The sequence below is a fragment of the Curtobacterium flaccumfaciens genome (assembly GCF_004361695.1).
Classification (GTDB): domain Bacteria; phylum Actinomycetota; class Actinomycetes; order Actinomycetales; family Microbacteriaceae; genus Curtobacterium; species Curtobacterium flaccumfaciens_B.
On the sequence record NZ_SNVW01000003.1, the window covers coordinates 341,816 to 396,669 of the forward strand.

Consider the following 54,854-nt stretch of genomic DNA (forward strand, 5'->3'; position numbering starts at 1 on the left):
CGTCCGCGCGAGCGGCACCGGCACGCCGCCGTCGACCGAGACCGCGACGACCGTCGAGGCCACGATCGTGCCGGGCCTGGTCGACCTCCACGCCCACGGAGCCCTCGGTCACGACTTCGCCGGATGCGCGGCGGACGATGCCCGCGTCGCCGCCGCACACCACCGCTCGCGGGGCACCACGGCGCTCACCGCCTCCGTCGCCACCGGCCCGGTCGGGGACACCGCCGACGCCCTCGAACGCCTGCGGCCCCTGGTCGCCGACGGCACGCTCGCCGGACTCCACCTCGAGGGTCCGTGGCTCGCACCGGCACGCCGCGGCGCACACCGCGCCGACCTGCTGCACCCGCCGACCCCGGCCGAGGTCGACGCCTACCTGGCCGCCGCGGACGGCGCCCTCCGGATCGTCACCCTCGCGCCGGAGCTCCCCGGGGCCCTCGACACCACCGCTCGGCTCGTGGCCGCGGGCGTCGTCGTGGCGATCGGACACACCGATGCGACCGCCGACCAGGCGCGGCGCGCGGTGGACGCCGGGGCCACGCTCGTCACCCACCTCTTCAACGGGATGCCGCCGCTGCACCACCGTGCGCCCGGCCCCGTGGGCATCGCCCTCACCGACGAGCGGCTCCTGCTGGAGTGCATCGTCGACGGGCACCACCTGGATCCGACGGCGGTCGACGTCGTCCGTGCCGCCGCTCCCGGACGCCTCGTGCTCGTCTCCGACGCCATGTCCGCCACCGGGTGCGCCGACGGGGACCACACGATCGCCGGGTCCGCCGTCTCGGTCCGCGGCGGTGTCGCCCGGCTGGCGGACGGATCGTCCCTCGCCGGCAGCACGATCACGGTCGCCGACGCCGTCCACCGGCTGCTGGCCACCGGGTTCCCCGTCACCGAGGTCGTCGCGGCCGCCGCGACCCGCCCCGCACGGCTGCTGGGTCGGTCGGCGCCGCTCAGCGTGGGTGCCCCGGCCGACTTCGTGGTGCTCGACCGCGACGGTCGCGTGACCGTCCCGACGGCCGCCGTCCGGGCCGTGCTCCCGTCCACGTCCCGATCCGAACCACCGGAGGCATCGTCGTGATCCTCGTCGTGACCCCGAACCCGGCCGTCGACGTCACCTACCGCGTCGCCGAGCAGCGCATCGGCGAGACGCAACGCGTGCTCGAGGTCACCCGCCGCCCCGGCGGCAAGGGCCTCAACGTCGGCCGAGTGCTGGCCGGTGCCGGCCTCGCGACGCACGCCGTCCTGCCCCTCGGCGGAACGGCCGGCCGCTGGGTCGCCGGCGCGCTCGACGAGCTCGGTCTCGAGCACACCGACGTCGCGGTGACGGGGGAGACGCGCACCACCGTCACCGTGGTCGACGACGTCGCACACCCGACGATGTACGGCGAGCCAGGGCCGGTCGTCACCGCCGACGAGTGGGACGCCGTGACGGCCGTGGTCGACCGGCTCCTCAGCGAGTCGGCGTGCGACGCCCTCGTCGTGTCGGGCTCCCTGCCGCGCGGGACCGACCCCGCCGTGGTCGCCGCCTGGGTGGCCGCCGCTCGGCGCCGCGGCGTGCCGAGCGTCGTCGACTGCTCGGGCGCGGCACTCCTCGTCGCCGCCGACGCCGGAGCGACGGTCTGCAAGCCGAACCGGTCGGAGCTGCTCGAGGCGACCGGCGCCGTCGACGAGCGGGTCGGTGCCCTCCGGCTCCTCGACCGCGGCGCCGGTGTCGTGGTGGTCTCGCGCGGGTCCGACGGGATCGCCGCCCACACCCGCGCGGGTGTCGTCGAGGTTCCCGCCGTCGCCGGTGTGACCGGGAACCCGACCGGTGCCGGTGACGCTGCGACGGCCGGACTCGTGGTCGCGATGCTCCGGGCGGCAGCGACCCGATCGGCACCGGACGTCGACGAAGCAGTCCTCCGTTCCGCCGCCGCGTACGGCGCAGCGGCCGTCCTCCGTCCCGTCGCGGGCGAAGTCGACGCCGACGATGTCCAGCGCTTCCTCCAGCTCGACGAACCCGCGTCCCCGGACGCCCGAACCAGGAGCACCGCATGATCACCGACCTCGCCCTCACCGGACTGCTCGACGCCGCCCGCACCGACCACCGCGGCGTCGGGGCGTTCAACGTCGTCCTGCTCGAGCACGCCGAGGCGATCGTCGCCGGCGCCGAGCTCGCCGGACTGCCGGTCATCCTGCAGATCAGCGAGAACTGCGTCCGCTACCACGGTGGTCTCGCGCCGATCACGACCGCGACGCAGGCCATCGCGCGGTCGGCGGACGTCGAGGTCCTGGTGCACCTCGACCACGTCGAGGACCGCTCCCTCGTGCTCGCGGGCATCGACCTCGGCGTCGACTCGATCATGTACGACGGCTCGCACCTCGACTTCGCGGCGAACGTCGCGGCCACGCGCGAGCTGGCCGCGGCCTGTCACGCTGCGGGCATCGCGGTCGAGGCCGAACTCGGCGAGGTCGGGGGCAAGGACGGCGTGCACGCTCCCGGGGTGCGGACCGACCCCGTCGATGCCGCGGCGTTCGTCGCCGACACCGGCGTCGACGCCCTCGCCGTCGCGGTGGGGACCTCGCACGCCATGCAGACACGCGAGGCCGCGGTCGACCGGTCGCTCGTGGAGCAGCTGCGGGCCGCGGTGCCGGTGCCCCTGGTCCTGCACGGCTCGTCGGGGCTCTCCGACGAGGAACTCCGCGGTGCGGTCCGGGCCGGCATGACGAAGATCAACATCTCGACGCACCTCAACGGCCTGTTCACCAGGGCCCTGCGCGAGGTGCTCGACGAGCGACCCGACGTCGTCGACCCGCGGAAGTACGTGGCGGCCGGCCGGGACGCGATCGCGACCGAGACGGCACGTCTGCTCACGCTCCTGCACGGCTGACGCAGAGCGGCCGTCAGCAGAGCGGGACGTTCACCGCCAGGCCGCCCATCGCGGTCTCCTTGTACTTCGTCGACATGTCGGCCCCGGTCTGGCGCATCGTCTCGACGACCTGGTCGAGCGAGACGTGGTGGACGCCGTCGCCCCGCAGCGCCATCCGTGCGGCGTTGATCGCCTTGTTCGCCGCGATCGCGTTCCGCTCGATGCACGGGATCTGCACGAGGCCGCCGATCGGGTCGCAGGTCAGCCCGAGGTTGTGCTCCATGGCGATCTCGGCGGCGTTCTCCACCTGCTCGGGCGTTCCGCCGAGGATCTCGGCGAGCCCGGCGGCCGCCATCGACGCCGCGGACCCGACCTCGCCCTGGCAGCCGACCTCGGCGCCGGAGATCGACGCCCGCTCCTTGTAGATGGAGCCGATCGCGCCGGCGGTGAGCAGGAACCGCACGACGGTGTCGTCGCGGTCGGCGGCGGTCTCGGTGGGTACGTAGGTGAGCGCGTAGTACAGGACGGCGGGGATGATGCCCGCGGCACCGTTCGTCGGTGCGGTGACGACCCGGCCGCCCGTGGCGTTCTCCTCGTTGACGGCCATCGCGATCAGGTTCACCCACTCCATCGCGAAGAGCGGGTCGTGGTCGGGGTCGTCGCGGGTGAGCTGGTCGTGCCAGTTCCCGGCGCGGCGGCGGACGGTCAGCCCACCGGGCAGCGTGCCGGAGCGTTCGACGCTCCGCTCGACGCACGACTCCATGACGTCGTGGATGCGCAGCAGGCCGTCACGGACGGCGTCGGCGCCGCGCGTGGCGGTCTCGTTCGCCAGGGCCACGCCGCTCGGGGGCAGCCCGGACGCCGAGCACGCGGCCAGGAGTTCGGCGCCGCTCGAGAACGGGTACGGCACGGCGTCGTCGACGGGGATCGCGGCCTCGGCCACGTCGCCCGCGCGGTGCTCGGCCACGTCGCCCTCACGGTCGCTCGTGATGAACCCGCCGCCGATCGAGTAGTAGGTCTCCTCGGCCAGGGGCGCCCCGGAGGCGTCGTCGGCACGCAGCCGCATCGCGTTCGGGTGCCGCGGCAGCATCGTGAGGGGGTGGAGGACGATGTCGGCTGACCGGAACGGCACCGTGGCGCCGCCGGCGAGCCGGAGCACCCCGGTCGCCTCGAGTTCGGCGAGCGCGGCGGCCATGGCGTCGGGGTCGACCGTCTCCGGGTCGGAGCCCATCAGCCCCGCGACGACGGCCCCGAGTGTCCCGTGGCCCTGCCCGGTCGACGCCAGGGAGCCGTAGAGGTGGACGGCGATCGTCGCCACCGGGGCGTCGACCAGCTGCGCGGCGAAGGCGGCCCCGGCGCGCATCGGCCCGACGGTGTGGGAACTCGACGGGCCGATCCCGATGCTGAACAGATCGAATACGGAGACCGGCACCACGCCACACTAACCCGTCCGGACGGGCGAGCGGTCAGCGACCGCGGTGCGGGATCAGCGTCGCGATCCCTGGTTCGGCATGAGGATCCAGAGGACGACGTAGGCGATCCAGAGCGGGCCGGGGAAGAAGCTCAGGATGACCCAGGCGATGCGGACGAAGGTGCGGGACCAACCGAAGCGATCGGCGATGCCGGCACAGACCCCGGCGAGGAGTCGACCGGAACGGGGGCGGGTGAGTGTGCTCATGACGTCGACGCTACGGACCCGGCGGGCAGGATCACATCCGGGGGACACCCCGGACCAGGGTGGGGAGAACCCCACCCCCGTCCACAGAAGTGTTTGGTGGACCGCTCCATCGGCACGGTGGTGGGAGACTGGTGCCATGCCCATCCTCAACAAGGACATGCAGGTCTGCATCTCACTCGCCGCTCGCCCGAGCAACATCGGGACCCGGTTCCACAACTTCCTCTACGACGAGCTCGGCCTGAACTTCGCCTACAAGGCGTTCACGACGACCGACCTGCCGGGCGCGGTGACCGGCATCCGTGCCCTCGGCATCCGCGGCTGCTCGGTGTCGATGCCCTTCAAGGAGGCGATCATCCCGCTCGTCGACGTGGTCGAGGAGTCAGCGGCGGCGATCGAGTCGATCAACACCGTGGTGAACGACGACGGCGTCCTGACGGCGTCGAACACCGACTACGAAGCCGTCGCGTCGCTGCTCGCCTCGCACGCGGTCGACCCGTCGGCGAGCGTCCTGCTCCGCGGGTCCGGCGGGATGGCCAAGGCCGTCACGGCGGCGTTCCGGGGCGCGGGCTTCGAGCGGCTGACCGTCGTCGCCCGCAACGACCAGACCGGCCCGGCACTCGCGAACCAGTACGGCTACGAGTGGGTGGCCGACGAGCGCGACGCCTCCGCGGCCGACGTCGTCGTGAACGTGACGCCGCTCGGCATGCGGGGCGACCAGCAGGACACGCTCGCCTTCGAGCAGGAGCGCATCGAGTCCGCGGACACCGTGTTCGACGTCGTCGCGTTCCCGTCCGAGACACCACTGGTCCGCGCCGGACGGGCAGCGGGCAAGCGGGTCATCACCGGTGCCGAGGTCATCGCGCTGCAGGCAGCGCGCCAGTTCGAGCGCTACACGGGCGTCGCCCTGACCGACGACCAGGTCCGACGGGCGAGCGAGTTCAGCCGGGCGGAGTGACCGGTTCGCGGACGTGACGGGATGACGCGGTCGCCGACGTGGCCGGGGTGCCGGGGACCTGACCGCGGTGCCGGGGCCACGGACGTGACCGGGTGTCGGACTGGAGGCGCGGTGCGGGCCCGCCCCGCGCCTCCAGTCCGTCTCGTCACCCGTTCTCGGCGCGACCCGCCGCGACCCAGCCGAGTCGCCGGAGCGTCTCGCGGTTCCTGATCCAGATCAGCGGCTGGATGACCACGTTCGGCACGTACGTGGCGGGGCCCTTCACCGGGTTCTCAATGATCGTGACCTTGCAGCCGCGCGCATGCGGCTCGACCGTCAGCGTGACGCGGGCCTCACCGATCGGCCAGCCCTTCGGCTGGATCACCATGCGGTGCGGCGGATCCCACACCAGCGAGGTGGTGACGTCGTTGATCACGAACGGCCACGACCCGAACGAGTGGTGCAGGTGGGTGCCGACCTGCGGCCAGCCGGCCTCTTCCCTCCGCATGCGGGAGGCCCCGACGACCCAGGTCGTGTAGAGCCAGCCGTCGCCGAGCACGTCGAAGACGGCCTCGGGCGTGGTGTGCAGGATGCGGACGTTCTTCGCCATGGGTCATTCCTCCGGTGCGAGTTCGACGTCTTCGGACAGCCCGAACGTGTGACGGAGTGCACTCCGCGCGGCGTGCCACCCGGCCATCCCGTGCACGCCCGGGCCGGGGGCAGACGACTCGGAGCACAGGTACATGCCACCGCCCATCCGCCACGGATCGGACGACAGCAGGGGTCGCTTCACGAGCTGCCAGAAACTCGCGGCACCCGCGGCGATGTCCCCGCCGACGTAGTTCGGGTTGTACTCGGCCATCTGCACGGCGGTCCGGCTGCTGGACTGCAGGACCGTGTCGCGGAACCCCGGCGCGAAGCGCTCGATCTGCCGCGTGATGACCTCGGTCTGGTCGACGTCCGACCCCGCGGGGACATGCGCGTACGCCCAGAAGACGTGCTTGCCCGCCGGCGCGCGGCTCGGGTCGACCACGGTGGGCTCGGAACCGAGCACGTACGGCCGCTCGGCGTGCTGCCCACGGGCGACCGCCCCCTCGGCGGCGGCGATCTCCGCGCGGGTCCCGCCGATGTGCACGGTGCCGGCCTTCCGGAGCGCCTCGTTCGTCCACGGCACCGGGTCCGACAGGGCGAAGTCGACCTTCGACGCCGCGTTGCCGAACCGGAAGCGGCGGAGGGCGCCACGTCGGGGCGTGGGGATCTGCTTGCCGGCGATCCGGAGCATCCCCGGGACGCTCGTGTCGAACAGCACGGCCTTCGCCGGGGTGAGGTCGGCCAGGGAGCGGACCTCGTGCCCGGTCTCGATCCGGCCGCCGTGCGCGACGAGGTCCGCGGCGAGCGCGTCGACGATCGCCTGGCTCCCGCCGATCGGCACCGGCCAGCCCCGCGCGTGGGCGTAGGCGCCGAGCGAGAGGGCTGCGGCCGCGGTCGCCAGCGAGGGCAGGTGCTGGATCGAGTGCGCGGCGACACCGGACACCATCGCCGGTGCGACCTCGTCGCGGAAGCGCAGGTTCCAGGCGCTCGTGCCCTGCTCGAGCGCCCGCAGGCCGAAGCGCACGACGCTCACCGGGTGCCGCGGCACGGTGAGGAGCGCGTCGGTGGCGAAGTCGGCGACCTGGTCGGCATTGCCCGACAGGGGCCGCATGAGCTGACGGAAGGCGCGCCCGTCGACACCGAGCTCGTCGGCGGTGCGGTCGAGGTCCTGGTACGCGATGCCGGCACGTCCACCGTCGAGCGGGTGGCCGTACTGCACCTCGGGGAGTCGGAGGTCGATCCGGTCCTCCAGGCGGAACAGCCGGAAGAACTCGGACTGCAACGCCATCGGGTGCACGGCGGAGCAGACGTCGTGCAGGAAGCCGGGCAGGGTCAGCGGGGACGTCCGTGCACCGCCGCCGATCGTGTCGTTCCGCTCGACGACCTCGACGGACAGTCCAGCGCGCGCGAGGGTCACCGCGGCCGCCAGCCCGTTCGGTCCGGCTCCGACGACCACCGCATCCACCATGCCACCGAGCCTAGGGTTCCCCGACTGCGCGTGGTCTCGGTCAGATGACGGATGCACCGGTCGCGACTGCCTCCTGCTTCCTGTCGAGCACGACGTCGATCCGGTGCGCCCCCTCGATCAGCGCCGCGGCGTCCGGTGCGACGAACCCGGCGATCGCGATGATGTCGTCACGGATCTGCGCGAGCGGCGCGGTGTGGATCGGTTCGTGGTGCGCGAGCCGGTTGCGGAACCGCCGGACGTCGTCCAACCGCCGGTGGAGTTGCTTGCGGCGGACCCCGCCGAGGCCGGGGAAGGCGTGGACGATCCGTGGCTGCCACAGGGTGGTCTCGTAGCTCCACAGCGGATCTCGGGGTCGCCCAGCGTCAGTCAGTCCGACCCAGAGTCCGAAGCTCGTGGCCGCGACGACCTGGTCCGGCGCCGGATCGGCCTCACCTCGGCGCTGCAGCGTCCGGATCGTGTCGTCGAGTGCGCGGCGCTCACGGTCGAGGAGTCGGACGCCCGGGTCGTTCCACCAGTCATCCCGGCGTTCGCGGCGGAGGGCATCGTGGACGGCGTTGCGAACGAAGACCTCGAGGCAGCCGACCGGGCCCCAGAACGCCGTCGTCAGCTCGATGTTCCACGCGTACAGCCGTGCGGCCAGGTCCGATCGGCCTCCGTAACGACGCCGGTAGCGGTCGAAACGGGGCGCACTGACGAGCGTCGGGAGCGCGAGCAGGGTGGCCGGATCGATCACGAGCACCCCCTGGGAAAACAATTGCCCCAGGAGTCCGGCGGTGCCGAATGGTCCTGGGGCGTTACCCGACCAGGGTATCGAAACGAGGGTGAAGTATCAAGTACCACGGCCGGATCAGGCCCGCGCCGCGTCCGGGTCCGCCGGGTCCGTCCCGTCGTCGCCCGCGTCCGCGGCGTCCGGCTCGTCGGCGTCCGCCGGGGTCTCCGACCCGACGGGGTGCTCGGCGAGCAGGGCGGCGAAGTCCTCGTCGAGCATCCGCTGCAGCCGGTCGTCCCGCCCGACCTCGTAGTCGTCGGCGGGTCGCTGCGCCCAACCGAGGCGGCCGACGACGGTGGTGCCGATGTCGTCCCACGCCCGAGCCCGGGCCGCGAGGACGATGCCGTCGACGAACCCCTGGTCCGAACGGCGCTTGTCGAGCATCTCGGCGAGCTTCTCGTACGTCGCCTCACGCGTGCGGAGCTTGAGGTCGTCGCCGCGCCGGTAGTCGTGCTGGTGCCGCGAACGGCCCTTCTGCTTGCTCGACTTCGACCGGATCTCGCGCATCCGCTCGGCGTCGCCGCGCTCCTCGTCCGCCATCCGGTGCAGCTCTTCGCGTGCGGCCTCGGCGATGACCGCGTGGTCGAAGTACCCCTGGTCGCGCAGGGCGTTCGTGATGATCCGGTTCGCCACGGCGATGGTGACGGCGGCCTTCGCGATGAGGAAGCCCTCGTCGACGGCGCGCTTCAACTCGACCTGGCTGATGGGCCGGTCGCGCACGTCGTGCTTGTTGCGTCGTCCGAACAGGGCCATGGCATCGACGATACCGGCGTCCGGTGACGGTCCGTCCGCAGGTGGACCCGGATCAGGCCCTGGAGGGACGACTCACCTCCCCGGGGTCCGTAGCGTCGGGTGCATGGCCACGTACTCAGAATCGCCCCGCACCGGACTCGGCACGGCGAGTCTCGTCCTCGGGATCTGCTCGCTGCTCGCCGGTTGGACGTTCGTCGCGCCCGTCGTGGGGCTCTGCCTCGGGATCGCGTCGCGGGGCCGGGAGCCGTTCGCCCGGGGACGTGCGGGCTGGGGGATCTTCCTCAACCTCATCGCGCTCGCGGTGTGGGTGCTGCTCATCGTGCTGCTGGTCGTCGGCGGGGCGTTCGCGGTGTGGCAGGGCGCGACGCAGGGCTCCTGACGTCGGGGCCGGACGTGCGTCGCGCTCAGAACACGAGCCCGTACACGGCAACGTCGACCCGCTCGGACCCCAGGGGCAGCGCGCTCCGCAGCGTTCCCTCCTCGGTGAAGCCGAGCCGCTCGGCCAGGCGGCGACTCCGCTGGTTGTCCACCGCCGTCCGGATCTCGACCCGCGCGGAACCGCGTGCCCGGGCGACCCCGACGAGGACGGTGGCGGCGCGGCGGACGGCACCCCGTCCCTCCAGGCCCGCATCCACCCAGTAGCCGAGCGATGCCTGCCCGAGGTAGGGGTCGAAGGCAAGCGAGGCGGCCCCGACGATGCGGTCGTCCAACCGGATGACGCAGGGGAGTGCGCGGTCCATCGCGTACTGGCCGAGCAGGTGCTCGGTGTGCAGGACGGCGGTCTCGAGGGTCTGCGGCCGCCAGGCCCACGGTTCGGCGGCGCGGAGGCGGTCGAGGTTCGCGAGCACGAGTTCGTGCAGCTGTCCGACGGTCGACAGGTCCCGCAGCGTCAGCGTGTACCCGTCCCCGAGGTCCCGCCCGAATGCCGCCACGCTCCGACCCTAGGCACACGCGGACGCCCCCGTCCGGAGTGGACGGGGGCGTTCGCGTGATCGGGATCAGCGGCCCGGCGGGAGCGCGGCGCTACTCGTAGCGGAGTGCCTCGATCGGGTTCTGCCGGGCGGCCCGTCGTGCCGGGAGCGTGCCGGCGAGGAACGCGATGAACATCACGACGAGGATGATCGTGATCACCGACGACGGGGCGAACTGCATGATCTGCAGGCCCGGCAGGTCCTTGAGGACGCTGCCCGCGAGGACGTTCGAGATCCCGGTGCCGAGCAGGATCGCCACCCCGGCCCCGATCGCGCTGCCGAGGAACCCGATGAACACGGCCTCGAGCGAGAACAGCGTGTAGACCTTGCCGCCGCCCATGCCCATCGCCTTCATCAGGCCGATCTCGCGGGTGCGCTCCTGCACGCTCATCAGCAGGGTGTTGATGATGCCGAACCCGGCGGCGACGAGCGCGATGACGGCGAAGGCGTTGAGGACACCGACGATGCCGCTGATCACGGTCTGGAACTGCCCGAGCTGGTCCTGGATGGTCTGCCCCGTGTAGCCGTCCTTCGACAGGGCGCTCTTCACGTCGGACGCGTCCGCGCCGGAGTCGAGCGTCGCGGTGGCGCTGGCGTACGAGGTCGCGATCGACGCGGGCTTGCCGGTCTCCTGCGCCGCCCGCATCGCGTCGGTGAGCGCGGCGTTCGCCCCGGCACCGCCGCCGAACAGCGACTCGTTCTGCACGCCGACGACGGTCGCCGTCAGGGTGTGCTCCTTGCCCTGGTAGTCGTCGACGGCCAGGGTGAGCTCCTGCCCCACCGCGGCCTTCGCGCTGCCGAGCCCGAGGTTCTTCAGGTAGTTCGTCGGCAGGAGCACCTGGTTGCCGGCGGACGACGAGTCGTCGAGCTGCTTGCCGGCGGCGAGGTCCGCGTCGAGCTCACCGGCGTTCGCGGCGAAGTCGACGACGTACTTGCCGTCGCTGCCGTGCTCGACCCACTTGGTGCTGAGCGCCACGGCCGGACGGACGTCCTCGATCCCGGAGACGCCCTTGATCGTGTCGACGTCGGACTGCGACAGGTACGCGAACGACGCCGGACCGCGGTTGACGCTCTGGCTCGACTCGTCCGGGTCGTACTTCGCGGGTCCGCTGTCGGTGGAGGCCTCGACGGTCTTCGTGATCGTCAGGGAGCCGGTGTCGCCGATGGACGCGACTTGGGTGTCGATGTAGTTGCTGACGCCCGTGCCGATCGCCGAGGTCAGCGTGATCGTGAACGCGCCGATGAAGATGGCGATGACGGTGAGCGTGGTGCGGAGCTTGGACCGGAAGGTGTTCGACACCGCGGTCTTCAGGAGGTCGAGGAAGTTCATGCGGAGTGCCTTCCGTGGGTGCCGGACGGCGCCGGGCCGGATGCTGCTGCTGGGCCGGACGGCGCCTCGCCGGCCGCTGCCGGGCCGGACGACTCGACGATGAGCCCGTCGCGCACGTTCACGCGTCGGTCGCACCGCTCGGCGAGCTCTTCGTCGTGGGTGACGACGACGAGGGTGATGCCGCGCTCCCGCTGCAGCCCGAACAGCATGTCCTCGACCACCTGACCGGTGTTCGTGTCGAGGTTGCCGGTCGGCTCGTCGGCGAAGATGACGCTCGGCTCGCCCACGAGCGCGCGGGCGATGACCACGCGCTGCTTCTGGCCGCCGGACAGGTCGTTCGCGTCGTTCTTCGCCTTGTCGGCCAGGCCGAGGGCGTCGAGCGCCGCCATGCCCCGGCGCTTCCGCTCGGCCCCGGTGACGCCCGCGATCTTCAGCGGCAGCACGACGTTGTCGAGCACCGAGGTCTTCGGCGTGAGGAAGAACTGCTGGAACACGAAGCCGAAGGTGCTGTTCCGCGTGCGGTTCACCTGCCGGGCGCTGAGGGTCGCGGCATCGGTCCCGTCGAGCAGGATCTGCCCGGCCGAGGGCTTGTCGAGCAGCGCGAGCAGGTGCATGAGGGTCGACTTGCCGGAGCCGGACTTGCCGACGATGGCGAGGCTCTCGCCCTGGTGCACCTGCAGGGACACCCCCTTGAGGGCGTCGAACCGCGTGGAGCCGCGGCCGTAGGTCCTGGCGAGGCCTCGGGCCTCGAGCACGGGAGTGGTCATGCGCCCACCGTACTGTCCGGTGCACGACTGCAAGTTTGCATCTGCTGTAAGCGCTGTGATGTTCGGGTTACAGTCAGCCTCATGCCCGACACCGTGCCCGCCTCCGAGCTGGGCCTCCGCGACCGCAAGCGCATCGAGACCCGCCAGCGCATCGCCGAGTCCGCACGTTCCCTCGCACTCGAGCAGGACATCGACCACACCACGATCGAGCAGATCGCCGCGCGGGCCGACGTCTCGCCGCGGACGTTCTTCAACTACTTCGAGAGCAAGGAGGACGCGGTCCTCGGGCACACCGAGCTCGACCTCCGACCGGAGACGCTCGACGCCCACCTCGAGGCGGTCGCGGGGGAGCCGGCGGCGCAGGCGGTCGTGGACCTGGCGTTCCTGGTGTTCGGCGCGTCCTTCGGCGACGAGCACGAGCGGCTCGCCCGGAAGGAGGTGATCGTGCGCTTCCCGCAGCTGATGCGGCGGCAGGTCTCCCGGATGACGACCGTGGCCGAGGCCATGACCGGTGCCGTCCGCACGATCCTCGAGCGGGACCCGGCGTGGGGGCCGGAGGCGGCGACCCCGCAGGCGGCCGAGATGCTGCTGGGGATGTGCATGACCGGCCTGCGGAGTTCGGCGCGGCACGAGGGCTCCGACCCCGAGACGGTGCGGGAGCGGGTGGTCGCGACGATCCGCGACACCGCCGACCGCATCAGCCGCGGGTGATGAAGCCCTCCTTGACCATCCAGTCGAACGCCACGTCGGCCGGCTCGCGCCCCTCGACGTCGACCTGCCGGTTCAGCTCCTGAAGCACGGCGTCGGTGAGCTTCGGCGAGATCTGGTCGTAGATCCCTCGCAGCTGCGGGTACTCCTTCAGGGTCGCCGAGTCGAGCACGGGCGCGACGTTGTAGGCGGGGAAGAAGCCCTTGTCGTCCTCGAGCACGGTCAGCCCGAGCGACTTGATGCGGCCGTCGGTGGTGAACACCTCGCCGAAGTTGCACTTGCCCCGGTCCGTCGCGGTGTACACGGTGCCGGTGTCGAGGATGCTGACGTTGCTCGTCGGGATCCCGTTGTCGCCGGAGCCGCCGAGTTCCAGCCCGTACTTCTCGAGCATCGGCTTGAACCCGTCGGCGCGGGAGTTGAACTCCGACTCGACGCAGAACGTCCGCTCGCTGACGGGCAGCTTGGTGATGTCGGACAGGGTCTTGACGTCCCCGAGCTCGGACACGGCCTCGTTGCGGACGGCGAACGCGTACGTGTTGTTCATCGGGGCGGGCTGCAGCCAGGTGAGGCCGTTGCCGGCGTCCTCCTTCTTGACCGCTTCCCACTGCTCGGTCTTGTCCGGGATGCCCTCGGCGTGCCCCATGAAGGTCAGCCACGCGGTCCCCGTGTACTCGTACGTGAAGTCCGCACCGTGCGAGGTCATGAGCTCACGGACGGCGACACTGCCCGGCACGTTCGTCTCGTCGGTGACGTCGAACCCGGCGGCCTTCGCGGCGAGCACCGCGATCTTGCCGAGGACGAGCTGCTCGGTGAAGTTCTTCGACGTGACGGTGATGTGGGCGCCGTCCGGCAGGTCGTCGATGTGCTCGATCGAACCGGGGCCGGCGGCCGGCACGAACGAGGTCGCGGGCTGCAGCCCGCAGCCGGTCAGCACGAGGGCGCTCGCCCCCGCCACGGCTGCTGCGGTCGCCAGGCGGCGGCGGACGGACGGACGGGAGGCGCGGCTCACGTCGCGCGGGTCGTCGCGCGTCACGCGCGGGTCGTCACGTGTCACGCGCGGGTCGTCGTGCGTCATCGGAGTCCCTTCGGTCGTGCGACCGTCTCGACCACGCGGCCGAGCCAGTCGATGGACAGGGCGAGCAGGGCCACCAGGAGTGCCCCGGAGACCAGGACCTTCGGCAGGAAGAGGTTCACGCCCGTCGTGATGAGGAGGCCGAGCCCGCCGGCGCCCACGAACGTCGCCAGGCTGGCGGTGCCGACGAGCAGGACGAGGGCGGTCCGGATGCCCGAGAGCATCACCGGGACGGCCAGCGGCAGCTCGACCCGCATGAGCACGCTGAACGCGCTCATGCCCATGCCCCGGCCGGCCTCGACGAGCCGTGCGTCGACGCTCTGCACGCCGATCATGGTGTTCCGGAGCACCGGCAGGATCGCGTAGAGCACGAGCGCGACGACCGCTGACCACGAGTTGAGGCCGAGCCACGCGGCGAGGAGCACGATGAGCCCGACCGCCGGGGCCGCCTGCCCGAAGTTGGCGACGGCGAGGACGTACACGCTCGCCCGGCGGAGCGGACCGCGGGTCAGCAGCACCCCGAGCGGGATGCCGATGACGAGCACGAGCACGGTCGACTCGAGCGTGAGCACGAGGTGCTGCCCGGTGAGCGCGAGGATGTCCGCCGGGTTGAGCGTGGTCCGCTCGGTCGGGGTGAGGTCGGCCGTCGCGAGCCAGACCACGAACCCGGCGAGCACCACGACGATGGCGATCGGCTGGAACAGCAGCCCCTTCCACGAGGTGCTGGCACCGGTGGCGGGTCCGGCGGCGACTGCGCTCACAGTTCCTCCCCGGTGGGCATGGACGCGGGCGAGGACGGCATCGTCTCGATCGGGCTCGTGTTCGTCCCGACCGGCGTGTACGCCTGGTCGTCCGCCGCGGCCGCACGGGACCGGGTGATGGCCTCCATCACCGTCTCGACGGTGATGACCCCGCGGAACGCGTCGCGACGACCCGTGACGAGTGCCGCACCGGCGCTCGAGACGAGCATGGTGTCGAGCGCGTCGTTGAGCGTCGCAGCCTCGCCGACCACGGGCAGGTCGGGGTCGGTGCCGTCCGGGATGCGGTCGAGGCGCTCGATCTGCCGGCGCGACGGCCAGCCGATCGGCCGCTGCCGGTGGTCCACGACGACGGCGTGCTGGTGGCCGCCGGCCTCGTTCATGCGCTGCAGGACGGCCTTCGCCTCCTCGCCGGGGGAGCAGGTCACGGCGGAGACGACCTCGACGTCGCGGACCCGGTTCAGGGTGAGCTGCTTGAGGCCGGCGCCGGAGCCGATGAAGTTCTCGACGAACTCGTTGGCCGGCTCGGCCAGGATCCGCTCCGGGGTGTCGTACTGCACGATGTGCGCACCCTCGGTGAAGATGACGATCCAGTCGCCGAGCTTCACGGCCTCGTCGAAGTCGTGCGTGACGATGACGATGGTCTTGTGCAGTTCCTCCTGGATCCGGAGGAGTTCGTCCTGCAGGCGCTGCCGGGTGATCGGGTCGACGGCACCGAACGGCTCGTCCATGAGCAGCACGGGCGGGTCGGCGGCGAGCGCCCGGGCCACGCCGACGCGCTGCTGCTGCCCGCCGGAGAGCTCGCGGGGGAACCGGTCGCGGTACGTGTCGGGGTCGAGGGACACCAGGTCGAGCAGTTCGTCGACGCGCGCCGCGATCCGCTCCTTCGACCAGCCGAGCATCTTCGGCACGATCGCGATGTTCGCCGCGACGGTCATGTGCGGGAACAGCCCGCCGGCCTGGATGACGTAGCCCATCCGGCGGCGCAGCTCGTCGCCGTCGATCTTCGTGACGTCGTCGTCGCCGACGACGATGCGGCCCTCGGTCGGTTCGATCAGGCGGTTGATCATCTTGAGGGTCGTCGTCTTGCCGCAACCGGACGGGCCGACGAGCATGACGACCTTGCCGGCCGGGATCTCGAGCGTGATGCCGTCGACCGCGGGCTTCGTCTGGCCGGGGTACCGCTTGGTGACCTCGTCGAGCAGGATGCTGCGACCGGTGACGTCCCCGTCGGGGGCGGTGGTGGTGGCGGAGTCAGTGCTGGACACGGATACCTCTCGAGATGGTCAGGCGGCCGAGGCCGATGAGGAGCAGGTCGAGGACGAGGGCGAGCAGGACGACGCCGACCACCCCGACCACGACGGAGGAGAGGGCATTGGCGCCGCCGAGGCGCGACAGCCCGGAGAAGATGAAGCCGCCGAGCCCGGGGCCGAGGGCGTACGCGGCGATGGCGGCGATGCCCATCACCATCTGGGCCGACACCCGGACGCCGCTGAGGATGATCGGCCACGCCATCGGCAGCTCGATCTGCAGCAGGGTCCGGAACCGGCTCATGCCGATGCCGCGGGCCGACTCGACCACCGTCGGCGGGATCTCGGCGAGGCCGACGACCGCGTTCCGGAGGATCGGCAGGGTGGCGAAGAAGACGACCGTCACGACGGACGGCAGCACGCCGAAGCCGAGCGGGACGATGAGCAGACCGATCACCGCGAACGACGGCAGTGTCAGGCCGATGGCGGACACCCCGTTCGCCACGGAGGTCAGCCGTGGACTGCGGTAGACGAGTGTGGCGAGCACCACGGCGATGACCGTCGCGAGCACCGTGCACTGGACCACCAGTGAGAAGTGCTGCCACGACGCGAACCAGATCTGGTCCCACCGCTCCCCGATGTACTGGAACACGCGGAAGCGCTCCTCTCCGGTCGGCCGAAGTGCCCACGATCCGGGGCACACGTGCCTTCGAACCTACGCAGGTCCCGCCGGTCCGCTGCGACATCGGTGCTCGGACGACGACGCGCAGCACTGTCCGGAGAACGAGGAACCCCAGTTCAGGGCCGCGTTCAGCAGGGGCTCCTGGGAGAACGGTAACGATCCCGAGGAGTGTTCGGCTATGCGCCCAGGCCGCGGAGGCCCGACTGCTCCGCGATCTCGACGAGGTGCTCACGCCACTCGACCCACTGTTCGGGCGACCGCTCTGCGAGGTTGCCGTCCCCGTCACCGGCGAGGCCGTCGAGCATCTCGCGCACGATGTCGGCGTGCCCGGCGTGCCGTGCCGTCTCGTACGCCATGTGCACGAGGATCCGGTGCAGCGTCACGTCGCGGTGCCCCTCCGGCCACCAGGACACGACTCCGCGTGCGTCGAGGTCGAGCGCCTCGATCGTGGCGTCGGCGTGCGCGGCGCTGCGGTGGTGGAACGCGATGACGTCGTCCAGGGTCTCGTCCGCCGTCACGTACATGTCCTCGTCGCCGTCGGAGTCGAGCCACGCGGGCGCGTCCGGCAGCGGGCGGCCGAACACCTCGCCGAAGTACCCCGCCTGCACGCCGGCGACGTGCTTCACGAGCCCCGCGACGTTCGTGCCGGTGGGCGTCACCGGCCACCGGGCCTGCCGTTCCGCGAGTCCGTCGAGCTTGCCGAGCAGCGCTGCCCGGGTCTTCTGCAGGTACCGGTGCAGCGTCTGCTTGACGAGCGCCTCGTCGGTCCGCGGCACCGACCCCTCGTCGGACAGCAGCGAGCCGCCGACCGCGGCGATCGACGTGGTGGCGCTCGACGGCGCGGGGGCGGGTGCTGGGTGGACCTCGGGGACCGGGTCGGCGCTGCTCATGCCCTCGATCGTGCCACCGCTCGCTCCCGGACGCGCTCCGCCTCGTGCACGGCGACGCGTTCGGCGGTGAGGAGCAGCCCGGCGACCTCGCCCGAGTTGCGCGCGGGGGAGTCGTTCCAGCTCGTCAGGTCGCGGACACGGCCCATCCGGATGTCCGGCGCGGGGCACCAGAGCACGGGCTGCCCCTCCTCGACCGCGAGGGCGTGCCACACGAGGTCGAGCGCGCGCTGGACCTCCTGCGAGTGCACGGCGTGCGGTCCGCCGGCGGCGGAGACGACCGAGCCGACCAGGCACGCCGCGACGAGGGGTCGGCCCTGCACGTCCATCGCGGCGGCGCTCGAGGCCTTCCGCATCCGTCCGTGTTCGTCGACGTACGCGAACCACGCGTGCTGGATCCACCCCCGCTCGATGACGCTGCGGGCACCGGAGAGCAGGCGTTCGAGGTCGCTGAGCTCCTGCAGACGGGCCTCGACGCGACGGACCCGCGCGGCCTCGCGTCGGGCGGTCAGCCGGTCGAGGAGCCCTCGGAAGCCGGTGCGGGTGGGAACGGACGGGAGTGGAGCGGCGTCGGTGGCGACGTCGTGCTGGACGCGGAACTCGAGGGTCATGACGGCCCCTCCGATCTTCACGTGCACGGATTGGTGCGGTCACGATAGCCCCGCCCGGACTCAGCCGTCCAGCACTGCGTCGATCGCTCGGCGTGCAACCGCACGGAACGTGCGGTCGTCGGACAGGGACAGGGACGACGCGATGGAGACGGCCCAGCCCCGCGCCCGCTCCCAGGTGTCGTCGTCGGCGGTGACGCGTGCGCGGAAGGTGCGCCGCGCCTCCCGGTCGAGCGTCAGCCAGGCGGTCGCGAGGTCGACGGCCGGGTCCCCGGCCGTCACGTCGCCGAAGTCGAGCACCGCCGCCAGGCGGGTCCCGCCGGACGCCGACTCCTCGAGGAGCACGTTGAACGGGTGCAGGTCGCCGTGCACCCATACGGGAGGCCCGGCGTACGCGGGCAGGGCGACCGCCGCCCGCCAGACTGCCGCCAGTTCTCGGGCCCGGGGCACGTCCTCGGTGTCGAGTCGCGTCAGGACGGCGTCGCTGCGCGTCGCGAGCGGGACCGCGCGGAACGGGTTGACCGGAGCGTCCTCGGGAGCGGGGACGTGCAGCAGGTCGACGAACGCGGCGAGCGCCTCCGCGACCTGCACGCCACCCGTCCGCGTGCCGGCCGGCGTGCCGGGCAGCCAGCGGACGACGCTCCAGGACCACGGGTACCCCAGGGCCGGTCGTCCGGTCCGCACCGGATCCGGGACGGGGACGATCGCCGCGACCCGCTGCGCGATCTCCGGGAGCCAGCGCTGCTCGTGCTCGATGAGCGCCGCGGCGGCCGCGCGCCGGGGGAGCCGGACCGCGAGCAGGTCGCCGAGGCGAACGATGACGTTGTCCCAGCCGTCGGCGACGACCTCGAGCGGCAGGTCGGCGAGGTCCGGGTGCTGGTCGCGGAGCAGCGCACGGACGAGTGCGACGTCGACGTCGACCTCGGCAGCGGGGGTGGCCATCGGCACAGGCTAGTCCCCGCCGGCGGGGCAGACCGGAGCACCCGTGAACGGGGGCGGGAGTGCTCGCGACGCTCTTGGTATCCTCACAGGGAACGGTGACGTGGGTGTCCCTGGGGGGACCCGCGTCGCGTCAGTTCCCTGTCGGTCCGTCGTCGGCCGGCAGCAGGGAACCGGTCGGCAGCGGTGCGATGACGGCGACGAGTCGGGGGATCTCCGGCCGCATCCGCTCCGTGACGATCGCGGCGAGCAGGACCGTCCACAGCTCGCGCAGCCGGTCGTACAGGTCGGCACGGTCGGCGAGCACGTCCGACACCGTCTGCACGCCCGTGTACGCCGGGATCACGACGCGCCCGACGAGGTCCGGCTCCCACGTGGGATCGACCTCGCCGGCGTCGACGGCCCGACGCACGAGGTCGGTGACGACGGCGATCCAGTCCGTGTAGGGGTCCTGCCGGGCGACGTCGGTCGTGGCCGCCTCGGTCGAGAGCCGGATGCCGGCGCTGACCACCACCTCGTGGACCATCTGGGACGCGAGGCCCTGCGACATCCACATGAGCACCTCGAGCGGGGTCCGGCCCCGTGCGGCCGCTGCCTCGCCGTACTGCCGGGAGACCTCGTGCTGCCGGGCGATGACGGCCCCCGCGAGGTCGGCCTTCGACGTGAAGTGGAAGTAGAGCGCCCCCTTGGTCAGTCCCGCGCGCTCGGCGACGGCGTCCATCGAGGCCCCGGTGTACCCGCGTTCGTCGAACTCGCCCGCGGCCGCCTCGATGATCGCGGCGCGCGTGGCGACCGCCCGCTGCTGCCGCGTCCGACCGTCCTGCGCCATGATCTGACAAGCGTACCGGCGGTGCATCACCGGTTCTTCACCGGCAGCCTGTCGTACGGTTCCGGGCATGGACGGATGGCGGAACCCCGCGCGCTGGGCCCGGACGGGGCGGTGGCTGCTGCTGCCGATCGCCGTCCTCGACTGGGTGGCGCTGGCACCGCAGACGATCGTCGTGCTGGCGTTCCTCGTCGCCGTCGTCGGGCTCGCCGGCATCGCCGCGGCCCTGGTCGTCCACATGCTCGGTCGCTCCCGCGGGGCGATGGCTGGCCTCGGTGTGGTGCTGCTCCTCGGCGGACTCGCGGTGTTCGGCCTCGACCCGTTCCCGGGCTCGTTCCCGCTCATCGACCCGTGGTGGCCGGAGTCGATCACCCAGCCGCAGATCGTCGGCAGCGCCTACTGGCAGCTCCTCGGTCTCGGCGTCGAGCTCGCCGGCGTCGGCATGCTCGCCACCCTGCTCGTGGTCTCCCTCACCACGAAGCCCACCCGCCGCTAGCAGACCGACGTCACGTTTCCGGGATGTCGGATCCGGACCGCCAATACCGGGTTTCGTGGTCCGGATCCGACATTCGCGCGAACGGATCCGCCCTCGCGACGCGCTCGAGCGACCGACGCATCGCACGGACCGAGCTGTACCCGGACGCGCGGGCAACGGCGTACTCGTCCTCACCGTCGAGCAACGCGCGGCGGACCGGCAGCGACCGCCACCACCGCTGGAACCCGTCGGGCGTCCGACCGGTGGCCGCCCGGAAGCGCCGCAAGAGCGTGCGGTCCGTCACGTTCGTGATCCGGGCCAGTTCCCCGACCGGCACCGGCTTCTCGGCGTGGACGATCCGCTCGAGCGCACGACTCAGGCTCCCGTCACGGAGGGCGGGTGGTGTCCACCCGTCGACGAGTGCCGTGACGACCACCCGGGCGAGAGCGTCTCGCTGGGGACCCGCTCGGTGCCCCGCAGCGAGGTCGTCGAGGAGCCGGTGCGCTTCGCGGACGACCATCGTCGTCGGTGTCCACTGGCTCGAGTTGAGCGCCGAGGGCAGCGCCAGCACCTCGGGTTCGAGGGCTCCGAACGCAGCGGTTCCGTAGAACACCCCGGAGTCCGCGAAGGAGTCGGGGTCGTCGGACGCCCCGAGGAGCCCCGTCTCCCGCAGGAGTTCCACGAACGACTCGTCGACCCTCGGTGGTCCCGAGCCGTCGGGGCCCGCCTGGATGGTGACCCCGCCGTCGGACCTGATGAGCGCGGCGTCACCCGGCTCCAGGTACTCGACGACGGATCCGGACCAGAGGCGGAGCGGTCGGGCCTTCGTCGAGACCCAGACGAACCGATCCGCCTCGCACGGCATCGCGAGGGTCCAGTCGGAGTGCGCGTCGGCCGGGACCGCGCCGTCGAACCGTACCGCGAGCCCGACGAGGTCGACCATCGTCCGGTACACATCGTGTGCTTGCACGCCAGGATCATGCCGGACCGGGAGGACTCCCGCGGGTCAGGCTCCCACCGCTGTGGACAAGCCGGTCAGCGGCGGGTGAGGACCAGGAGCGTGCCGTGGGTGGCGGACCCGCGGACGCGTTCGACGAGCTCGGCGCCGTCGGTGGTCGTCCGGGCGAGCTCCACGAGTGCGTCGAGGTCGCCGAGACCCGAGAGCACGCCGTCGGTGCACAGCACGATGCGGTCGCCGGAGGCGAGCTCGAGGGAGCCCGGGGTCCGCGGGGTGGTGGACGGCTGGAGCCCGACCGGCAGGTCGAGCGAGCGCAGCGGCACCGCGCTGCCGTCCGCCCGCACGAGCACCGCGAGACCGTGGCCCGCATCCCCGTACTCGACGTGCCCGCTCGTCGGGTCGAGGCGCAGGTGGAAGAGCGACCCCACGGTGTCCGCAACCGACAGGTCGGCGGCGACCTGCGCCTCCAGGCCCGGGAAGGCGCCCTCCATCGGGACGTCGGTGCGGGCGATGACCGCGGCCCGGACCGACGCGGCGAGGAGCGCGGACGCGCTCCCGGCGGACGGGACGGCGCCGACGGTGAGGTGGAGTCGGCCGTCCTGGGCGAGCCGCCAGTCGGCGACGTCCCCGACGTCGGCACTCGGCAACGACAGCACGTGGAGGTCGTGGCCCGGCACCGTGACCGGCTCGGGGACGAGACCGTCGACGACGCGGCGGACGCGGTCGTCCTCGATCGAGTGGCCGAGCTCGCGCTCCGCCCAGCGGGCGAGGTCACGGAGCAGGTCGAGGTCCTCCGCCGTCAGGTTCCGCGGCTGCGCGTCCATGATGCAGAGCGTCCCGACGCGGGTGCCGTCGAGCATCGACAGCGGGGCTCCCGCGTAGAACCGGATGCCCTGCTCGGTGACCGCGGCGAGGTTCGCGAAGCGGGGGTCGAGCGTCGCGTCGGGCACCACCATCGGTTCGTCCGTGAGCACCGTCGTCGAGCAGAAGACCTGCTCGGCCGGGGCGCTCCCGCCCTGCCGCCAGCCCTGCGTCGACTGCGCCGTCACCAGGCCGTCGTGCACGAGGTTGAGGAAGGTCAGCGGGACGCCGAAGGCCTCCTGGGTCATCCGGGTGATGCGGTCGAAGCGCTCCTCGGGTCCGCTGCCGAGGACGCCGAGCGCCTCGACGACGGCCGAGCGGTGCGCTGCGGGGTCGAGCTCTGTCACCGGTCCTGTCTACCCGCCGCATCGCCGAGGAACCAGTCCCGCGGGTGGGGGTCGGCCGTCAGCTCGCGTCGTTCGGACACCGGGGCCGCCCACTGCGCCGCGTTCGACAGCACCCGCTGGATGTCCGGGTGGTGGTACACGGGGTACTCCTGGTCGCCGGGCGAGAAGTAGAAGACCCGGCCGAGCCCGCGTCGGTAGGCGACGCCGGAGCGGAACACCTCGCCGCCGGCGAACGTCGACAGGAAGACCTCTTCGTCGGGGCGCGGGATGTCGAAGTACTCGCCGTACATCTCCTGGCGCTCGATGACGATCGGGTGCGGCACACCGGCGGCGATCGGGTGCTCGGGGGCGACCGTCCAGACGAGTTCGCGCTCGCCGTCGTTCCGCCACTTCAGCGAGCACGTGGTGCCCATCAGGCGCGTGAACGGCTTCGAGTAGTGCCCCGAGTGGAGCACCACGAGGCCCATGCCGGCGTGCACGGCGTCCACCACGCGGGTGACGACCTCGTCGGAGACCTCGTCGTGGGCGGCGTGCCCCCACCAGAACAGGACGTCGGTGGCGGCGAGGCGCTCGGCGGTGAGGCCGTGCTCGGGCTCCTGCAGCGTGGCGGTGGAGACCTCGGCGGTCGGCTGGAGCTCGCGGAGCGCGGCGGCGATCACGGTGTGCATGCCGTCGGGGTAGTGCTCGACGACGGTCGCGTCACCGCGGGTCTCGTGCACGTTCTCGTTCCAGACGACGATGTTCAGGGGACGGTTCTCGGTCGGCGTCGACATGCCCTCGACGCTACCGGGTGTTTCCCCGGAGCGGTCCGCCACCATGTCGACATGACGCCACGCTCCCTGTTCCGCGCCGCCGCGATCGCCGAACTCGTGACCTGGACCCTGCTCATCGCGGGGATGGTCCTGAAGTACGGCGTCGGCGCCGGGGACTGGGGCGTCCGGATCGGCGGCGGCGTGCACGGGTTCGTGTTCCTCGCGTACCTGGTGGTGACGACCGTCGTCGCGGTGAACCAGCGGTGGTCGTTCGGTGCGCTCGCGCTCGGCTGGGCGAGTGCTGTGGTGCCCTACGCGACGGTGCCGTTCGAGGTCGCGGTCGCTCGACGCGGCATGCTCGACGGGCTCTGGCGCCGCTCGCCCGACATCGGCGCCCGGACGGGCTTGTGGGACGGCCTGCTCTTCTTCGTGGTGCGCCGGCCGGCGGTGTCCGCCGGCATCGGCGTCGTGGCCGTCGCCCTCGTCTTCGGCGCGTTGCTCGTGATCGGTCCGCCCGTCCCGTCCCGCTCCTGAGACGGACGCGGAGACGGACTGGAGGCGCGGTGCCAGCTGGCACCGCGCCTCCAGTCCGTCACTGGTCCGGCTGGTTACAGGGCGGCCAGGACTGCGTTGAGCGTGGCGGACGGGCGCATCACGGCGCTCGTCTTGGCGTCGTCCGGGCGGTAGTAGCCGCCGATGTCGGCGGGGTGCCCCTGGACGGCCACGAGCTCGTCGACGATCGTCTGCTCCTGCTCGGCGAGCGACCCGGCGATCTCCGCGAACGCCGCTGCGAGCTCGGTGTCCTCGGTCTGCGCCGCGAGCTCTTCCGCCCAGTACTTCGCGAGGAAGAAGTGGCTGCCGCGGTTGTCGATCGTGCCGAGCTTGCGGCCCGGGGACTTGTCCTGCTCGAGGAAGGTCCCGGTGGCACGGTCGAGGGTCTCGCCGAGGATGCGGGCCCGCGCGTTGCCGGTCACACCCGCGAGGTGCTCGAGGCTGACCGCCAGCGCCAGGAACTCACCGAGGCTGTCCCAGCGCAGGTAGTTCTGCTGCACGAGCTGCTGCACGTGCTTCGGCGCCGAACCACCCGCACCGGTCTCGAACAGGCCGCCGCCGCCCAGGAGCGGGACGACGGAGAGCATCTTCGCCGAGGTGCCGAGCTCCATGATCGGGAACAGGTCGGTGAGGTAGTCGCGGAGGACGTTGCCCGTGACCGAGATGGTGTCCTCGCCGCGACGGATCCGCTCGAGCGAGAAGCGCATGGCGTCCTCGGGGGTCATGACCTCGATCTGCAGGCCCTCGGTGTCGTGCTCGCCGAGGTACTCGCGGACGAGCCCGATGAGGTTGGCGTCGTGCGCGCGGGACTCGTCGAGCCAGAACACCGCGGGCGACCCGGTCGCACGGGCACGCGTCACGGCGAGCTTCACCCAGTCGCGGATGGCGACGTCCTTGGTCTGGCAGGCGCGCCAGATGTCACCGGCCTCGACCTCGTGCTCGAGGACGGTCTCGCCGGCGGCCGTGGTCACGCGGACCGTGCCGGCCCCCGGGACCTCGAACGTCTTGTCGTGCGAGCCGTACTCCTCGGCCTTCTGCGCCATCAGGCCGACGTTCGGCACCGAACCCATGGTGGCCGGGTCGAACGCGCCGTTGACGCGGCAGTCCTCGATGACTGCCTGGTAGATGCCGGCGTAGCTCGAGTCCGGGATGACCGCGAGGGTGTCGTGCTCCTCGCCGTCCGGGCCCCACATGTGGCCGGAGGTGCGGATCATCGCCGGCATCGACGCGTCGACGATGACGTCGCTCGGCACGTGCAGGTTGGTGATGCCCTTGTCGGAGTCGACCATGGCGAGCTCGGGGCCGGCGTCGATGCCGTCCGCGAAGGCCTGCTTGATCTCGGCACCGTTCGGCACGGCGTCGAGGCCAGCGAGGATCGAGCCGAGGCCGTCGTTCGGGGTGAGGCCCGCGGCGACGAGGTCGGCACCGAAGCGCTCGAAGACGCTCGGGAAGAACGCGCGGATGACGTGACCGAAGATGATCGGGTCGGAGACCTTCATCATCGTCGCCTTGAGGTGCACCGAGAACAGGATCCCCTGCTCCTTGGCGGCCGCGATCTGGTCGGTCAGGAACGCCTCGAGCGCGCGGACGTGCAGGACGGTGCCGTCGACGACCTCGCCCGCGAGGACGGGGATCGACTGCTTGAGGACGGTCGTCTCGCCGTCGGCACCGACGAACTCGATCGTCAGGACGTCGTCGGCCGGGGCGATCCAGGACTGCTCGTTCGAGCGGAAGTCGTCGACGCCCATGGTGACGACGTTCGTCTTCGAGTCGGAGCTCCACGCACCCATGCGGTGCGGGTGCTTGCGGGCGTAGTTCTTCACCGACAGCGGGGCACGACGGTCCGAGTTGCCCTCGCGCAGGACGGGGTTCACGGCGCTGCCCATCGTGCGGCCGTAGCGGGCGCGGGTGTCGCGCTCCTCGTCCGTCTTCGGCTCGTCGGGGTAGTCCGGCAGGTCGTAGCCCTGCGACTGGAGCTCCTTGATCGCGGCCTTGAGCTGCGGGATCGACGCCGAGATGTTCGGCAGCTTGATGATGTTCGCCTCGGGGGTCTTCGCCAGGTCGCCGAGCTCGGCGAGGGCGTCGTCCAGGCGCTGCTCGGCGGTGAGCCGCTCCGGGAACTGGGCGATGATCCGGCCGGAGAGCGAGATGTCGCGGGTCTCGACGTCGACACCCGCGGTGCCGGCGAAGGCCTGGATGACCGGGAGGAAGGAGTGGGTAGCGAGGAACGGCGCCTCGTCCGTGAGGGTGTAGATGATCTTGGCCATGCTGGCGGGTACTCCCTTGTTCGACCGTCGGTACGTCCACGGTACTCGTGGCGCAGGATGTCTCGACATCAAGATACATCGCCCGGGTGAGCGCCCAGGTGCCACCCTGGACCCGTGACCGAACTCCTCGTCGTCGGCGTCGTCGCCGTCATCGCCATCGCGGGTGCCGCCGTGCTCGGCCCACGCATCGGCGTCGCGGCCCCGCTCGTGCTCGTCGTCCTCGGGATCGTCGCGAGCCTGCTGCCGTTCATCCCGGACGCCGAGATCGATCCGGAGTGGATCCTCGCCGGGGTGCTCCCGCCGCTGCTCTACTCGTCGGCGGTGTCGATGCCGTCGATGAACTTCCGGCGGGAGTTCGGCGCGATCAGCGGCCTGTCGGTGCTGCTCGTCATCGCGTCGAGCCTGGTCCTCGGGCTGTTCTTCGCGTGGGTCATCCCCGGCCTCGGGTTCTGGTGGGGGATCGCGCTCGGAGCGATCGTCAGCCCGACCGACGCCGTCGCGACCTCGATCGTGAAGCAGACCTCGGTGTCCCGCCGTGCGATCTCGATCCTCGACGGGGAGTCCCTGCTCAACGACGCCACCGCGCTCGTGCTGCTGCGGACCGCGATCGTCGCCGCCGCCGCGTCGTTCTCGTTCTGGGGCGCCCTCGGCGACTTCGCGAAGGCCGTGGCCATCGCCGTGGTGATCGGCTGGTTCGTCGGCTGGGTGAACGTGCTCGTCCGCGCCCGGGTGCCGAGTGCGGCGGTGAACACGGCACTCTCGTTCGCGGTGCCGTTCATCGCGGCCGTCCCCACCGAGCACCTCGGCGGGTCGGGGCTGGTCGCGGCCGTCGTCGCCGGGCTGTTCACGGGCATCGTCGGCCCGCGGAAGCTGCCGCCCGGACACCGGCTGTCGGACGCGCAGAACTGGCAGACGATCGAGCTCGTGCTCGAGGGCGCCGTCTTCCTGACGATGGGGCTGGAGCTGTCGGCGATCCTCAGCGACGTGCAGGAGGACCACACGGGCATCGGCCCCGCACTCCTCATCGCGGTCGTCGCCCTCGTGCTCACGGTGCTCGTGCGCGCGGCATACGTCGTGCCGCTCCTCCTCGCCCTGTCCGCGAGCGCCAAGCGCGGCGAACGGATGCAGGCGCGGTTCGAGGAGATGCACGCGAGCGACCGCGACGCCATGAGCGACGTCATCCGCGAACACCGCCCGGGCAACCGCGAACCGTCCGAACGGGAACTCGACCGGTTCGCCGTGCGGGTGCGACGGACCCTGGCCGACATCGCGTACTACACGAAGGCCCCGCTCGGCTGGCGCGAGGGCACCACCGTGATCTGGGCGGGGATGCGGGGCGCGGTCACCGTCGCCGCCGCGCAGACCCTGCCGGACGACACCCCGCAGAAGTCGCTCCTGGTGTTCATCGCGTTCGCGGTCGCCCTGCTGTCGCTCGTCGTCCAGGGCAGCACGATCGGGCCGCTCGTCCGGCGGATCGCCGCGCCGGCGCCGGACACCGCGGCGAAGGACGTCGAGGAACGGCGGCGACTGCTCGAACTCATGCGGAGCGCAGCCGAGCAGGTGCCGGGGACGGGCGAGGAGGGTCCCCGGACGCAGGAGGAGCTGCAGGCCGCCGACCCCGCCGAGCTGCGGGCGTGGATGGGGCGCGAGAAGGCCAGACGGACGGCGGTGCTCGAGGCGCAGCGCTCCGCGATCCTCGACGCCCGCGACGACGGGTCGTTCGACGCCGAGGTGCTCGAGTCGATGCTGCGGAACCTCGACGCCGAGCAGATCGCGCTCGAGCTCCGGGGTGCGCCCGTCCGCTGACCGAGGTCAGTGCCGGTCGAAATCCCTTCAGTGCCCGATCGACACCCGGAACACCCGCACACCAGCGGCCCGCAGCCCGGTGACGCCGAGCCGCATCCGGAAGTTCCGGAACGGTCGCCCGAAGCCCGACGTGTGCGAGGCGACGCCGATCTGGTGCAGCACCTCGGAGGTCAGCGTCCGCTCGACCTTCGGCGCGAGCCGGGTCAGTCCGGACACCGTCACCACGATCTGCACGGCGTTCGGGGCGAGCAGCGGCTCGATCGTCTCCGCGGTCTCCTGCGCCCGGTGGAAGGCCGGGTCGTCCCCGGGTCGGCGGATCGCGATCACGGCGAGTTCGGCGTGGCCGGTCTCGCCGGGTTCCGGCAGGTCGTCGTCGCCCACCACCCGCATCCGCGAGGCGTCCACACCCGCCCGCACGGCCGCTGCGCGGAGCACCGGCAGGAGGTCACGGGTGCCCGCGAGCACCACGTCGGCGACCCGCAGGTCGATGGGTTCGTGCCGGTCACGCGGCGCTCGGGCCATGCTCAGGGTCCTTTCGGCTCGCTCATCGCGGACACTACCGACGGTCGGTAGCGGACGGGCGGGACCGGCCGGACCGGTCAGGACCCTCCCAGCGGTTCGGTAACGAGAAGATCACGAAAGGACCTGTACAAAGCGACAGAGTCGTGCAGAATGGTGGGCGGCCATGACGACACCACGCGAAATCGACCAGCACCCGGGGACCCCGGTGGTGCACCTGTCCCGTCGCGCGGCCCTCGAGGCCGAGCGTGCCGCCGCCCGCAAGCCGGAGCGTTCGGCGCGAAAGGCGGAGCGTTCGGCGACCAAGGCGGAACGCCCGAAGCCGACGCCGACGCCGACGCCGGAGCGCACCGGGCGCCGAGCGACCATCGCCCGGGCGACCACCGAGCACGGCCTGCGGAACACCCCCGACGCACGCATCCAGCGAGTCGTCCGTCGCCCCGCGGCCACCGTGACCAGCCTGCCGGCCGCACCACGCGCCTCCAGGCAGCAGCGCGCGTCGCGACCGCAGCGCGCCACCCGGATCACGCTGACGAGCGCCCTCGCCGCCCTCGCCATGTTCGCCGCCTCCGCGATGCCCGCGCACGCCAGCGCCGGCACCTCGATGGCCACCTCGACCCTCGCCCCCACCGTCCGCACGCAGGACTACGCCGTCACGCAGGCCATCTCGGCCAGCGCGCTCGACCGTGACGAGTTCACCGTCGGCGGCGGCACGGCCGGTGCCCCGGGCACGTCGGTCTCCTACGGCGGCGAGATCCGGTCGCCGTTCCCCGGACCGGTCCGGATGAGCTCGGGCTTCGGCTACCGCTCCGCTCCGTGCGGCGCCTGCTCGTCGCTGCACCAGGGCCTCGACTTCAACCCCGGCATGGGCGCCCCGATCGGCGCCGTCGCCGCGGGCACCGTCCGCGTCTCGGGCACGTACTTCTCGTACGGCAACGCGGTGATCATCGACCACGTGGTCGACGGCCGCGAGGTCTCGACGCTCTACGGCCACATGATCCCGGGTTCGTCGCCGCTCAAGGTCGGCGACACCGTCGAGGCCGGCGAGTTCATCGGCAAGGTCGGGTCCTCCGGGGTCTCGACGGGAGCGCACCTGCACCTCGAGGTCCTGATGGACGGCGTCACCCCGATCGACCCCCAGGCCTGGCTCGAAGCGCGCATCGGGCGTTCGCTCACCGCCTGATCAGCTTGCCTGTGCACACTCACAGGCATGGACGACTGTCACAGACCGCCCGCCCGTCGACGATCTGACCGGACCGCCCGCTGATGGGCGCCGACACCTGGATCGCCTTCGGGCTCGTCATCCTCTTCGTGCTCGTCGGCGGGGTGTTCGCCGCCGCCGAGATCGCCCTCGTCTCCCTGCGTGAGTCGCAGCTGCAGCAGCTCGAGCGCCGCGGGTCCCGGGGCATGCGCGTCGCCGAGCTCGGCCGCGACCCGAACCGGTTCCTGTCCGCCGTGCAGATCGGCGTGACCGTCGCGGGGTTCTTCTCGGCCGCCTACGGTGCGTCGTCGATCGCGCCCGACGTCGCGCCGCTGCTCGGTGGACTCGGGCTCGACCAGGGGACGGCCGAGGTCGTCGCCCTCGTGCTGATGACCCTCGTGATCGCCTACCTGTCGCTCGTGTTCGGCGAGCTCGTGCCGAAGCGACTCGCGCTGCAGCGGGCCGAGGGCTTCTCGATGGCCGTCGCCCCGACGCTCGACCGCTTCGCGACCGCGATGCGTCCGGTCATCTGGCTGCTGTCGAAGTCCACCGACGCGGTCGTCCGGCTGCTCGGCGGGGACCCGAACGCCCGCAGCGAGTCGATGAGCACCGAGGAGCTCCGCGGCCTCGTCGACGAGCACGACGCGATCGACCCGCAGGGCCGACGCATCGCCCGGAGCGCACTCGACGCCGGCGACCGCATCCTCCGCGAGTCGATGCGCCCCTGGTACGACGTGTCGACGATCGACGCCTCGGTCTCCATCGCCGAGGCCACCGACCACGCCATCGCGGCCGGGCACTCCCGCTACCTCGTCACCGACGGGTCGCGGGACCACGTCGACGGGTTCGTGCACCTCCGCGACCTGCTCCGGCCGGTCGACCCATCGGCGCGGGTCGCGACCCTCGTCCGACCGGTGCTGGCGCTGCCCGAGACGAAGTCGCTGTCGAGCGCCATCGCGGACATGCGCACCGACGGCCACCAGATCGCCCTCGTCGTGGACGAGTACGGCGGCAGCGCCGGCATGGTCACGCTCGAGGCGCTGCTCGAGGACCTCGTCGGCCGCATCCGCGACGAGTGGGACACCGCCGAGTACGACGAGTCGACCGCGGCGCAGGACGGCGTCGACGGGGCGACCGTCCTCGAGGACCTCGCGGCCGACGGCGGCCCGGTCCTGCCCGACGGCGACTACGAGACCGTCGGCGGCCTGGTGCAGGTGTTCCTCGATCGGATCCCCGCGGTGGGCGACGTCGTCGAGGCGGGCGACCACCGGCTCGAGGTGACCGCCATGGACGGTCACCGCGTCGCGCGGGTCCGCATCTCGCCCGTCGTGACCGCCTGACGAGTGCCGGGTACCGCCAGTGCCCCCGACCTCCCGGCCGCGCGACGTACGCTCGACCCATGGGTATCGACGTGCGCAACGAGATCCGCGACTTCCTGTCCTCCCGACGGGCGCGGCTCACCCCCGAGCAGGTCGGCATGCCGTCGTTCGGCGGTGGGATCCGGCGGGTGCCGGGGCTCCGTCGCCACGAGGTCGCCATGCTCGCCGGCGTCAGCGTCGACTACTACACGCGGCTCGAACGCGGCTCGCTCAAGGGTGTCTCGGACAGCGTGCTCGACGGCCTCGCGAGCGCGTTGCAGCTCGACGAGGACGAGCGCGTGCACCTCTGGGACCTCGCCCGCCTGGCGAACGCCGGCGTGAAGGTCATGCACCGCAACGTCCCGACCCGGGTCCGACCCGGCGTGCAGCGACTGCTCGACGCGATCACCGGGGCGCCCGCGTGGGTCCGCAACGAGCGCGGCGACGTCGTCGCGACGAACGAGCTCGGGCACGCGCTGTACTCGCCGATGTTCGCCGGGCCCGGGCGTCCCGTGAACACCGCACGCTTCACGTTCCTCGACCCCGCGGCGAAGGAGTTCTTCCCGGACTGGGCGCAGACCGCTCGCGACGCCGTGGCGATCCTCCGTGCGGCCGCGGTGTCGAACCCGTGCGAGCCCGGCCTCGTCACCCTCGTCGGCGAGCTGTCCACCCGCAGCGAGGAGTTCCGCACGTGGTGGGCGGCGCACGACGTCCGGATGCACCGCACCGGCAAGAAGCGGATCATGCACCCGATCGTCGGCGAGCTGCGGCTCGACTACGAGGCGCTCGACCTCGTCGCGGACCCGGGCCTCGTCATGTTCTCGTACTCGGCCGAGCCGGGCAGCGAGTCGGAACGGTCCCTGTCGCTCCTCGGGTCGTGGGCGGCCACCGAGCGGGCCGAGCACGACGCCGAACGCACCCGCTCGGACGCGGAGCGCCAGTCCGAGTCCGTCGACTGACCCGTGTCCGGTCAGGGCGACCGCGCGTACCGGCGACCGGAGCCGTCCTTCGCGCGGGCGATCGCGAGGGCCCTCGGCGGCGCACGATCGGTGCTCGAGATCCGGTCCGACGACGACGGTGACGGAGGCGGCAGCAGCAGCGGCAGCAGCGCGGGCTCGTACGCCCCGGCCGACGCCGACGTGACGACCATCGCCCCGTCCGCGATCGCGCCGTCCGCGATCGCACCGTCCGCGGCCGCGCCCGCGACCGCCCCGTCCGCGCCCGCCGCTCGACTCCCCGCCGCCGACGACACCTTCGACGCCGCGCTCACGACGTTCTCGCTCGACGCGTGGGACGACCTCGAGCACGGCCTGGCCGAACTCCGCCGGGTCACGCGCGGGCCGATCGTCGTCCTGACCGTCGACCCCGCACGCCTCGAGCGGTCGTGGCTCGCCGAGTACGCCCCCGAGGTGGTCGCGGCCGACGCCCGCCGCCACCCGTCGCTCGACCGGATCACGGCAGCGCTGGGCGACGACGACGTGACGATCACCCCGTTGCCGATCCCCTTCACGTGCGTCGACGGGTTCTCGGAGGCGTACTACGCCCGGCCCGAGCGGCTGCTCGACTCCGGCGCCCGGCGAGCCGACCCGGCGTGGAGCCTCGTCGACGAGATGACCGCCCGTCGCTCCGTCGCCGCACTCCGCACCGCCCTCGAGACCGGGGAGTGGGACCGCCGGCACGGTGCGCTCCGCATCCAGCCGTCGTCCGAGGGATCGCTCGTCCTGCTCACCGCGGAACCGCGGCGCCGCGGCACCGCGGCACCTTGACACGCCGTCGTAGGCTGATCGGGTGAGCTTCCAGGAGGTGGTCGGCGCCCGTATCGCCGACATCAGGGCGTGATGCCCCCGGTCGCACCGTTCGGTGCGGCCGCCGTCATCGAACCCTGAACCCTCCGCCCGATGCGGCGCATCCCCTGCGCTCCGGGCACCGAACGAAAGCGCACACCATGCTGCCCATCAGCGAGAAGACCCTCCGCACGTCCTTCGTCAACGCCTCCCGCAAGGAGGTCGGCGACCTCACCCTCCCCGGCGACTTCGACACGATCGACTGGGACACCCTCGACTACCTCGGCTGGCGCGACCCGAAAATCGGCCGCCGCGCCTACGCCGTCGTGCCGACGCTCGACGGGGAGCTCGTCGGGATCCTGTTCCGGCAGGCCGAGGCCTCCTCACGCTCGCGGGCGCAGTGCTCGTGGTGCCAGGACGTGAAGCTGCCGAACGACGTCGTGTTCTACAGCGCGAAGCGGTCCGGCAAGGCGGGGCGGAACGGCAACACCGTCGGCACGCTCGTCTGCCAGGAGTTCCAGTGCTCCCGGAACGTGCGGAAGCTGCCGCCGCCCGCGTACGAGGGCTACGACGTCGAGGCCGCCCGGCTCCGGCGCATCGAGGACCTGCAGCTCCGCGCCGCGTCGTTCGCCACCGAGGTGTAGGTCCCGCCCGCGCGAGGCGACGGCTCTGGACGTGCCCACGTCGACGGCCTGGAGGCGCGGGGCGGGCCCGACCCGCGCCTCCAGGCCCGCAGACCGGACGTTCCAGGGCCGGTGGTCGCGTCGCAGGGGAAACCACCGTGAAACGCGGGGGACACGATCCTCTCGTAGCGTGGCGGCATGGACCTCGGCGAGCTGAACGACGCGACCGACACCGACGCTGCCGCCACCGTGCGGGGGTGGGCCGACGTCGCACCGTGGGTCGACGCCCTCGTCGCCGCACGTCCGTACGCCTCCGTCACCGCGCTGCTCGACCGTGCCCGCTCGCTCGCCGCTGCGTGGGGCGCTGTCGAACTCGACGCCGCGCTGGCGCACCACCCGCGGATCGGGGAGCGGGCCACGGATGCGTCTTCGGCCCGGGAGCAGTCGTCGATGCGGACGGCAGGCGGTGACGTGGCGGCCGCGATCGCGGACGGCAACGCCGAGTACGAGCGGCGGTTCGGCCGGGTGTTCCTCGTGCGCGCCGCCGGACGGAGTCCCGAGGAACTCCTCGCCGAACTCGAGCGGCGCCTCAGGAACGACCCCTCGGCGGAGGTGTCCGAAGCTGCCGCTGCCCTGGCCGACATCGCGCTCCACCGCATCCGCGCGACGTTCGGCGTCCCGCAGCTGACCACCCACGTGCTCGACGCCACCGCGGGGACACCGGCGGCAGGCGTCGGGCTCGTCCTGAGCACCGTCGAGGGTGAGGTCATCGCGACCGGGACGACCGACCCCGACGGCCGGGCGGCACTCGGTCCGGACGTGCTCGGCCGCGGGGACCACGTGCTCCGGTTCGAGACCGGGGCGTACTTCGCGGCGGCGGGAACCCCGACGTTCCACCCGTTCGTGACGGTGGCGTTCTCGGTCGCGGGGACGGGACACCTGCACGTCCCGCTGCTGCTGAGCCCCTTCGCCTACAGCACCTACCGCGGGAGCTGACCGCCGCGCGCGCGGGTGCGCCCGGGGGTCGGTTCGCGGCGGACGGACGGGAGGCCCGTGACGCGTCCGCCACGGGCCTCCTGGCAGTCAGGTCCTCGCGTCAGCGACCGATGCTCGACATGTCGGGGTAGCGGTCGCCCGTCGGGACCGGCAGCGCCGACAGGCGTGCGATCTGGTCGGCGGTGAGGGTGAGGTCCGCGGCGCCGACGTTCTCCTCGAGGCGCGAGACGCGCTTCGTGCCCGGGATCGGCACGACGTCGTCGCCCTGCGCCAGCAGCCAGGCGAGTGACACCTGCGCCGGGGTGGCGCCGGCCTCGGTGGCGATCTCCTTGACGGCGTCGACGATCCGCATGTTCTGCGCGAACGCCTGCTGCTGGAAGCGCGGGTTCGCCAGACGGAAGTCGTCGGAGTCGAGGTCGGACGGCTTCGTGATCGCGCCGGTGAGGAATCCACGGCCGAGCGGGGAGTACGGCACCAGGCCGATGCCGAGCTCGCGGAGGGTGTCGAGCACCTCGCCCTCGGGGTCGCGCGTCCAGAGCGAGTACTCACTCTGCAGCGCCGTGATCGGGTGGACGGCGTGGGCCTTCCGGATCGTCGCGGCGCTCGCTTCGGAGAGCCCGATGTGGCGGATCTTGCCCTCCTCGACGAAGCCGGCGAGCTGGCCGATGACGTCCTCGATCGGGACGGCCGGGTCGACGCGGTGCTGGTAGTAGAGGTCGATGTGGTCGGTGCCGAGGCGGCGGAGGGATCCCTCGAGCGCCTCGCGGACGGACTCGGGCGCCGAGCTGATGCCCCGGCCGGTCGCCGGGGTCTCCTCGCCGGCGGTGTGGGTGATGAGGCCGAACTTCGTCGCGATGACGACGTCGTCGCGGCGGCCCTCGAGTGCTCGGCGGAGCAGGTCCTCGTTCGTGTAGGGGCCGTACGCCTCGGCGGTGTCGAACAGGGTGACGCCGAGGTCGATCGCGCGGTGGATGGTGCGGATCGACTCGTCGTCGTCGGAGCCGGCGCCCGTGTAGAAGGCGCTCATGCCCATGGTTCCGAGGCCGATCGGGCCGACCTCGAGGTCTGCGAGCTTGCGTGTCTGCATGCCCCCAGGTCTACTCCGGGTGCCCGGGTTGGAGGGAGGCACTGACCGGGCCGGTCAGACTGCGGCCGACGTTCGTGTGGATCCTCCAAGGTCTGCGCCGAGGCTCGCGCCGCCCTGGTGTGATCGGCACGTGAACCTGTACTTCCGGCTCTTCCTGCTGCAGTTGCGCGTCCGTCTCCGTCCGTCGATCGGCGGGCGGCGACCGTCGCTCTGGGACGAGGTCCGCACACCGTTCCGGGTGACCGTCACCGACCTCGACCCGCTGCGGCACGTCAACAACGGCAAGTACCTGTCGATGCTCGACCTCGGGCGGCTCGACCTCATGCTCCGCTCCGGCTTCTGGGGCGAGATCGCGGATCGCGGCTGGTACCCGGTCGTCTCCGCGCAGACCATCACGTACAAGCGGTCGCTGACGCTCGGGCAGCGCTTCGACCTCGTGACGCGGGTGCTCGGCCTCGACGACCGTGCGGCCTACCTCGAGCAGACCTTCGTCCGGCGCGGGACCGTGGTCGCCCGGGCCGTCGTGCAGGCACGGTTCCTGCACCGGACCGGCGGGACCGTGTCGCCGGCCGAGCTGCTCGAGGCCGCTGGGGAACCGGGACGCGACCTGACGCTCCCCGAGTGGGTGCACGACTGGGCGGGCGCGACGCGGATCAGCAGCGCCGCGGGGTAGACAGGTCGGGTGAGCGAACCAGAACCCCACCGCCGGACCCCCGTGACGACCCGGCGCGTGCTGCTCGCCGGGGGAGTGGGTCTCGGGATCGCCGGCGTCCTGGCGGCGTGCAGCCGACCGACCCCGTCGCCGTCCGCCACCGCCACGTCCGGTCCGACCGGCACGCCGACGACCGGTCCGACGGCGACGCCGACACCCGGCGGCCCGGACTCGTGGGACGCCCTGGCCGCAGCCGTCTCCGGTCGGCTGCTCCGGTCGGGATCGAACGGTTGGAACACCGCGCGGCTCGTCGAGAACCCGCGGTACGACGACGCCGACCCGCAGGGCATCCTCCACGCCTCGGGCACGGCCGACGTGCAGGCCGGGCTCGCCTTCGCCCGGAACACGAACACCCCGGTGGCGCTCCGTGCCGGCGGGCACTCGTACACGGGGTGGTCCGCCGGCGGCGCGAGCGGCACCGACGTCCCACGGTCGCTCGTGATCAGCACGCAGGACCTCGACGCGATCGAGCTCCACGACGACGGCACCGTGACGATCGGCCCCGGAGCGCAGCTCGGCGACGTGTACGCCACCCTCGCGAAGGCCGGACGGGCGATCGGCGCGGGGTCGTGCCCCACCGTCGGCATCGGCGGCCTCACGCTCGGCGGCGGGGTCGGCGTGCTCGTCCGCTCCTTCGGCCTGACGTGCGACCAGCTCACCGGGGCGACCGTCGTCACGCCGGACGGCGCCGTGCACGAGGTCTCGGCGTCCGCGGAACCGGACCTGTTCTGGGCGTGCCGGGGCGGCGGGGGTGGAACCGTCGGCGTCGTGACCGGGCTGACGTACCGGACGCAGGCCGCGCCTCCCGTCCTGCTCTTCACCATCACCTTCGCGTGGTCAGCCGCCGCTGCGGTCGTGCGTGCCTGGCAGGACTGGGCGCCCACCGCCGACCGGCAGCTGTGGTCGACCCTCAAGCTGCTGAACGGCACCCGCCACTCGTCGCCGACCGTCACCGTCTCGGGTGTGTGGACCGGCGCGAAGACCGGGGCGGACACCAGCGTCGACGGTTTCATCCAGGCGACCGGTGCGAAGCCGCTCTCGCACACCGCGGAGGAGCTGACCTACGGTGCCGCGATGTCCGCACTCGCCGGGAAGCCGCAACGCGTGTCGCAGGCGGCGACGTCGTCGATCGGGAACACGAAACTGACCGATGCCCAGATCGACACGCTCGTGCAGCACGCGGCCGCGGCCGGGGACGTGTCCGGCAACCGCGAGGGCGGGGTCTCCCTCGATGCCCTCGGCGGCGCAGTGTCCGAGGTCGGGCGGACCGACTCGGCGTTCCCGTGGCGGTCGGCGCTCATGACGGTGCAGTACACGGCGGTGTTCGCCGACGGGGCGGACCCGGCACCCTTCGACGCGTACGTGCGGGGGTTCCGGAAGGCGATGCGGCCGGCGTGGGGGGACGCGGCGTACGCGAACTACTGCGACGCGGCGATCACGGACCCGGCGGACTACTTCGACGTGAACACCTCGCGGCTGCACCGGATCGCCGAGCAGGCGGACCCGAAGGGGATGCTGGCGCAGCCGCACTGGGTGTGACGCGGGGGCGCGGCGGCGGGCGGCCGCGGGCGCGCCCGGGCGCGCCGGGCGCGATCCCGGTGGTGAGATCGCACTCCGTCGGCCACCGGCGGGCCGGTCGGCCGCGGAAGTGCGATCTCGCCGCGGACGGCCGGGCCGGGAGGCGCGGAGCACGCCCGAATCGCCCGTCGCGACCGCGGTGGGTCGCCCTACGATGACCGCATGGACGCCGACGACCTCGTGGTACCGGACGCCGCAGCGTGGCGCGCCTGGCTCGACGCGCACGAGGACGAACCAGACGGGGTGTGGCTCGTCCTCGCGAAGAAGGGCACCGCGGAGCCGACGACCCTGAGCTACGACCAGGCACTCGACGAGGCGCTGTGCTCCGGCTGGATCGACGGGCAGAAGCGCGGCCGCGACGAGGCGACCTTCCGGCAGCGGTTCACGCCGCGACGGAAGGCCTCGCTGTGGTCGCAGCGCAACATCGGCCTCGTGGCGTCGCTCGTCGCCGAGGGCCGGATGCGGGATCGGGGCCAGGCGGAGATCGACCGCGCGAAGGGCGACGGCCGGTGGGACCGCGCGTACGCGGGTGCCGCGACCGCCGCCGTGCCGGACGACCTGCGGGCGGCGCTCGACGCCTCGCCGGCCGCTGCGGCGCTCTTCGCCGAGCTCGACGCCACGAACCGGTACGCCGTGGTGCACCGGATCGTCACCGCGCCGAGCGCCACCGCCCGGACGAACCGGCTGACGAAGCTCGTCGGCGGGCTCGAGCGGGGCGAGACCCCGTACCCGCGGAAGCCCTGACCCGGCGTCGCTTCCCGGGGCCGGCAGCGTCGAACCACGATCGCGACGTCGAACCAGGCGCGACGGTCGGTTCGACGTCGGATACGTGGTTCGACCCGACCAACAGACGCGCCGCGCCCGCCGCGCTACCGCAGCCCGACCTGCAGCCCGCGGTGGTCGCTGCCGTTCGCGGGCAGCACCTCGGACGACGTCGTGTCGAGCCCGCGCACGAACACGTGGTCGATCCGCGCGACGGGGAGCTGCGCCGGCCAGGTGAACCCGAAGCCGCCGCCCTCGTCGAGCATCCGGGTGAGCGGCAGCATCTCCGGGTCCTTCGAGCCGCCGTTGAAGTCCCCCGCGACCACGAGCCGTTCGGCGTCGTCGCCCCGGACCGCCGTCGCGAGGGATGCCAGCATCGTCGGCCGGCCGTCCTCGCCCCCGAGCCGGAGCGAGTCCATGTGCACGACGTAGAGCCGGACGTCGCCGAGGTCGGTGTCCACCGTCACGCGGAGCGCCCGCGCCCAGCCGAGGCCGAGCGTCATCGGTTCGCCGTCGCGCAGCGTTGTGCGGCTCCACACCCCGACCGACCCGACCCGGTAGTGGTGCGGGTACCGCTCGTCGAGCACGCCGGAGACGGCGTCGCCGGACGTGGCCGTGAGCTCCTCGAGCGCGATGACGTCCGGCTCCCGCGACGCGATCGACCGCGCGGTCGCCGCCGGGTCGGGGTTCGCGGCCTCGACGTTCTCGGTCACGACCGACAGTCGCGCCGGCCCCGGCGCCGCGGGTGCGAGCACCCCGGGCAGGATCGCGAACGCCCACGCCGCGACGAACGCGACCGAGAGCAGCGCGAGCCGCTTCGACCGGGTGCCGAGGGCGATCCCGGCGACGGGGACGAGCAGGACGGCGAGCCAGGGCAGCAACGACCCGACGACGGAGCCGGTGGTCCCGAGCACACCGAGCACGGCGGGGACGACGAGCACGACGATCCCGGCGAGCAGCACGATCCCGACGACACCGATGACGAGCGAGCGGCCGGGACTCCGTCGTGGGGAACGGATGGGCACCCGAGGAGCATACGAACCCGATCTGACAGCACCCGGGGGACACCGTCCCAGAGAGCGGCCACGGGAACGGCGTAGACCGGGGTCATGACCACTGGTACCGACACCACGAACCGTCCGGCTGCCGCATCCGGCACCTTCCGCATCGGTGGGGACCTCGAGGTCCACCGCCTCGGCTACGGCACCATGCAGCTCACGGGCCCCGGCGTCTGGGGCCCACCGAAGGACCACGACGAGGCCGTCCGCGTGCTCAAGCGCGCCGTCGAGCTCGGCGTGGACTTCTTCGACACCGCCGACTCGTACGGCCCCTACGTCGCCGAGGAACTCCTCAAGGAGGCCCTGCACCCGTACGGCGACGACGTCGTCATCGCCACCAAGGCCGGTCTCACGCGCACCGGCCCGAACGTCTGGCCGCCGGTCGGGCGTCCGGAGTACCTCCGGCAGGAGGCCGAGATGAGCCTCCGCCGTCTCGGTCTCGAGCGCATCGACCTGTTCCAGCTGCACCGCATCGACCCGAAGGTCCCGCTCGAGGACCAGGTCGGCGAGCTCAAGAAGCTGCAGGACGAGGGCAAGATCCGCCACATCGGCCTGTCCGAGGTCTCCGTCGACCAGGTCAAGGCCGCGCAGGAGATCGCGACGATCGTCACGGTGCAGAACCTCTACAACCTGCAGAAGCGCGACGCCGAGGAGCTCCTCGACTGGTCGGAGGGGCAGGGCATCGGGTTCATCCCGTGGTTCCCGCTCGCGACCGGCGGCCTCACCGGCGAGGACTCGCCCCTCACCGAGATCGCCGAGCGGAAGGGCGCGACGCCGGCGCAGCTCGCGCTCGCCTGGCTGCTCAAGCGGTCGCCGGTGATGCTGCCGATCCCGGGCACGTCGAGCGTCGCGCACCTCGAGGACAACCTCGCGGGCGCGACCGTCGAGCTCACCGACGAGGAGTTCGAGGAGCTGTCGAAGCTGGGCAGCTGAGTCCGGGTCGCGGACGCGACCGACGGGCGGACGGGAGGCGCGGTGCCAGCTGGCACCGCGCCTCCCGTCCGTCTGCCACTTGCGCTTGCATACCCGGTATGGCCATACTCAGTATGGTCACGGTGGCCACGACGGGGGAAGACGATGAGCGTACGGATGGGCGTACTCGCGCTGCTGGTGGGGGGACCCGGGTACGGGTACCAGCTCCGGGGGGAGTTCGAGCACCGCACCGGCGGGACCTGGCCGCTGAACATCGGGCAGGTCTACACGACGCTCGACCGGCTGGAACGCGACGGACTCGTGGCCCGCGGCGACACGGACGGCGACGGACACGTCGTCTACACGGCGACCGACGCGGGCCGCGACGAGGTCGCACGCTGGTTCAGCGAGCCGGTCCCCGCGAAGCGCGGACGCGACGAACTCGCGATCAAGTTCGCCCTGGCCGTCACCGTGCCCGGCGTCGACGTGACGCACCTCGTGCAGGTGCAGCGGACCGCGGCCGTGCGGAACCTGCAGGACCTGACCCGGCTGAAGCGCACGTCCGACCCCGCGTCGGACCTGGCGTGGTCGCTCGTGCTCGAGTCGATGCTGTTCCAGGCCGAGGCCGAGGTCCGCTGGCTCGACCACGTCGAGTCGAGCGTGGCCCGGTACCGACCGGACGACCACCCGACGCCGACGGACGCGTCGCCCGCCGCCACGACCGCGCACGACACGACCGTCCGGAGCGCCCGGTGACCGCCGCGGCGCCGCTCCTCGAGCTCGACGCGGTGAGCGTGCAGTACGGCACCGGCGCGAAGGCCGTCACGGCCCTCGCCGGCATCGACCTGCAGATCCGCCGCGGCGAGATGGTCGCGGTGATGGGCACCTCGGGCTCCGGCAAGTCGACGCTGCTCGCCTGCGCCGGCACCCTGCTGCCGCCGACCAGCGGCGAGGTCGTCATCGACGGCGACTGGGTGTCCGACCGACCGGCGAAGGACCTCGCGGCGCTGCGGCGGCGACTCGTCGGGTTCGTGTTCCAGGACTTCAACCTCATCCCCTCGCTCACCGCGGTCGAGAACGTCGCGCTGCCCCTCGAGCTCGACGGCTGGAAGGCATCGCGTGCACGTCGTGCGGCGGAGCTGGCGCTCGACAACGTCGAGCTCGGCCACCGTGCCGACGCCTTCCCGGACGACCTGTCCGGCGGCCAGCAGCAGCGCGTGGCGATCGCCCGGGGCGTGGTCGGCGAGCGCCGCCTGGTCCTGGCAGACGAGCCGACCGGTGCCCTCGACTCGCAGACGGGCGAGGTCGTGCTGCGGATGCTCCGTCGGCACGTCGATGCCGGGGCGGGCGCGCTCCTGGTGACCCACGACGCCCGGCACGCGGCCTGGGCGGACCGGATCGTCTTCCTGCGGGACGGCCGGGTGGTCGACGAGACCGTGTACTCGGGTGTCGAGATGGCACTCGCGGACCGGGCCGCGTCGTGAGCGCGCGTCGGCGCACCGCCGACGCCGATCCGCCCCGCACACCGTTCGCGATCCGACCGGCACTGCGGCTCGGGCGACGGTTGGCGTTCGCGAAGGTCGGCCGTGCGGCGCTCATCGTCGCGCTCATCGGCATCCCGACCGCCGGGTTCACCGCGGCCTCGGTCGTGGTGCAGTCGACGCAGCCCACCACCACCGAGCAGCTGCGCTACGACCTCGGGCACGCCGCCGCCCAGATGCGCGTCGCGGGTCCGGACCTGCGCGGCATGCGCCAGGACCCCGTGAACTGGCAGTACACCGAGTCCGACCGGGACAGCCCGGCGTCAGAGGACGAGGGCGACGCGCGGTCCGCGAACGTGCTCGACCACGTGCCCGCGGGTGCGCTGTCGATCCCGGTGGGGACGTCGTCGGTCGTGCTCTCGGGGCCGAAGGGGCCGACGAAGCCGATCGGCATCTCGGCGGTCGAGGGCGCGACGTGGTCGCCGGTGCTCGACGGACACTGGCACGTCCTCGACGGTGCCGCGCCGACCACCCGCGACGAGCTCATGGTCACCCCGGCGACCCTGCAGCGGTTGGGCGCGGCGATCGGCGACACGGTCGACCTGACCGACCCGGTGACGAAACGCCTCACGATCACCGGCACGATGCGCGACGCCGGGTCCGACCCGGACGCGCAGGGCGTGTTCCTGCCCTGGGGGACGACGCTGTCCCCGACGACCGGCGCCGATCGCACCGGCACCACGGACGTCACCGTCTACCTGCCCTCGGACGCCCCGACGTGGTCGGAGATCCGGCAGCTCAACCAGCACGGCGTCGTCGTGGAGTCGCGGCCGGTCGTGCTCGACCCGCCCGACGAGCGGCTCCGCGGCGGCCAGATGGGCTCGCAGCTCGGCTGGTTCGTCGGTGCCCTGGCGCTCCTCGGCGTCTTCGCGATGTTCGAGGTCGCGCTCCTGGCCGGTGCGGCGTTCCTCGTCGGGACCCGTGCCGACACCCGCTCGTACGCCATCGTCACGAGCATCGGCGGGGACCGGCGGTTCGTCCGGACGATCGTCGCCGGGTCCGGGCTCGTGCTCGGTGCGACCGGGGCCGTGCTCGGGGTGGGGCTCGGCACGGTGATCGGGGTCGTCGCCTTCGGCGTGATCGACAACGGGAACGTGGTGTCCTGGCCGGGCCTGCACGTGCCGCTCCCGCTGCTGCTCTCGATCGGGGTGGCCGGGGTGCTGGCCGGCCTCGTCTCCGCGCTCGTCGCCGCACGGGCCGCCACGCGGATCAACGTGCTCGCTGCACTGCGTGGGTCGCTGCGTCCGGCGACGGTGAACCCGCGCACCGAGCGCCGCCGACGGATCTGGGCGCCGGTCCTCATCGTCGTGGGCGCCCTGATGACCCTGGCCTGCGGTGCCGGCGTGCTGCTGCTCAACGACCGCCCCGTACAAGAGGACGAGCTGGCGTGGGTGGTCGGCGCCGGTGTCGCGATCGGGCCGTGCCTCGTGCAGCTCGGTGTCGCGATGTGCTCGCCCTGGCTGCTCGCACTCGTCGCGAAGGCCTCGACGCGCCTCGGGCTGTCGGCACGGCTCGCCGCGCGGGACGCCCGGCGCAACCCGGTGCGCACGGTCCCGGTGCTCGCGAGCGTCATGAGCGTGGTCTTCGTCGCGTCCGTGGCGATCACGTGGAGCGCCTCGGCGCACGCGCAGTTCGTCCGCGACTACGAGTACCGGACCGCCGTGGGGGTGGCCACCGCCGACGTCTCGGTCTCCGGTGACGAGGGGGCGGCCACCGGGTACGACGCGGAACTGACCGCCCGCGCCGCGAAGATCGCGTCCGGCGTGCTCCGCCACGACCGCATCCGGGTGCTCGGCGTGGTCGCGGAGCAGCCCGGCGACGCGCCGAGCACGGTCACGCTGCCGCACGACTGGGTCGGCACGGACTGCCGGACGAACGACACCACGTCCTGCTCGCGGTACCTCACGTCACAGGACAGCTCGGCGCCGCACATCTGGACCGGCACCGTCGACGACTACGCGCTGCTGACCGGGCACCGGCCCTCGGCGGCCGTCCGCGACGCCCTGGCCTCGGGCAAGGCCGTCTCGCTCTGGCCGGAGTACGCGCACGACGGGGTGGTCCGCCTCGACACGTTCCGCGACCGGACCTGGGAGTCGCCGGCGCTCACGGCGGACTCGCGACCGGACACCTCGACCACCATCCCCGCCGTGCTCGACGTGCAGTCGCCCCGCATCCAGGTGGGCGTCTTCATGACCCCGGAGACCGCCGAGCGCCACCGGGTCCCCGCGGTCGCCGGGATGCTCGTGACGAAGCTGCCCGGCGAGCTCAGCCCGGCGCAGTGGGACGAGCTGTCGTCCGCGTGGCAGAGCCGTGGCGGCGCCGATCGTGCGCGCTGGTACGGGCCGACGTTCTCGTACGAGGCCGGACCGGTGGACGCGCAGGGGGTCGTGAAGGCACTCGTGCTCGCGCTGGCGGCCGCCGTGACGATCGGGGCCACCGCGGTCGCCATCGGTCTCGCCCGTTCCGACGGTCGCCGCGACGACGAGGTCCTCGACGCGGTGGGGGCCGCTCCGGTACTCCGCCGTCGGGTGTCGGCGTGGCAGGCGGCGATCCTCACCACGGTCGGCGCGGTGATCGGCACCCTGTTGGGGCTGCTGCCGATCCGGGCGCTCACCCTGCGGTTCACGAGCGGTCCGACCGGGGCGTCGCACATGCCGTTCGTCGCGGACTGGCCGGTGCTCGCGCTCCTCGCGCTCGGGCTGCCGATCCTGGTGACGGCCGGCACCTGGCTGACGGCGGGGCGGGGACGCCGGGTCGCGGTCCGCCGCACCCTGTGACCCGCGCGGCCGGCGCGGCCGGCCCACCCGGCACGGCCGGGCCCGGCGCGGCCGGCGAGTCCACCGAACGCGGGGCTGGAGCTGGGAACGACCACGAGGACCCACAGCGAACCGCCCGGTTCCCCAGGTCTGGGGTCTGGTACTGCGGCGCGATCCGCGGGATACCTGGAGTCGTGTCCCGCACCCGTCGCCGCGCCCTGATCGCGAGCACCGTCACCGCCGCCTGCCTCGTCGTTGTGGGGTCGTTCGTCGTCGTCTCCGCGCACACCGCCACCGCGGAGGAGCGCTCCCGCCCCGTGGCCGTCGCCGGTGCCCCGACACGGGTCGAACCCGCCGACGTCCGAGCGGACGCCCGCATCCCCGTCCGCGAGCAGGTCGTCTCTGGTCCACTCGGGTCCGGTTCCCGACCGGGGGCGATCACGTTCGCCTACGCGGGGGACTCGATCACGGCGCGACCGGACTCGTGGTTGCACGCGCTCGAGCCGGACACCCGGTTCCACGCCGTCGGCGGCTACGCGCACAGCGGGTACCGGGCGGACCAGGTGCTCGCCGAGATCGGCCCCGTGCACGACGCCGACGTCCTGGTGGTGGAGCTCGGCACGAACGACGTGAACCAGGCCGTCCCCACCGCGACGACGATCGCGAACGTGGACGCCGTCGTCCGGAGGGTCGGGGCGCAGCACGTCCTCGTCGTCGCCGGTCCGCCGTCGGACTGGACGACCAGCCGGTGGGGCGCCGACCGTCGCACGGGCCAGGTCGTCCTCAGCCGGGCACTCGCGCGCGATGCGTCGGAGCACGGCTGGTCGTACACGGACCCGTTCGCGGCGTTCCGCCAGCCCGACGGCGCCTGGGTCCGTGGGGCGTCCCCGGACGGGATCCACGGCACCGCGGCCACGAACGTCGGCATCGCACGGTCCATGGCGACGGCCATCACGGAGGCCGCCGAGTAGCGCGGGCCCGACTGCAAAGAAGCAGTTGCAAACATCCCCTTGCAAAGAGTTGTTTGCAGTCGTACGCTCGTCCCATGGCACCCGAAGCACGCGTCCTCGACCTCCCGTCGATGAAGGCGCTCAGTCACCCGCTGCGGAGCCAGCTCTTCAACGAGCTGGCCGCGCACGGCCCCGCGACCGCCACGTCGCTGGCCGACAAGGTCGGTGAATCGACCGGCTCGACCAGTTACCACCTCCGCCAGCTCGAGAAGCACGGGTTCATCGAAGAGGTCGAGGGTCGTGGCAACGGTCGCGAACGCTGGTGGCGTCGCACGCCCGTCGCCGTGCACTCCGGCGGAACCGACGGGCCCCAGTCACCCGCCGGGATCGCGGCCGCCCGCTTGCTCGCGTCGGGCTCGAACGAGTTCTCCGAGCAGCTCATCCGCGAGTTCATCGCCCGTGACCAAGAGACGATGTCGCCGGGGTGGCGGGATGCGAGCGACCTCTCCACCGCGATCCTGCGACTCACCCCCGCGGAACTCCGCGAACTCATGGACGGCATCCACGCCCACATCGAGACGTTCCGGAGTCGTCACGTCCTCGACGACGACTCCGATCCCGAGACGGAACGTGTCTTCGTGCGCCTGGCCGCAGTCCCCGTCTTCGACGACGGAACGGAAGGATCATGACCGCAGCACTCCACCTCGACCACGTCGGTCCGCTCGAACGGACCGCACACCGCCTCGGACTCGCCCTGCTCCGGTGGAGCGAGACCCGGGCGGCCCGCGTCGGCCACACCGCCGACTCCGCCCTCGGTCCGGACCGCGCGGCGGCTCGCCTCGCGTACGAGCAGCGCACCGACCTGGAGGCACGGCACCGCCACTGGGACCGCCTCGCCTCCGGCATGCCCCGCGTCCGCTGACGTGGCAGCACGCCGGTCGCCCCCGCGGTGCGGGTCGCCTCAGCCGGTGGTGCAGAACGACTCCACGTCGACGTGCACGCCGTCGGTGCCGCCCCCGAGGCGCATCCGCTCGACCGCGGCGTCGGCGTGCAGCGGTCCGACCAGATCGGTGCCCATCGCCCGGTCGATCGGCTCGTAGCCCGCGTCGTGCCAGCCGGCGAGGACACGCGGCGCGAGGTCTTGCGGGCGGACCGTCGGCAGCACGAGCGACCCCGTCCACCGCCGACCTCCGCCGTCGCACACCTGCTCCGTCACGATCACCGGCGGCGCCTCGGCCGCAGCCGGGGTCGACGACGCCAGGTCGTCCAGCGGGCCGGCCCAGCGGACCGTGTCCTCGAGCAGCGCGCGCGTCCCCGTCTCGATCCCCGAGGCGTCGAGCGTCGTCGCAGCCGCGGGGGTCGGCCCGGGCCACTCGGGCTCGAGCGTCCAGGTCGACGACGGCCGCGGTTCCGACTCCGACTGCGGTGGCACGCGAGCGGCGTCCGGCAGGCCGCTCCCGGCGAACAGCGGCCCCACGGCGAGCGCCCCGACGAGCCACACGGCCGCGACGGCGTCCGCCGGCCACAGGGTCGTGATCGACGGCCGGTCGTCCTCCGCCACCCGGCGGAGACGACGCCAGCGCATCGTGAGCGCCGTCGTCAGGAACCCGGCCGCAGCGAGCACGACGGGCAGCTCGACGAGCGGGGACACCACCCCGAGGCCGAACCCCCACCACGCCGCCGGGACAGCGGTCGCGACGGCCATCGCCGTGTACGCGGCGACGAGCAGCAGCGTCTCGCGACGGGGGAGTCGCTCGTGGTACGGCGCCGGTCGCAGCACGCACCACACGGTCGCGACCACGGCGTTCACCGCGACGCCCACCCGGCCGAGCCCCAGCCCGACGAACTGGAAGAAGTCCCAGCCGTCGAACCCTCCCGGTTCCGGCGCGTCCACCCGGTACCGCACCTGCCCGGCGAGGTGCAGCAGGACGAGGACCCCGACGACACCGAGCAGGTAGAACACCCACGCCCAGCGCGGCACCCCCGTGCGGCGGATCGCGGCCGCGACGAACAGGACGGACGCCGGCAGCAGGACGAGCAGGGCGATGCCCGCCGTGCCGTCGAAGGTCTCCGGTTCCACGCGTCCACGCTAGGGGGCGACCGTTCGGCGGCCGACCCGGGCACGACGGCTGTGTCCCGCGACCCATCGGCGGACCGGGGGGCACGGGGCGGACCCGCCACGTGCCTCCCGGGCCGTCAGCGCGGACTCACTCGGGGAGCGGCTCCGCGTACGTGCGGAAGTCGCCGCGCTCCGTGTGGATCGCCCAGAGGCGGTCCGCGATCGACGCACCGGAGTGCTCCGGCTGCCCGTCGTCGATCCCGAACGGGATGATGAGCTGGCCGACGTGGACCTGTTCCGGGCGGACGGCGTCGTGGAGGAGCTGCGCGTACGCGCTCTCACCCGCGAAGGCGACCGACGTGCCGGTGACCCGGGCGCCCGGACGGACGGCGCTGCCACCGTTCACGAACAGGATCGTGCCGTGCCCGAGCGCGCGCATGCCGGGCAGCACCTGGCGCACCGCGGTGACCGATCCGTAGACCGAGAACTCGATCGGACCGACCAGGTCGTCCGCCGTCGTCTCGAGCACCGGCCGCATGTACTCCTTCGCGGGCAGGGGGCTGTACTGCAGCACCTCGATCGGGCCGAGCTGCTCGGTCGCGCGCTCGAGGGCACCCCGGAGGGAGTCCTGGTCGCGGACGTTCGTGGCGAAGCCGGCGGCCTCGTACCCGTGGTCCTGCAGCGAACGCGCGAGCTCGTCGAGCCGGGACTGGTTGCGGGAGAGGAGGGCGATCGAGAAGCCCTCGCGCCCGAAGCGGTCGGCGACCGCGAGGCCGAGGCCCTTGCCGGCCCCGACGATGGCGATGGTGGTCATGCGGTGTACTCCTCGTCGCTCACGTGCTCGAGCCAGGTGGTGGTCGTGGCCGGGTCGTCGGCCGAGTCGAGCATCGCGAGGTGCTCCATGTAGTCCGTGGGCGTCGCGCCGTGCCAGTGCTCCTCGCCGGCCGGCGTGTACACGGTCTGCCCAGCCTGCACCTCGATCACGCCGCCGTCCCGGGTACCCATGCGCGCGACGCCCTCGGTCACGTGCAGTGTCTGCCCCTTGGCGTGCGAGTGCCAGGCGGTGCGGGCGCCGGGCAGGAAGCGGACCTTCGCGACCGTCATCGTCTGCCCGGGCTCCTGCGGGGAGGCGATGGCGTCGAGGTAGACGTCGCCGGTGAACTGCTCGGGCGGGTTCTTCACGGTGGGGCGCTTCGGCTGGATCTCCATGCCACCGACGGTAGGACGATGCGCGCGCCCGAGGGAGGGGACGACGGAACCCCTCAGCAGCAGTGCGGATCCAGGCCTTTCCCGAGTCCGGCGTGTGCAATCGACGCAACGACCGGGAGGAACACCGTGGACACCACCCCGCACCGCGCTCGCAGCCGCATCCTGACCGGAGCGGGCCTGGCCGCCGTCGCCGCGCTCGTCCTCGCCGGCTGCTCGGACGACCCGGCCCGGACGCTCGAGGGCACCGCGACGCCGCCGGCGGGACAGCTCCGCCCCGGCGGTGAGACGACGGACGTCGCGACCGGCCTCGACGCACCGTGGTCGGTGGTCCGCACCGGCGACGGCGGGGAGGCCCTCGTGAGCGAACGCGACTCGGCTCAGGTGCTCGAACTCGACGGTTCCGGGAAGACGCGCACGGTGGGCACCGTCGACGGGGTCAGCCACGGCGGCGAGGGCGGCCTGCTCGGCCTCGCGCTGCACGACGGCGACCTGTTCGTGTACTCGACCGCCGAGGACGGCAACCGGATCCAGCGGTACGACCTCACCGGCACCACCGGCTCGTACGGACTCGGCGACGCCACGACCGTCATCGACGGACTGCCGGCGAACAGCTTCCACAACGGCGGGCGCATCGCGTTCGGCCCCGACGGCATGCTCTACGCGAGCGTCGGCGACGCCGGCACGGGATCCGACGCGCAGGACCGCGACTCCCTGGCGGGCAAGATCCTCCGGCTCACCCCCGACGGTGCCGTCCCCGACGGCAACCCGTTCCCCGACTCCCCGGTGTGGAGCCTCGGGCACCGGAACGTGCAGGGCATGGCGTGGACGGCCGACGGCACGATGTTCGCCTCGGAGTTCGGGCAGGACACCTGGGACGAGCTCAACGTCGTCGAGCCGGGGAAGGACTACGGCTGGCCCGAGGTCGAGGGCACCGGCGGCACCGACCAGGGGTTCGTCGACCCCGTGCAGCAGTGGTCCACCGACGAGGCCTCGCCGAGCGGCCTCACCGTCATCGACGACACCGTGTTCATCGCCAACCTCCGCGGCGAGGTCGTCCGAGGCGTCCCGGCAGACGACCCGTCGACGTCGACCGAGTACTTCGCGGGAGACTTCGGGCGCATCCGCACCGTGCTCGAGGGACCGGACGGGGCGCTCTGGTTCGTCACGAACAACACCGACGGCCGCGGCGACCCCACCGCGGGCGACGACCGGATCGTGTCGGTCCCGCTCGCCAGCAGCTGATCGGGGTCCGGTGCTGAGCGGGGACCCGCGCTGACCGGGGCTCTGTGCGGAACGGGGTCCGGTGTGGAACGGGGTTCCGGCAGCACCTCGCTCGCACGCACCCGGCCGAAGTACCGTGACCGCATGGACCACCGCGACGAAGCGCGCGACTTCCTCTCCGGTCGTCGCGCACGCATCACCCCCGAGCAGGCCGGCGTCGAGACCTTCGGCACCCGCCGCCGCGTGACCGGACTCCGGCGCGAGGAGGTCGCCCGGCTCGCCGGCGTGAGCATCGACTACTACACGCGGCTCGAGCGGGGGAACCTGCAGGGTGTCTCGGACAGCGTGCTCGACGCCATCGCCGGTGCGCTGCAGCTCGACTCCGCCGAGCACGAGCACCTGCGCGACCTCGCCCGGCACCAGAACGCGACCCCGCGACGAGCCGCCCGGGTCATCCCGGTGGCGGCGGTCCGGCCCGAGCTGCAGTACCTGCTCGACGTCGTCACCGACGCTCCGGCGATGATCGTCAACAACCGGCAGGACATCGTCGCGGCCAACGCGCTCGGCTACGCGATGCACTCCGACCTCGTCGACGCGCCGGCCCGTCCGCTCAACTTCGCGCGGTTCATCTTCCTCGACCCGCAGGCGCGGAACTTCTACCGCGACTGGCAGCGGGCGGCGCACACGAACGTCGCGATCCTCCGGCGCGAGGCGGGTCGGACCCCGAACGACCGCGAGCTGGCGGCGCTCATCGGCGAACTGTCGATGCGGAGCGACGACTTCCGGGAGCTCTGGGCGTCCCACGACGTGCGGCGGCACTACGCGGGCGTGAAGTCCTTCCACCACGCGGTGGTCGGCGACCTCGAACTGCACTTCCAGACGCTCGAGCTCGCGGAGGACCCCGGCCTGTCGCTGACGATCTACCCGGCGACGCCCGGCTCCCCGACCGCCGACGCCCTGCGGGTGCTGGCGTCGTGGGCGGCGACGGAGCGGATCGCAGAGCGGGCGCGCGCACTCGCCTGAGGCGGTGGTCGTGACCCCACGACAGACGGGAGGCGCGGTGCCAGCTGGCACCGCGCCTCCCGTCTGCCCTGTGGTCGAGTCAGGCCTCCGGGATCACCCGCTCGAAGCGGCTCGTGTCCGCCCCGTCCGGGTCCGGACCGTTCCGGCGACCGGTGTCGAGGGCGTCCAGCCGCGCGAGCTCGTCGTCGGACAGCACGAAGTCGAAGACGTCGACGTTCTCGCGGATCCGCGCCGGGTTCGTCGACTTCGGGATCGCGTTCCGGCCCTGCTGCACGTGCCAGCGGAGCATCACCTGCGCCGGCGTCTTGCCGTGCGCCTCGGCGATCTGCCGGATCGTCGGGTCGTCCATCACGCTGACCCGTTCGTCGCCCCACCCCGGGTAGAACGTGATGCCGCCGATGGGCGACCACGCCTGGTCGAGGATCCCGTGCTCGGCATCGGCGCGCTGGACGTCCGGCTGGGTGAAGTACGGGTGCAGCTCGATCTGGTTGAGCGTCGGGACGACGTCGGTCTGCTCGAGCAGCGAGCGGAGGTGGTGCGGCATGAAGTTGCTCACGCCGATCGCCCGGACCCGGCCGTCCGCGTACAGCGTCTCGAGGGCCTTGTACGCCTGTACCGTCCGGTCGAAGCGGTCCGGAGCGGGCTGGTGCAGGATCAGGACGTCGATCGTGTCGAACCCGAGCTTGCCGGTGGCCTTCTCGAACGCGTGCAGCGTCTCGTCGTACCCGTAGTCCGAGACCCAGATCTTCGTCTCGACCACGATCTCGTCGCGGTCGACGCCGGAGGCGCGGATCCCCTCGCCGACCTCGCGCTCGTTGCCGTACGCGGCGGCGGTGTCGATGTGGCGGTACCCCGTCTCGAGCGCCGTGCGCACGGCGGCGACGGTCTCCTCGGGTGCGCTCTGGAAGACGCCGAACCCGATCGCGGGGATCTGCAGTCCGTTGTTGAGGGTGAGTGTGTCCATGCCGACGACGCTACGACCGACGGATCTGCGCTGACGGGTACCAACAACCCCTGCTCCACGGAGCCGGGGGCACCTACCGTGGAGGCATGGACACGACCGAAGAAGTGCGGGACTTCCTCCGCACCCGCCGCGAGCGCCTCACGCCGCAGCAGGTCGGGCTGCCCGACTTCGGCGGCGCCCGACGCGTGAAGGGCCTGCGCCGCGAGGAGCTCGCCCTCATCGCCGGCATGAGCGTCGACTACTACATCCGGCTCGAGCGCGGGAACCTCACCGGTGTCTCGGAGAGCGTCCTCGAGTCGCTCTCTCGGGCCCTCCGGCTCGACGACGCCGAGCACGCACACCTGTTCGACCTCGCCCGGACGCAGAACGCCTCGGCCACCACCCGGCGCCGGCCGACGACGTCGAAGGTCCGGCCGAACGTGCAGCGCGTGCTCGACTCGATGACCGCGCCCGCGTGGGTGCGAAACGGTCGATCCGACTTCCTCGCCGGCAACGCCCTCGCACGCGCGCTGTACTCGCCGTTGTTCCTCGAGCCGTCCGGCACACCGAACTCGGCGCGGTTCGCCTTCCTCGACCCCCGTGGCCGGGAGTTCTGGCTCGACTGGGACGTCGTCGCGAGCGACATGGTGGCCGTGCTGCGCGCCGAGGCCGCGCGCACGCCGTACGACAAGGGCCTCACCGACCTCATCGGCGAGCTGTCGACCCGGAGCGAGGAGTTCCGGCAGCGCTGGGCGGCGCACGACGTGACGCGGCACCGGACCGGTCAGAAGCGGGTGCACCACCCCGACGTCGGGGACCTCGACCTGACGTACGAGGCGATGGAGCTCGTGACGGACGCCGGGCTGACACTCGTCGTCTACAGCGCCGAACCGGGGTCGCCGTCGGAGGAACGGCTCCAGCTCCTGGCGAACCTGGTGGCGACCGAGTCGGCACGGGTGGCCGCCGCGCTCTCCGCCGCCTCATCCGCATCCACATCCGCATCCGCATCCGCATCCGCATCGGAGGACGCATGAACGAGACGGACTCGATCCGGACGACCACGCCGTCCGCGCCGTCGTCGTTCACCGCCCGCCTGCGCTTCCGGTTCGCAGCGGAGCAGGAGATCCACGAGCTGACCCGTGACCGCGAGCGTGAAGCGCGGATCCTCGACGAAGCGGCCGTCCGCCTCGCACCCGGCCCGTGGCAGATCGCACAGCTGTTCCGGCGGCGACGATGACGTCCGGCGCGGGGATGACCCGCGGGCGCACCCTCCTCTTCGCCGTCGCGGGTGGCGCCGCCGTCGGCAACCTGTACTGGTCGCAGCCACTGCTGGACGACATCGCCCGGTCGCTCGACACGTCCACCGCCGTCGCCGGGCTCCTCGTCACCCTCACCCAGGTCGGCTACGCGCTCGGCATCCTGCTCGTGGTGCCGCTCGGCGACGTCCTCGACCGGCGCCGGCTGGTCCCCGTCGTGCTCGTCGCGTCGGCGGTGGCGCTGCTCGGAGCCGCCGTGGCCCCGAGCTTCACCACACTCTTGGTCGCCCTCGCGCTGGTCGGGCTGACGACCGTCGCCGGGCAGCTGCTCATCCCCCTCGCCGGCGACCTGGCCGACCCGGCGGAACGCGGCCGCGTGGTCGGCACGATCGCCTCGGGCGTCCTCACCGGCATCCTGGTCTCCCGCACGGTGAGCGGCATCGTCGCGGACGCGTTCGGCTGGCGCGCGATCTACGTGCTCGCCGCGGTCGCCGCCCTGGTGTTCGCGGTCCTGCTGCGGCGCGCGATCCCCGAGCTCGAACGCCGTGACCGGGTGCCCTACCCGGCGTTGATCGTGTCCGTGTTCCGTGCCGTCGGGGCGCACCGCTCCGTGCAGGTCACCCTCGTCATCAGCGCCACCGTCTTCGCGGTGTTCACGATGTTCTGGACGGCGCTGACGTTCCTGCTCAGCGCGGCACCGTTCGGCTACTCCACGACGGCGATCGGGCTCGTCGGTCTGGCGGGGCTCGCCGGTGCCGTCGCCGCACAGCGCGTCGGACGCCTGCACGACCAGGGCCTCTCCGTGCCGGTCAGCGGCGCCGCACTCGTGCTCGTGCTGGTGTCCCTCGTGATCGCGGGCCTCGGAGCACGCTCGATCGTGGTCGTCCTGGTCGCGGTGGTCCTGCTCGACGTCGGCGTGCAGGCCGCGAACGTGCTCAACCAGACCCGGCTGTTCGCCATCGACCCCGCCGCGCGCAGCCGCCTCAACACGGCGTTCGTCACCGGCAACTTCATCGGGGGTGCGATCGGTTCGGCCGTCGCGTCGGTCCTGTGGAACGCCGGTGGGTGGACCGCCGTCACCGTGGGCGGGGCGGTGCTGATGGGGTTCGCAGTGACGGTCTGGGCCGTGCACCGACGCCGGGGGCTCATGGTCGGATCGACCGAGCGCTGATCACCGGCCACGAACCCGGCGTCGGCGGATCGCGGTGCCGGTGGTGACGATCGCGGCGAACAGTGCGACGGCAGCCACCAGGTGGGAGATCCAGGACCCTCCGGTCGCGGGTTGGGTCACGACGACCGCGCCGAGGACCACCAGGGCCACACTGACGACGCAGGCGAACGGAATGCCGGTGACGAGGTTGCGCACGATACCTCCGGTGTTGTCTGGTATTTCAGCGTACTGACCACGCCGGCTGTGTGCCAGCGGTGGGCCGTGGAGAGGGGTGAGGACA

The 54,854-nt window shown here is 72.5% G+C and carries 59 protein-coding genes and 1 pseudogene (1 of these 60 cut by a window edge); 31 read left to right on the plus strand and 29 right to left on the minus strand.

Going from position 1 to position 54,854, the window contains the following annotated elements; genetic code table 11:
- The 3 genes in view from nagA to EDF64_RS06480 are tightly spaced (each overlapping or abutting the next) and all read left to right on the plus strand, a layout consistent with a single transcriptional unit that may run on beyond the window.
- Nucleotides 1–1,075 carry the 3' portion of an N-acetylglucosamine-6-phosphate deacetylase gene (gene nagA / locus EDF64_RS06470; RefSeq protein ID WP_133519201.1) on the plus strand. Its footprint begins 86 nt before the window's first position, so the window shows 1,075 of its 1,161 coding nt (coding positions 87–1,161); its start codon lies beyond the left edge, outside the window; the stop codon is at nucleotides 1,073–1,075.
- A complete protein-coding gene (locus EDF64_RS06475; protein WP_133519202.1) occupies nucleotides 1,072–2,034 on the plus strand; it encodes a 1-phosphofructokinase family hexose kinase in 963 nt (320 codons plus the stop codon). Before nagA ends, EDF64_RS06475 begins: the two co-directional genes overlap by 4 nt.
- Nucleotides 2,031–2,867 carry a class II fructose-bisphosphate aldolase gene (locus tag EDF64_RS06480; RefSeq protein ID WP_133519203.1) on the plus strand — a complete coding sequence of 279 codons (837 nt, stop codon included), beginning with the start codon at nucleotides 2,031–2,033 and terminating at the stop codon, nucleotides 2,865–2,867. The genes EDF64_RS06475 and EDF64_RS06480 overlap by 4 nt, the downstream gene beginning before the upstream one ends.
- A 13-nt stretch (nucleotides 2,868–2,880) precedes the next feature.
- Here EDF64_RS06480 and EDF64_RS06485 read toward each other — a convergent pair whose 3' ends face one another.
- Both EDF64_RS06485 and EDF64_RS06490 read right to left on the minus strand, forming a co-directional pair.
- A complete protein-coding gene (locus tag EDF64_RS06485) occupies nucleotides 2,881–4,278 on the minus strand; it encodes an L-serine ammonia-lyase (protein ID WP_133519204.1) in 1,398 nt (465 codons plus the stop codon).
- A gap of 54 nt (nucleotides 4,279–4,332) precedes the next feature.
- Nucleotides 4,333–4,524, minus strand: coding sequence for a PspC domain-containing protein (locus EDF64_RS06490; protein ID WP_133519205.1), 192 nt, complete (start codon nucleotides 4,522–4,524; stop codon nucleotides 4,333–4,335).
- Nucleotides 4,525–4,660: 136 nt separating this feature from the next.
- On the opposite strand from EDF64_RS06490, the gene EDF64_RS06495 reads away from it, so the two are divergent.
- Complete coding sequence (locus EDF64_RS06495) at nucleotides 4,661–5,479, plus strand: shikimate 5-dehydrogenase (protein WP_133519206.1); 819 nt, start codon at nucleotides 4,661–4,663, stop codon at nucleotides 5,477–5,479.
- Between the two features lie 145 nt (nucleotides 5,480–5,624).
- Here the strand turns inward: EDF64_RS06495 and EDF64_RS06500 are convergent, their stop codons facing one another.
- From EDF64_RS06500 to EDF64_RS06515, 4 genes are all read right to left on the minus strand, one after another.
- Nucleotides 5,625–6,068 (minus strand): SRPBCC family protein, encoded by a 444-nt coding sequence (locus EDF64_RS06500; RefSeq protein ID WP_133519207.1) that lies wholly within the window; start codon nucleotides 6,066–6,068, stop codon nucleotides 5,625–5,627.
- Between the two features lie 3 nt (nucleotides 6,069–6,071).
- Complete coding sequence (locus EDF64_RS06505; protein WP_133519208.1) at nucleotides 6,072–7,517, minus strand: phytoene desaturase family protein; 1,446 nt, start codon at nucleotides 7,515–7,517, stop codon at nucleotides 6,072–6,074.
- 40 nt (nucleotides 7,518–7,557) lie between these two features.
- Nucleotides 7,558–8,250, minus strand: a complete 693-nt coding sequence (locus EDF64_RS06510; RefSeq protein ID WP_133519209.1) for a hypothetical protein — start codon at nucleotides 8,248–8,250, stop codon at nucleotides 7,558–7,560.
- Between the two features lie 114 nt (nucleotides 8,251–8,364).
- Nucleotides 8,365–9,039 (minus strand): hypothetical protein, encoded by a 675-nt coding sequence (locus tag EDF64_RS06515; RefSeq protein WP_133519210.1) that lies wholly within the window; start codon nucleotides 9,037–9,039, stop codon nucleotides 8,365–8,367.
- A gap of 103 nt (nucleotides 9,040–9,142) precedes the next feature.
- On the opposite strand from EDF64_RS06515, the gene EDF64_RS06520 reads away from it, so the two are divergent.
- Entirely contained in the window at nucleotides 9,143–9,418 is a 276-nt protein-coding gene (locus tag EDF64_RS06520; protein ID WP_133519211.1) for a hypothetical protein, read from the plus strand.
- Nucleotides 9,419–9,443: 25 nt separating this feature from the next.
- Here EDF64_RS06520 and EDF64_RS06525 read toward each other — a convergent pair whose 3' ends face one another.
- From EDF64_RS06525 to EDF64_RS06535, 3 genes are all read right to left on the minus strand, one after another.
- Nucleotides 9,444–9,971 (minus strand): GNAT family N-acetyltransferase, encoded by a 528-nt coding sequence (locus EDF64_RS06525; RefSeq protein ID WP_133519212.1) that lies wholly within the window; start codon nucleotides 9,969–9,971, stop codon nucleotides 9,444–9,446.
- 91 nt (nucleotides 9,972–10,062) lie between these two features.
- A complete protein-coding gene (locus EDF64_RS06530; protein WP_133519213.1) occupies nucleotides 10,063–11,340 on the minus strand; it encodes an ABC transporter permease in 1,278 nt (425 codons plus the stop codon).
- The gene (locus EDF64_RS06535; RefSeq protein WP_243736271.1) at nucleotides 11,337–12,107 is read right to left on the minus strand and encodes an ABC transporter ATP-binding protein; all 771 of its coding nucleotides are present in this window, start codon (nucleotides 12,105–12,107) and stop codon (nucleotides 11,337–11,339) included. The genes EDF64_RS06530 and EDF64_RS06535 overlap by 4 nt, the downstream gene beginning before the upstream one ends.
- Nucleotides 12,108–12,188: 81 nt before the next feature.
- Between EDF64_RS06535 and EDF64_RS06540 the strand changes: the two genes are divergently transcribed.
- A complete protein-coding gene (locus EDF64_RS06540) occupies nucleotides 12,189–12,818 on the plus strand; it encodes a TetR/AcrR family transcriptional regulator (protein ID WP_133519214.1) in 630 nt (209 codons plus the stop codon).
- Here EDF64_RS06540 and EDF64_RS06545 read toward each other — a convergent pair.
- The 8 genes from EDF64_RS06545 to EDF64_RS06580 form a co-directional block, all read right to left on the minus strand.
- Entirely contained in the window at nucleotides 12,805–13,890 is a 1,086-nt protein-coding gene (locus tag EDF64_RS06545) for a glycine betaine ABC transporter substrate-binding protein (RefSeq protein ID WP_243736272.1), read from the minus strand. The two genes, EDF64_RS06540 and EDF64_RS06545, sit on opposite strands and share 14 nt — an antisense overlap.
- Nucleotides 13,887–14,648 (minus strand): ABC transporter permease, encoded by a 762-nt coding sequence (locus EDF64_RS06550; RefSeq protein WP_133519215.1) that lies wholly within the window; start codon nucleotides 14,646–14,648, stop codon nucleotides 13,887–13,889. Before EDF64_RS06550 ends, EDF64_RS06545 begins: the two co-directional genes overlap by 4 nt.
- Nucleotides 14,645–15,913 (minus strand): ABC transporter ATP-binding protein, encoded by a 1,269-nt coding sequence (locus EDF64_RS06555; protein WP_133519216.1) that lies wholly within the window; start codon nucleotides 15,911–15,913, stop codon nucleotides 14,645–14,647. The genes EDF64_RS06550 and EDF64_RS06555 overlap by 4 nt, the downstream gene beginning before the upstream one ends.
- Nucleotides 15,900–16,547: an ABC transporter permease gene (locus EDF64_RS06560; RefSeq protein WP_133519217.1), complete on the minus strand. Its 648-nt coding sequence runs from the start codon at nucleotides 16,545–16,547 to the stop codon at nucleotides 15,900–15,902. The genes EDF64_RS06555 and EDF64_RS06560 overlap by 14 nt, the downstream gene beginning before the upstream one ends.
- Nucleotides 16,548–16,753: 206 nt before the next feature.
- A complete protein-coding gene (locus EDF64_RS06565; RefSeq protein WP_133519218.1) occupies nucleotides 16,754–17,467 on the minus strand; it encodes a DinB family protein in 714 nt (237 codons plus the stop codon).
- A complete protein-coding gene (locus EDF64_RS06570; RefSeq protein ID WP_133519219.1) occupies nucleotides 17,464–18,075 on the minus strand; it encodes a DUF6197 family protein in 612 nt (203 codons plus the stop codon). The genes EDF64_RS06565 and EDF64_RS06570 overlap by 4 nt, the downstream gene beginning before the upstream one ends.
- A 60-nt stretch (nucleotides 18,076–18,135) precedes the next feature.
- A complete protein-coding gene (locus tag EDF64_RS06575) occupies nucleotides 18,136–19,014 on the minus strand; it encodes an aminoglycoside phosphotransferase family protein (RefSeq protein WP_133519220.1) in 879 nt (292 codons plus the stop codon).
- A 130-nt stretch (nucleotides 19,015–19,144) separates the two neighbouring features.
- Nucleotides 19,145–19,840: a ScbR family autoregulator-binding transcription factor gene (locus EDF64_RS06580; protein ID WP_208108850.1), complete on the minus strand. Its 696-nt coding sequence runs from the start codon at nucleotides 19,838–19,840 to the stop codon at nucleotides 19,145–19,147.
- Nucleotides 19,841–19,907: 67 nt separating this feature from the next.
- On the opposite strand from EDF64_RS06580, the gene EDF64_RS06585 reads away from it, so the two are divergent.
- A complete protein-coding gene (locus EDF64_RS06585; protein ID WP_166645627.1) occupies nucleotides 19,908–20,333 on the plus strand; it encodes a hypothetical protein in 426 nt (141 codons plus the stop codon).
- A 10-nt stretch (nucleotides 20,334–20,343) separates the two neighbouring features.
- Here the strand turns inward: EDF64_RS06585 and EDF64_RS06590 are convergent, their stop codons facing one another.
- From EDF64_RS06590 to EDF64_RS06600, 3 genes are all read right to left on the minus strand, one after another.
- Nucleotides 20,344–21,282, minus strand: a complete 939-nt coding sequence (locus EDF64_RS06590) for a helix-turn-helix domain-containing protein (protein ID WP_133519223.1) — start codon at nucleotides 21,280–21,282, stop codon at nucleotides 20,344–20,346.
- 65 nt (nucleotides 21,283–21,347) lie between these two features.
- Nucleotides 21,348–22,478 (minus strand): PP2C family protein-serine/threonine phosphatase, encoded by a 1,131-nt coding sequence (locus EDF64_RS06595; protein ID WP_133519224.1) that lies wholly within the window; start codon nucleotides 22,476–22,478, stop codon nucleotides 21,348–21,350.
- On the minus strand, nucleotides 22,475–23,251 hold the full coding sequence (locus EDF64_RS06600) for a ThuA domain-containing protein (protein ID WP_243736273.1): 777 nt from the start codon (nucleotides 23,249–23,251) through the stop codon (nucleotides 22,475–22,477). Before EDF64_RS06600 ends, EDF64_RS06595 begins: the two co-directional genes overlap by 4 nt.
- Before the next feature lie 51 nt (nucleotides 23,252–23,302).
- On the opposite strand from EDF64_RS06600, the gene EDF64_RS06605 reads away from it, so the two are divergent.
- On the plus strand, nucleotides 23,303–23,764 hold the full coding sequence (locus tag EDF64_RS06605) for a DUF3817 domain-containing protein (protein ID WP_133519225.1): 462 nt from the start codon (nucleotides 23,303–23,305) through the stop codon (nucleotides 23,762–23,764).
- Between the two features lie 74 nt (nucleotides 23,765–23,838).
- On the opposite strand, the gene EDF64_RS06610 is transcribed toward EDF64_RS06605, so the two are convergent.
- A complete protein-coding gene (locus EDF64_RS06610) occupies nucleotides 23,839–26,049 on the minus strand; it encodes an NADP-dependent isocitrate dehydrogenase (protein ID WP_133519226.1) in 2,211 nt (736 codons plus the stop codon).
- A gap of 114 nt (nucleotides 26,050–26,163) precedes the next feature.
- Here EDF64_RS06610 and EDF64_RS06615 point away from each other — a divergent pair, with 114 nt between their 5' ends.
- Entirely contained in the window at nucleotides 26,164–27,855 is a 1,692-nt protein-coding gene (locus tag EDF64_RS06615; RefSeq protein ID WP_133519227.1) for a cation:proton antiporter, read from the plus strand.
- A 27-nt stretch (nucleotides 27,856–27,882) separates the two neighbouring features.
- On the opposite strand, the gene EDF64_RS06620 is transcribed toward EDF64_RS06615, so the two are convergent.
- Nucleotides 27,883–28,377 carry a hypothetical protein gene (locus EDF64_RS06620; protein ID WP_071291020.1) on the minus strand — a complete coding sequence of 165 codons (495 nt, stop codon included), beginning with the start codon at nucleotides 28,375–28,377 and terminating at the stop codon, nucleotides 27,883–27,885.
- 163 nt (nucleotides 28,378–28,540) lie between these two features.
- On the opposite strand from EDF64_RS06620, the gene EDF64_RS06625 reads away from it, so the two are divergent.
- The 7 genes and pseudogenes from EDF64_RS06625 (at nucleotide 28,541) to uraH (ending at nucleotide 34,336) form a co-directional block, all read left to right on the plus strand.
- Nucleotides 28,541–29,557 (plus strand): M23 family metallopeptidase, encoded by a 1,017-nt coding sequence (locus tag EDF64_RS06625; RefSeq protein ID WP_133519228.1) that lies wholly within the window; start codon nucleotides 28,541–28,543, stop codon nucleotides 29,555–29,557.
- Between the two features lie 83 nt (nucleotides 29,558–29,640).
- On the plus strand, nucleotides 29,641–30,915 hold the full coding sequence (locus EDF64_RS06630) for a hemolysin family protein (RefSeq protein ID WP_133519229.1): 1,275 nt from the start codon (nucleotides 29,641–29,643) through the stop codon (nucleotides 30,913–30,915).
- A 59-nt stretch (nucleotides 30,916–30,974) separates the two neighbouring features.
- Complete coding sequence (locus EDF64_RS06635; protein WP_133519230.1) at nucleotides 30,975–31,892, plus strand: helix-turn-helix transcriptional regulator; 918 nt, start codon at nucleotides 30,975–30,977, stop codon at nucleotides 31,890–31,892.
- 3 nt (nucleotides 31,893–31,895) lie between these two features.
- Nucleotides 31,896–32,699, plus strand: a complete 804-nt coding sequence (locus EDF64_RS06640; protein ID WP_133519231.1) for a methyltransferase domain-containing protein — start codon at nucleotides 31,896–31,898, stop codon at nucleotides 32,697–32,699.
- A 179-nt stretch (nucleotides 32,700–32,878) separates the two neighbouring features.
- Entirely contained in the window at nucleotides 32,879–33,361 is a 483-nt protein-coding gene (locus EDF64_RS06645; protein ID WP_133519232.1) for an FBP domain-containing protein, read from the plus strand.
- A 177-nt stretch (nucleotides 33,362–33,538) separates the two neighbouring features.
- Nucleotides 33,539–33,997 (plus strand): annotated as a pseudogene (gene uraD / locus EDF64_RS06650) (2-oxo-4-hydroxy-4-carboxy-5-ureidoimidazoline decarboxylase); the annotation flags it as partial.
- Nucleotides 33,998–34,336, plus strand: coding sequence for a hydroxyisourate hydrolase (uraH, locus tag EDF64_RS18425; protein WP_208108854.1), 339 nt, complete (start codon nucleotides 33,998–34,000; stop codon nucleotides 34,334–34,336).
- 100 nt (nucleotides 34,337–34,436) lie between these two features.
- On the opposite strand, the gene EDF64_RS06655 is transcribed toward uraH, so the two are convergent.
- Nucleotides 34,437–35,423, minus strand: a complete 987-nt coding sequence (locus EDF64_RS06655; protein WP_133519233.1) for an aldo/keto reductase — start codon at nucleotides 35,421–35,423, stop codon at nucleotides 34,437–34,439.
- Nucleotides 35,424–35,553: 130 nt separating this feature from the next.
- Between EDF64_RS06655 and EDF64_RS06660 the strand changes: the two genes are divergently transcribed.
- From EDF64_RS06660 to EDF64_RS06670, 3 genes are all read left to right on the plus strand, one after another.
- Nucleotides 35,554–36,096, plus strand: coding sequence for an acyl-CoA thioesterase (locus EDF64_RS06660; RefSeq protein ID WP_133519234.1), 543 nt, complete (start codon nucleotides 35,554–35,556; stop codon nucleotides 36,094–36,096).
- A gap of 9 nt (nucleotides 36,097–36,105) precedes the next feature.
- Nucleotides 36,106–37,674 (plus strand): FAD-binding oxidoreductase, encoded by a 1,569-nt coding sequence (locus EDF64_RS06665; RefSeq protein WP_133519235.1) that lies wholly within the window; start codon nucleotides 36,106–36,108, stop codon nucleotides 37,672–37,674.
- Nucleotides 37,675–37,875: 201 nt separating this feature from the next.
- A complete protein-coding gene (locus tag EDF64_RS06670; RefSeq protein ID WP_133519236.1) occupies nucleotides 37,876–38,457 on the plus strand; it encodes a YdeI/OmpD-associated family protein in 582 nt (193 codons plus the stop codon).
- A gap of 125 nt (nucleotides 38,458–38,582) precedes the next feature.
- Here the strand turns inward: EDF64_RS06670 and EDF64_RS06675 are convergent, their stop codons facing one another.
- Nucleotides 38,583–39,500, minus strand: a complete 918-nt coding sequence (locus tag EDF64_RS06675) for an endonuclease/exonuclease/phosphatase family protein (RefSeq protein WP_166645628.1) — start codon at nucleotides 39,498–39,500, stop codon at nucleotides 38,583–38,585.
- Between the two features lie 84 nt (nucleotides 39,501–39,584).
- On the opposite strand from EDF64_RS06675, the gene EDF64_RS06680 reads away from it, so the two are divergent.
- From EDF64_RS06680 to EDF64_RS06710, 7 genes are all read left to right on the plus strand, one after another.
- Entirely contained in the window at nucleotides 39,585–40,466 is an 882-nt protein-coding gene (locus EDF64_RS06680; RefSeq protein ID WP_133519238.1) for an aldo/keto reductase, read from the plus strand.
- Between the two features lie 156 nt (nucleotides 40,467–40,622).
- Entirely contained in the window at nucleotides 40,623–41,201 is a 579-nt protein-coding gene (locus EDF64_RS06685) for a PadR family transcriptional regulator (RefSeq protein ID WP_243736274.1), read from the plus strand.
- Complete coding sequence (locus tag EDF64_RS06690) at nucleotides 41,198–41,929, plus strand: ABC transporter ATP-binding protein (protein WP_133519239.1); 732 nt, start codon at nucleotides 41,198–41,200, stop codon at nucleotides 41,927–41,929. The genes EDF64_RS06685 and EDF64_RS06690 overlap by 4 nt, the downstream gene beginning before the upstream one ends.
- Nucleotides 41,926–44,763 carry an ABC transporter permease gene (locus EDF64_RS06695; RefSeq protein ID WP_133519240.1) on the plus strand — a complete coding sequence of 946 codons (2,838 nt, stop codon included), beginning with the start codon at nucleotides 41,926–41,928 and terminating at the stop codon, nucleotides 44,761–44,763. The genes EDF64_RS06690 and EDF64_RS06695 overlap by 4 nt, the downstream gene beginning before the upstream one ends.
- A 173-nt stretch (nucleotides 44,764–44,936) precedes the next feature.
- Complete coding sequence (locus EDF64_RS18125; protein ID WP_166645629.1) at nucleotides 44,937–45,713, plus strand: SGNH/GDSL hydrolase family protein; 777 nt, start codon at nucleotides 44,937–44,939, stop codon at nucleotides 45,711–45,713.
- A 74-nt stretch (nucleotides 45,714–45,787) separates the two neighbouring features.
- Entirely contained in the window at nucleotides 45,788–46,381 is a 594-nt protein-coding gene (locus EDF64_RS06705) for an ArsR/SmtB family transcription factor (RefSeq protein ID WP_133519242.1), read from the plus strand.
- On the plus strand, nucleotides 46,378–46,614 hold the full coding sequence (locus EDF64_RS06710) for a hypothetical protein (protein WP_133519243.1): 237 nt from the start codon (nucleotides 46,378–46,380) through the stop codon (nucleotides 46,612–46,614). The genes EDF64_RS06705 and EDF64_RS06710 overlap by 4 nt, the downstream gene beginning before the upstream one ends.
- Before the next feature lie 39 nt (nucleotides 46,615–46,653).
- Here EDF64_RS06710 and EDF64_RS06715 read toward each other — a convergent pair whose 3' ends face one another.
- The 3 genes from EDF64_RS06715 to EDF64_RS06725 form a co-directional block, all read right to left on the minus strand.
- Nucleotides 46,654–47,772, minus strand: a complete 1,119-nt coding sequence (locus EDF64_RS06715) for a hypothetical protein (RefSeq protein ID WP_133519244.1) — start codon at nucleotides 47,770–47,772, stop codon at nucleotides 46,654–46,656.
- Nucleotides 47,773–47,899: 127 nt separating this feature from the next.
- Nucleotides 47,900–48,565, minus strand: coding sequence for an SDR family NAD(P)-dependent oxidoreductase (locus EDF64_RS06720; protein ID WP_133519245.1), 666 nt, complete (start codon nucleotides 48,563–48,565; stop codon nucleotides 47,900–47,902).
- Nucleotides 48,562–48,960: a (R)-mandelonitrile lyase gene (locus EDF64_RS06725; protein WP_133519246.1), complete on the minus strand. Its 399-nt coding sequence runs from the start codon at nucleotides 48,958–48,960 to the stop codon at nucleotides 48,562–48,564. The genes EDF64_RS06720 and EDF64_RS06725 overlap by 4 nt, the downstream gene beginning before the upstream one ends.
- Nucleotides 48,961–49,086: 126 nt before the next feature.
- Between EDF64_RS06725 and EDF64_RS06730 the strand changes: the two genes are divergently transcribed.
- Together EDF64_RS06730 and EDF64_RS06735 are read left to right on the plus strand one after the other, a co-directional pair.
- Complete coding sequence (locus EDF64_RS06730; RefSeq protein ID WP_243736275.1) at nucleotides 49,087–50,202, plus strand: PQQ-dependent sugar dehydrogenase; 1,116 nt, start codon at nucleotides 49,087–49,089, stop codon at nucleotides 50,200–50,202.
- Between the two features lie 123 nt (nucleotides 50,203–50,325).
- Nucleotides 50,326–51,204, plus strand: coding sequence for a helix-turn-helix transcriptional regulator (locus EDF64_RS06735; protein WP_133519248.1), 879 nt, complete (start codon nucleotides 50,326–50,328; stop codon nucleotides 51,202–51,204).
- Between the two features lie 79 nt (nucleotides 51,205–51,283).
- Here the strand turns inward: EDF64_RS06735 and EDF64_RS06740 are convergent, their stop codons facing one another.
- On the minus strand, nucleotides 51,284–52,168 hold the full coding sequence (locus EDF64_RS06740; protein WP_133519249.1) for an aldo/keto reductase: 885 nt from the start codon (nucleotides 52,166–52,168) through the stop codon (nucleotides 51,284–51,286).
- An 86-nt stretch (nucleotides 52,169–52,254) separates the two neighbouring features.
- Between EDF64_RS06740 and EDF64_RS06745 the strand changes: the two genes are divergently transcribed.
- From EDF64_RS06745 to EDF64_RS06755, 3 genes are read left to right on the plus strand one after another with little or no spacing between them, the layout of a single operon-like run.
- A complete protein-coding gene (locus tag EDF64_RS06745) occupies nucleotides 52,255–53,181 on the plus strand; it encodes a helix-turn-helix domain-containing protein (protein ID WP_133519250.1) in 927 nt (308 codons plus the stop codon).
- Nucleotides 53,178–53,384 carry a hypothetical protein gene (locus tag EDF64_RS06750; RefSeq protein ID WP_133519251.1) on the plus strand — a complete coding sequence of 69 codons (207 nt, stop codon included), beginning with the start codon at nucleotides 53,178–53,180 and terminating at the stop codon, nucleotides 53,382–53,384. Before EDF64_RS06745 ends, EDF64_RS06750 begins: the two co-directional genes overlap by 4 nt.
- A 14-nt stretch (nucleotides 53,385–53,398) precedes the next feature.
- Entirely contained in the window at nucleotides 53,399–54,574 is a 1,176-nt protein-coding gene (locus EDF64_RS06755) for an MFS transporter (protein WP_243736276.1), read from the plus strand.
- Here the strand turns inward: EDF64_RS06755 and EDF64_RS06760 are convergent, their stop codons facing one another.
- Nucleotides 54,575–54,769, minus strand: coding sequence for a DUF308 domain-containing protein (locus EDF64_RS06760; RefSeq protein WP_133519253.1), 195 nt, complete (start codon nucleotides 54,767–54,769; stop codon nucleotides 54,575–54,577).
- Between the last annotated feature and the right edge of the window lie 85 nt (nucleotides 54,770–54,854).

Excerpts from the sequence above, each read along its gene's own strand:
- EDF64_RS06480 (WP_133519203.1), top strand. The coding sequence starts at position 2,031 with ATGATCACCGACCTCGCCCTCACCGGACTGCTCGACGCCGCCCGCACC.
- EDF64_RS06490 (WP_133519205.1), bottom strand. The coding sequence starts at position 4,524 with ATGAGCACACTCACCCGCCCCCGTTCCGGTCGACTCCTCGCCGGGGTC.
- EDF64_RS06495 (WP_133519206.1), top strand. The coding sequence starts at position 4,661 with ATGCCCATCCTCAACAAGGACATGCAGGTCTGCATCTCACTCGCCGCT.
- EDF64_RS06500 (WP_133519207.1), bottom strand. The coding sequence starts at position 6,068 with ATGGCGAAGAACGTCCGCATCCTGCACACCACGCCCGAGGCCGTCTTC.
- EDF64_RS06505 (WP_133519208.1), bottom strand. The coding sequence starts at position 7,517 with ATGGTGGATGCGGTGGTCGTCGGAGCCGGACCGAACGGGCTGGCGGCC.
- EDF64_RS06515 (WP_133519210.1), bottom strand. The coding sequence starts at position 9,039 with ATGGCCCTGTTCGGACGACGCAACAAGCACGACGTGCGCGACCGGCCC.
- EDF64_RS06520 (WP_133519211.1), top strand. The coding sequence starts at position 9,143 with ATGGCCACGTACTCAGAATCGCCCCGCACCGGACTCGGCACGGCGAGT.
- EDF64_RS06530 (WP_133519213.1), bottom strand. The coding sequence starts at position 11,340 with ATGAACTTCCTCGACCTCCTGAAGACCGCGGTGTCGAACACCTTCCGG.
- EDF64_RS06535 (WP_243736271.1), bottom strand. The coding sequence starts at position 12,107 with ATGACCACTCCCGTGCTCGAGGCCCGAGGCCTCGCCAGGACCTACGGC.
- EDF64_RS06540 (WP_133519214.1), top strand. The coding sequence starts at position 12,189 with ATGCCCGACACCGTGCCCGCCTCCGAGCTGGGCCTCCGCGACCGCAAG.
- EDF64_RS06545 (WP_243736272.1), bottom strand. The coding sequence starts at position 13,890 with ATGACGCACGACGACCCGCGCGTGACACGTGACGACCCGCGCGTGACG.
- EDF64_RS06565 (WP_133519218.1), bottom strand. The coding sequence starts at position 17,467 with ATGAGCAGCGCCGACCCGGTCCCCGAGGTCCACCCAGCACCCGCCCCC.
- EDF64_RS06570 (WP_133519219.1), bottom strand. The coding sequence starts at position 18,075 with ATGACCCTCGAGTTCCGCGTCCAGCACGACGTCGCCACCGACGCCGCT.
- EDF64_RS06575 (WP_133519220.1), bottom strand. The coding sequence starts at position 19,014 with ATGGCCACCCCCGCTGCCGAGGTCGACGTCGACGTCGCACTCGTCCGT.
- EDF64_RS06580 (WP_208108850.1), bottom strand. The coding sequence starts at position 19,840 with ATGGCGCAGGACGGTCGGACGCGGCAGCAGCGGGCGGTCGCCACGCGC.
- EDF64_RS06585 (WP_166645627.1), top strand. The coding sequence starts at position 19,908 with ATGGACGGATGGCGGAACCCCGCGCGCTGGGCCCGGACGGGGCGGTGG.
- EDF64_RS06600 (WP_243736273.1), bottom strand. The coding sequence starts at position 23,251 with ATGTCGACGCCGACCGAGAACCGTCCCCTGAACATCGTCGTCTGGAAC.
- EDF64_RS06605 (WP_133519225.1), top strand. The coding sequence starts at position 23,303 with ATGACGCCACGCTCCCTGTTCCGCGCCGCCGCGATCGCCGAACTCGTG.
- EDF64_RS06610 (WP_133519226.1), bottom strand. The coding sequence starts at position 26,049 with ATGGCCAAGATCATCTACACCCTCACGGACGAGGCGCCGTTCCTCGCT.
- EDF64_RS06620 (WP_071291020.1), bottom strand. The coding sequence starts at position 28,377 with ATGGCCCGAGCGCCGCGTGACCGGCACGAACCCATCGACCTGCGGGTC.
- EDF64_RS06625 (WP_133519228.1), top strand. The coding sequence starts at position 28,541 with ATGACGACACCACGCGAAATCGACCAGCACCCGGGGACCCCGGTGGTG.
- EDF64_RS06630 (WP_133519229.1), top strand. The coding sequence starts at position 29,641 with ATGGGCGCCGACACCTGGATCGCCTTCGGGCTCGTCATCCTCTTCGTG.
- EDF64_RS06635 (WP_133519230.1), top strand. The coding sequence starts at position 30,975 with ATGGGTATCGACGTGCGCAACGAGATCCGCGACTTCCTGTCCTCCCGA.
- EDF64_RS06645 (WP_133519232.1), top strand. The coding sequence starts at position 32,879 with ATGCTGCCCATCAGCGAGAAGACCCTCCGCACGTCCTTCGTCAACGCC.
- EDF64_RS06655 (WP_133519233.1), bottom strand. The coding sequence starts at position 35,423 with ATGCAGACACGCAAGCTCGCAGACCTCGAGGTCGGCCCGATCGGCCTC.
- EDF64_RS06670 (WP_133519236.1), top strand. The coding sequence starts at position 37,876 with ATGGACGCCGACGACCTCGTGGTACCGGACGCCGCAGCGTGGCGCGCC.
- EDF64_RS06680 (WP_133519238.1), top strand. The coding sequence starts at position 39,585 with ATGACCACTGGTACCGACACCACGAACCGTCCGGCTGCCGCATCCGGC.
- EDF64_RS06685 (WP_243736274.1), top strand. The coding sequence starts at position 40,623 with ATGGGCGTACTCGCGCTGCTGGTGGGGGGACCCGGGTACGGGTACCAG.
- EDF64_RS06705 (WP_133519242.1), top strand. The coding sequence starts at position 45,788 with ATGGCACCCGAAGCACGCGTCCTCGACCTCCCGTCGATGAAGGCGCTC.
- EDF64_RS06710 (WP_133519243.1), top strand. The coding sequence starts at position 46,378 with ATGACCGCAGCACTCCACCTCGACCACGTCGGTCCGCTCGAACGGACC.
- EDF64_RS06720 (WP_133519245.1), bottom strand. The coding sequence starts at position 48,565 with ATGACCACCATCGCCATCGTCGGGGCCGGCAAGGGCCTCGGCCTCGCG.
- EDF64_RS06725 (WP_133519246.1), bottom strand. The coding sequence starts at position 48,960 with ATGGAGATCCAGCCGAAGCGCCCCACCGTGAAGAACCCGCCCGAGCAG.
- EDF64_RS06735 (WP_133519248.1), top strand. The coding sequence starts at position 50,326 with ATGGACCACCGCGACGAAGCGCGCGACTTCCTCTCCGGTCGTCGCGCA.
- EDF64_RS06740 (WP_133519249.1), bottom strand. The coding sequence starts at position 52,168 with ATGGACACACTCACCCTCAACAACGGACTGCAGATCCCCGCGATCGGG.
- EDF64_RS06745 (WP_133519250.1), top strand. The coding sequence starts at position 52,255 with ATGGACACGACCGAAGAAGTGCGGGACTTCCTCCGCACCCGCCGCGAG.
- EDF64_RS06750 (WP_133519251.1), top strand. The coding sequence starts at position 53,178 with ATGAACGAGACGGACTCGATCCGGACGACCACGCCGTCCGCGCCGTCG.
- EDF64_RS06755 (WP_243736276.1), top strand. The coding sequence starts at position 53,399 with ATGACCCGCGGGCGCACCCTCCTCTTCGCCGTCGCGGGTGGCGCCGCC.